Source organism: Streptomyces sp. NPDC042201, from assembly GCF_055582185.1.
Window position 1 is genome coordinate 453,573 of sequence record NZ_JBVJDS010000005.1, and the last position, 57,328, is coordinate 510,900.

The 57,328-nt window shown below is 71.1% G+C and carries 48 protein-coding genes (2 of these 48 only partly in view); 30 read left to right on the forward strand and 18 right to left on the reverse strand.

The features are described from left to right. Positions 1-843: the 5' portion of an APC family permease gene (locus ACZ6MZ_RS15670; RefSeq protein ID WP_469352277.1), read on the reverse strand. The gene continues 561 nt to the left of window position 1, outside the view; the window shows 843 of its 1,404 coding nt (coding positions 1-843); its start codon is at positions 841-843; its stop codon lies off the left edge, out of view. A gap of 116 nt (positions 844-959) precedes the next feature. Continuing rightward, positions 960-2,363, reverse strand: coding sequence for a type III PLP-dependent enzyme domain-containing protein (locus ACZ6MZ_RS15675; protein WP_469352279.1), 1,404 nt, complete (start codon positions 2,361-2,363; stop codon positions 960-962). A gap of 126 nt (positions 2,364-2,489) precedes the next feature. Here ACZ6MZ_RS15675 and hutU point away from each other — a divergent pair, with 126 nt between their 5' ends. Genes hutU through hutI form a run of 4 tightly spaced genes read left to right on the forward strand, consistent with a single transcriptional unit; the run spans position 2,490 to position 8,048 of the window. Next, positions 2,490-4,148: a urocanate hydratase gene (hutU, locus tag ACZ6MZ_RS15680; RefSeq protein ID WP_384187403.1), complete on the forward strand. Its 1,659-nt coding sequence runs from the start codon at positions 2,490-2,492 to the stop codon at positions 4,146-4,148. Further along, positions 4,145-5,395 (forward strand): allantoate amidohydrolase, encoded by a 1,251-nt coding sequence (locus tag ACZ6MZ_RS15685; RefSeq protein WP_469352281.1) that lies wholly within the window; start codon positions 4,145-4,147, stop codon positions 5,393-5,395. The genes hutU and ACZ6MZ_RS15685 overlap by 4 nt, the downstream gene beginning before the upstream one ends. Continuing rightward, positions 5,392-6,801 carry a formimidoylglutamate deiminase gene (locus ACZ6MZ_RS15690; RefSeq protein WP_469352283.1) on the forward strand — a complete coding sequence of 470 codons (1,410 nt, stop codon included), beginning with the start codon at positions 5,392-5,394 and terminating at the stop codon, positions 6,799-6,801. Before ACZ6MZ_RS15685 ends, ACZ6MZ_RS15690 begins: the two co-directional genes overlap by 4 nt. A gap of 44 nt (positions 6,802-6,845) precedes the next feature. Further along, a complete protein-coding gene (hutI, locus tag ACZ6MZ_RS15695) occupies positions 6,846-8,048 on the forward strand; it encodes an imidazolonepropionase (RefSeq protein WP_469352285.1) in 1,203 nt (400 codons plus the stop codon). A gap of 72 nt (positions 8,049-8,120) precedes the next feature. Here the strand turns inward: hutI and ACZ6MZ_RS15700 are convergent, their stop codons facing one another. Further along, entirely contained in the window at positions 8,121-9,491 is a 1,371-nt protein-coding gene (locus ACZ6MZ_RS15700; RefSeq protein WP_389790981.1) for a hypothetical protein, read from the reverse strand. A gap of 132 nt (positions 9,492-9,623) precedes the next feature. Here ACZ6MZ_RS15700 and ACZ6MZ_RS15705 point away from each other — a divergent pair, with 132 nt between their 5' ends. Further along, the gene (locus ACZ6MZ_RS15705; RefSeq protein WP_384187413.1) at positions 9,624-9,992 is read left to right on the forward strand and encodes a DUF6415 family natural product biosynthesis protein; all 369 of its coding nucleotides are present in this window, start codon (positions 9,624-9,626) and stop codon (positions 9,990-9,992) included. Between the two features lie 311 nt (positions 9,993-10,303). On the opposite strand, the gene ACZ6MZ_RS15710 is transcribed toward ACZ6MZ_RS15705, so the two are convergent. After that, positions 10,304-11,527 (reverse strand): cytochrome P450 family protein, encoded by a 1,224-nt coding sequence (locus tag ACZ6MZ_RS15710; protein ID WP_469352369.1) that lies wholly within the window; start codon positions 11,525-11,527, stop codon positions 10,304-10,306. A 299-nt stretch (positions 11,528-11,826) separates the two neighbouring features. Continuing rightward, positions 11,827-12,732, reverse strand: coding sequence for an RNA polymerase sigma factor SigF (locus tag ACZ6MZ_RS15715; RefSeq protein WP_384187416.1), 906 nt, complete (start codon positions 12,730-12,732; stop codon positions 11,827-11,829). 297 nt (positions 12,733-13,029) lie between these two features. Here ACZ6MZ_RS15715 and ACZ6MZ_RS15720 point away from each other — a divergent pair, with 297 nt between their 5' ends. The 4 genes from ACZ6MZ_RS15720 (at position 13,030) to ACZ6MZ_RS15735 (ending at position 16,387) form a co-directional block, all read left to right on the forward strand. Further along, complete coding sequence (locus ACZ6MZ_RS15720) at positions 13,030-13,398, forward strand: STAS domain-containing protein (RefSeq protein ID WP_384187419.1); 369 nt, start codon at positions 13,030-13,032, stop codon at positions 13,396-13,398. A 188-nt stretch (positions 13,399-13,586) separates the two neighbouring features. Next, positions 13,587-14,075 carry an ATP-binding protein gene (locus ACZ6MZ_RS15725; RefSeq protein ID WP_384187421.1) on the forward strand — a complete coding sequence of 163 codons (489 nt, stop codon included), beginning with the start codon at positions 13,587-13,589 and terminating at the stop codon, positions 14,073-14,075. 301 nt (positions 14,076-14,376) lie between these two features. Next, positions 14,377-15,054, forward strand: a complete 678-nt coding sequence (locus ACZ6MZ_RS15730) for a response regulator transcription factor (protein ID WP_384187424.1) — start codon at positions 14,377-14,379, stop codon at positions 15,052-15,054. Between the two features lie 55 nt (positions 15,055-15,109). Continuing rightward, positions 15,110-16,387 (forward strand): ATP-binding protein, encoded by a 1,278-nt coding sequence (locus ACZ6MZ_RS15735; RefSeq protein ID WP_469352288.1) that lies wholly within the window; start codon positions 15,110-15,112, stop codon positions 16,385-16,387. A gap of 23 nt (positions 16,388-16,410) precedes the next feature. Here ACZ6MZ_RS15735 and ACZ6MZ_RS15740 read toward each other — a convergent pair whose 3' ends face one another. After that, positions 16,411-16,914 (reverse strand): GtrA family protein, encoded by a 504-nt coding sequence (locus ACZ6MZ_RS15740; RefSeq protein WP_389790989.1) that lies wholly within the window; start codon positions 16,912-16,914, stop codon positions 16,411-16,413. Between the two features lie 169 nt (positions 16,915-17,083). On the opposite strand from ACZ6MZ_RS15740, the gene ACZ6MZ_RS15745 reads away from it, so the two are divergent. The 3 genes from ACZ6MZ_RS15745 to ACZ6MZ_RS15755 are packed head-to-tail and all read left to right on the forward strand — an operon-like array spanning position 17,084 to position 19,952. After that, positions 17,084-18,223, forward strand: coding sequence for a 5-(carboxyamino)imidazole ribonucleotide synthase (locus ACZ6MZ_RS15745; RefSeq protein ID WP_384336544.1), 1,140 nt, complete (start codon positions 17,084-17,086; stop codon positions 18,221-18,223). Beyond that, positions 18,220-18,744 carry a 5-(carboxyamino)imidazole ribonucleotide mutase gene (purE, locus tag ACZ6MZ_RS15750; RefSeq protein ID WP_384187433.1) on the forward strand — a complete coding sequence of 175 codons (525 nt, stop codon included), beginning with the start codon at positions 18,220-18,222 and terminating at the stop codon, positions 18,742-18,744. The genes ACZ6MZ_RS15745 and purE overlap by 4 nt, the downstream gene beginning before the upstream one ends. Before the next feature lie 5 nt (positions 18,745-18,749). After that, a complete protein-coding gene (locus ACZ6MZ_RS15755) occupies positions 18,750-19,952 on the forward strand; it encodes a dipeptidase (protein WP_469352291.1) in 1,203 nt (400 codons plus the stop codon). A gap of 471 nt (positions 19,953-20,423) precedes the next feature. Here the strand turns inward: ACZ6MZ_RS15755 and ACZ6MZ_RS15760 are convergent, their stop codons facing one another. Further along, complete coding sequence (locus ACZ6MZ_RS15760; RefSeq protein WP_469352293.1) at positions 20,424-20,786, reverse strand: VOC family protein; 363 nt, start codon at positions 20,784-20,786, stop codon at positions 20,424-20,426. A 92-nt stretch (positions 20,787-20,878) separates the two neighbouring features. Between ACZ6MZ_RS15760 and ACZ6MZ_RS15765 the strand changes: the two genes are divergently transcribed. Further along, on the forward strand, positions 20,879-21,397 hold the full coding sequence (locus tag ACZ6MZ_RS15765) for a CGNR zinc finger domain-containing protein (RefSeq protein ID WP_389792138.1): 519 nt from the start codon (positions 20,879-20,881) through the stop codon (positions 21,395-21,397). Between the two features lie 15 nt (positions 21,398-21,412). Here ACZ6MZ_RS15765 and ACZ6MZ_RS15770 read toward each other — a convergent pair whose 3' ends face one another. After that, positions 21,413-22,759 (reverse strand): UDP-glucose dehydrogenase family protein, encoded by a 1,347-nt coding sequence (locus tag ACZ6MZ_RS15770; protein ID WP_384187443.1) that lies wholly within the window; start codon positions 22,757-22,759, stop codon positions 21,413-21,415. A 184-nt stretch (positions 22,760-22,943) separates the two neighbouring features. Here ACZ6MZ_RS15770 and ACZ6MZ_RS15775 point away from each other — a divergent pair, with 184 nt between their 5' ends. Continuing rightward, the gene (locus tag ACZ6MZ_RS15775) at positions 22,944-24,116 is read left to right on the forward strand and encodes an acyl-CoA dehydrogenase (RefSeq protein WP_384187445.1); all 1,173 of its coding nucleotides are present in this window, start codon (positions 22,944-22,946) and stop codon (positions 24,114-24,116) included. A gap of 179 nt (positions 24,117-24,295) precedes the next feature. Then, on the forward strand, positions 24,296-24,766 hold the full coding sequence (locus ACZ6MZ_RS15780; RefSeq protein ID WP_469352296.1) for a pyridoxamine 5'-phosphate oxidase family protein: 471 nt from the start codon (positions 24,296-24,298) through the stop codon (positions 24,764-24,766). A gap of 107 nt (positions 24,767-24,873) precedes the next feature. Here the strand turns inward: ACZ6MZ_RS15780 and ACZ6MZ_RS15785 are convergent, their stop codons facing one another. Then, the gene (locus ACZ6MZ_RS15785) at positions 24,874-26,133 is read right to left on the reverse strand and encodes an LCP family protein (protein WP_469352298.1); all 1,260 of its coding nucleotides are present in this window, start codon (positions 26,131-26,133) and stop codon (positions 24,874-24,876) included. Between the two features lie 140 nt (positions 26,134-26,273). Here ACZ6MZ_RS15785 and ACZ6MZ_RS15790 point away from each other — a divergent pair, with 140 nt between their 5' ends. Then, the gene (locus tag ACZ6MZ_RS15790) at positions 26,274-26,822 is read left to right on the forward strand and encodes an acyl-CoA thioesterase (protein ID WP_469352300.1); all 549 of its coding nucleotides are present in this window, start codon (positions 26,274-26,276) and stop codon (positions 26,820-26,822) included. Positions 26,823-26,837: 15 nt separating this feature from the next. Here the strand turns inward: ACZ6MZ_RS15790 and ACZ6MZ_RS15795 are convergent, their stop codons facing one another. Next, complete coding sequence (locus ACZ6MZ_RS15795; protein ID WP_469352301.1) at positions 26,838-28,418, reverse strand: LCP family protein; 1,581 nt, start codon at positions 28,416-28,418, stop codon at positions 26,838-26,840. 209 nt (positions 28,419-28,627) lie between these two features. On the opposite strand from ACZ6MZ_RS15795, the gene ACZ6MZ_RS15800 reads away from it, so the two are divergent. Further along, on the forward strand, positions 28,628-29,662 hold the full coding sequence (locus ACZ6MZ_RS15800) for a glycosyltransferase family 2 protein (protein ID WP_469352303.1): 1,035 nt from the start codon (positions 28,628-28,630) through the stop codon (positions 29,660-29,662). Between the two features lie 89 nt (positions 29,663-29,751). Here ACZ6MZ_RS15800 and ACZ6MZ_RS15805 read toward each other — a convergent pair whose 3' ends face one another. From ACZ6MZ_RS15805 to ACZ6MZ_RS15820, 4 genes are all read right to left on the reverse strand, one after another. Further along, a complete protein-coding gene (locus tag ACZ6MZ_RS15805; RefSeq protein WP_469352305.1) occupies positions 29,752-31,437 on the reverse strand; it encodes an LCP family protein in 1,686 nt (561 codons plus the stop codon). A gap of 45 nt (positions 31,438-31,482) precedes the next feature. Beyond that, positions 31,483-33,306, reverse strand: a complete 1,824-nt coding sequence (locus ACZ6MZ_RS15810; RefSeq protein WP_469352306.1) for an LCP family protein — start codon at positions 33,304-33,306, stop codon at positions 31,483-31,485. Positions 33,307-33,529: 223 nt separating this feature from the next. Further along, on the reverse strand, positions 33,530-35,074 hold the full coding sequence (locus ACZ6MZ_RS15815) for an LCP family protein (protein WP_469352308.1): 1,545 nt from the start codon (positions 35,072-35,074) through the stop codon (positions 33,530-33,532). 204 nt (positions 35,075-35,278) lie between these two features. Further along, positions 35,279-36,031 (reverse strand): TIGR03089 family protein, encoded by a 753-nt coding sequence (locus ACZ6MZ_RS15820; protein ID WP_469352310.1) that lies wholly within the window; start codon positions 36,029-36,031, stop codon positions 35,279-35,281. 126 nt (positions 36,032-36,157) lie between these two features. Between ACZ6MZ_RS15820 and ACZ6MZ_RS15825 the strand changes: the two genes are divergently transcribed. The 3 genes from ACZ6MZ_RS15825 to ACZ6MZ_RS15835 all read left to right on the forward strand — a co-directional run bounded on the left by ACZ6MZ_RS15825 (position 36,158) and on the right by ACZ6MZ_RS15835 (position 39,857). Then, positions 36,158-37,519, forward strand: coding sequence for a peptidoglycan recognition protein family protein (locus tag ACZ6MZ_RS15825; RefSeq protein WP_469352312.1), 1,362 nt, complete (start codon positions 36,158-36,160; stop codon positions 37,517-37,519). Positions 37,520-37,693: 174 nt separating this feature from the next. Further along, positions 37,694-38,776 carry a mannose-1-phosphate guanylyltransferase gene (gene manB, locus ACZ6MZ_RS15830; RefSeq protein WP_469352314.1) on the forward strand — a complete coding sequence of 361 codons (1,083 nt, stop codon included), beginning with the start codon at positions 37,694-37,696 and terminating at the stop codon, positions 38,774-38,776. A 76-nt stretch (positions 38,777-38,852) separates the two neighbouring features. After that, positions 38,853-39,857, forward strand: a complete 1,005-nt coding sequence (locus ACZ6MZ_RS15835) for a DNA-3-methyladenine glycosylase family protein (protein ID WP_469352316.1) — start codon at positions 38,853-38,855, stop codon at positions 39,855-39,857. A gap of 36 nt (positions 39,858-39,893) precedes the next feature. Here the strand turns inward: ACZ6MZ_RS15835 and ACZ6MZ_RS15840 are convergent, their stop codons facing one another. From ACZ6MZ_RS15840 to ACZ6MZ_RS15850, 3 genes are read right to left on the reverse strand one after another with little or no spacing between them, the layout of a single operon-like run. Continuing rightward, positions 39,894-41,186, reverse strand: coding sequence for a coenzyme F420-0:L-glutamate ligase (locus ACZ6MZ_RS15840; protein WP_469352318.1), 1,293 nt, complete (start codon positions 41,184-41,186; stop codon positions 39,894-39,896). After that, positions 41,183-42,139 carry a 2-phospho-L-lactate transferase gene (cofD, locus tag ACZ6MZ_RS15845; protein WP_389792116.1) on the reverse strand — a complete coding sequence of 319 codons (957 nt, stop codon included), beginning with the start codon at positions 42,137-42,139 and terminating at the stop codon, positions 41,183-41,185. The genes ACZ6MZ_RS15840 and cofD overlap by 4 nt, the downstream gene beginning before the upstream one ends. Before the next feature lie 13 nt (positions 42,140-42,152). Further along, positions 42,153-42,653 carry a cysteine dioxygenase gene (locus ACZ6MZ_RS15850; protein ID WP_384336520.1) on the reverse strand — a complete coding sequence of 167 codons (501 nt, stop codon included), beginning with the start codon at positions 42,651-42,653 and terminating at the stop codon, positions 42,153-42,155. A gap of 671 nt (positions 42,654-43,324) precedes the next feature. Between ACZ6MZ_RS15850 and ACZ6MZ_RS15855 the strand changes: the two genes are divergently transcribed. The 3 genes from ACZ6MZ_RS15855 to ACZ6MZ_RS15865 all read left to right on the forward strand — a co-directional run bounded on the left by ACZ6MZ_RS15855 (position 43,325) and on the right by ACZ6MZ_RS15865 (position 49,194). Then, positions 43,325-43,588, forward strand: a complete 264-nt coding sequence (locus tag ACZ6MZ_RS15855; protein WP_014046372.1) for a WhiB family transcriptional regulator — start codon at positions 43,325-43,327, stop codon at positions 43,586-43,588. Between the two features lie 300 nt (positions 43,589-43,888). Then, positions 43,889-47,614, forward strand: a complete 3,726-nt coding sequence (locus tag ACZ6MZ_RS15860; protein WP_469352321.1) for a glycosyltransferase family 2 protein — start codon at positions 43,889-43,891, stop codon at positions 47,612-47,614. Beyond that, positions 47,611-49,194, forward strand: coding sequence for a DUF5719 family protein (locus ACZ6MZ_RS15865; protein WP_469352323.1), 1,584 nt, complete (start codon positions 47,611-47,613; stop codon positions 49,192-49,194). Before ACZ6MZ_RS15860 ends, ACZ6MZ_RS15865 begins: the two co-directional genes overlap by 4 nt. Positions 49,195-49,416: 222 nt before the next feature. Here ACZ6MZ_RS15865 and ACZ6MZ_RS15870 read toward each other — a convergent pair whose 3' ends face one another. Then, positions 49,417-49,845, reverse strand: coding sequence for a metallopeptidase family protein (locus ACZ6MZ_RS15870; RefSeq protein ID WP_386879410.1), 429 nt, complete (start codon positions 49,843-49,845; stop codon positions 49,417-49,419). Positions 49,846-50,118: 273 nt separating this feature from the next. On the opposite strand from ACZ6MZ_RS15870, the gene ACZ6MZ_RS15875 reads away from it, so the two are divergent. The 7 genes from ACZ6MZ_RS15875 to ACZ6MZ_RS15905 form a co-directional block, all read left to right on the forward strand. After that, positions 50,119-50,544 (forward strand): DUF3499 domain-containing protein, encoded by a 426-nt coding sequence (locus ACZ6MZ_RS15875; RefSeq protein WP_384191969.1) that lies wholly within the window; start codon positions 50,119-50,121, stop codon positions 50,542-50,544. Between the two features lie 191 nt (positions 50,545-50,735). After that, positions 50,736-52,352 (forward strand): L-lactate permease, encoded by a 1,617-nt coding sequence (locus ACZ6MZ_RS15880; protein ID WP_384336516.1) that lies wholly within the window; start codon positions 50,736-50,738, stop codon positions 52,350-52,352. A 68-nt stretch (positions 52,353-52,420) separates the two neighbouring features. Further along, positions 52,421-53,779, forward strand: coding sequence for a phosphomannomutase/phosphoglucomutase (locus ACZ6MZ_RS15885; protein ID WP_389792106.1), 1,359 nt, complete (start codon positions 52,421-52,423; stop codon positions 53,777-53,779). Between the two features lie 584 nt (positions 53,780-54,363). Next, positions 54,364-54,546 carry a Trm112 family protein gene (locus tag ACZ6MZ_RS15890; RefSeq protein ID WP_384191961.1) on the forward strand — a complete coding sequence of 61 codons (183 nt, stop codon included), beginning with the start codon at positions 54,364-54,366 and terminating at the stop codon, positions 54,544-54,546. 94 nt (positions 54,547-54,640) lie between these two features. Continuing rightward, a complete protein-coding gene (locus ACZ6MZ_RS15895; RefSeq protein ID WP_469352327.1) occupies positions 54,641-55,783 on the forward strand; it encodes an SIS domain-containing protein in 1,143 nt (380 codons plus the stop codon). A gap of 96 nt (positions 55,784-55,879) precedes the next feature. Further along, positions 55,880-57,043 carry a mannose-6-phosphate isomerase, class I gene (gene manA / locus ACZ6MZ_RS15900; protein WP_389793050.1) on the forward strand — a complete coding sequence of 388 codons (1,164 nt, stop codon included), beginning with the start codon at positions 55,880-55,882 and terminating at the stop codon, positions 57,041-57,043. Positions 57,044-57,130: 87 nt separating this feature from the next. After that, on the forward strand, positions 57,131-57,328 hold the start of the coding sequence (locus ACZ6MZ_RS15905; protein ID WP_389793048.1) for a cation diffusion facilitator family transporter. The gene runs 780 nt beyond the window's last position; only the first 198 of its 978 coding nucleotides appear in the window; its start codon is at positions 57,131-57,133; its stop codon lies beyond the right edge, outside the window.

Sequence of the window (57,328 nt, forward strand, 5' to 3'; positions counted from 1 at the left end):
GAGCAGCGACGACACCAGCGCGACCAGTACGTAGATCGTGCCGGTGACCGCCACCCCGATGAAGATCGCGCGCGGGAAGGTCCTGCCCGGATCCTGGGTCTCCTCGGCCATATTGACCGAGTCCTCGAAGCCGACGAACGCGAAAAAGCTGAGCGCGGTGGCTCCCAGCACGCCGGTGATCAGGGCGAATCCGGTACCGCTCGCCTCGAACTCGGTGAGCCGGGAGGCCTCTCCGTCGCCCGAGAGCACGGCGTACCCGCCGATCGCGAGGATGATCGCCAGCCCGGTCAGCTCGACGACGGTCAGGACGACATTGGTCTTCACGGACTCCGAGACGCCCCGCAGATTGAGTGCGGCGAGCGCGAGGATGAAGAGGATCGCGACCAGGGTGGGCGGTACGGCGTGGGTGAACTCGGCCAGATAGTCACCGCTGAACGCGCGGGCGGCGGCGCTCGCGGACGACAGGCCCGAGCACATCACCATGAAGGCGACGATGAAGGTGAGGAAGGGGACCTTGAAGGCCTTCTGGGTGTAGAGCGCGGCTCCGGCGGCCTTGGGGTACTTGCCGACGAGCTCGACGTACGAGGCCGCCGTCAGGATCGCGACGACGAAACCGATCACGAACGGCAGCCAGAGCGCGCCGCCCACCTTGCCCGCGACGTTGCCGGTGGTGGCGTAGATGCCGGTGCCCAGGATGTCGCCGATGACGAAGAGGATCAGCAGCTTGGGCCCGATGGCCCGTTTGAGCCCCGGTTCTTCGGCGTTTCCGCCTGCGCTGCCCTTGCCGTCGGCGCTGCCGGTACTGGCAGCGCCGACGGCGCCGGACGGATCGGATACGGCCATGGGAAACCTCCCCCGGATCAGGTGGGGAGGCTTCTGCCCGGTGCGGGGCGACTGATGCCTGCGGGAAAGGAGCGGGCGTGCGCCGTGGCCGCGCTCAGGGCCTCGGCCGTCCCGCCTCAGTCGTCCAGCAGCGCGTCCACGTACGCCCCGCCCGACTCCGTGACGATCTCCTCGACCGTCTGCGGTGCCCGTAGCAGCGCGAAGCGCACCCCGTCGGGCGCCGCATTGAAGCCGTGGACGCCGGGCCTGACCAGGCTGTTGTAGGCGTAGTGGTTGGTGAAGTAGTACGCGCCGGTGTCGAGGGCCGCGACGAGATCGTCCTGCTCCAGCAGCGGCAGCGACCGGTTCTCGGCGAGCAGGTCACCCGCGAAGCAGGCCGGGCCCGCGACATCCTGGGCCACGGCGGGGCCGGTCTTGGGACGCCCCTCGGCGTCGTACGCGGCGACGCGCAGCGGCCAGGAGACCGGGTCGTAGACGGTACGGGTGGCGATCTGCGCGCCCGCGTGGGTCACCGCGATGGGGCGGCCGCCCGAGGTCTTGGCGTACTCGACGCGGGCGAGGACCGTGCCGTGCTTGGCGACCAGCGAACGGCCGAACTCGGTCACCAGTCCGTAGCGGCCGTCCAGCAGCCCGGGGACGGTGTCCTTCAGCAGCCGGGCGTACGTGGCGTAGGTCGGGGTCTCCTCGTCGGAGGCGAAGTTGACCGGGAGGCCGCCGCCGATGTCGAGGGTGTCGATCTGCGCCCGGCCGGCCGCCGCGTTGATCTCCTCGGCCAGCTCGTACACCGTCCGTACGCCTTGGGCCATGAGCTCCAGCGGGACGCCCTGCGAGCCGGAGTGGGTGTGCAGCCGGGTCAGCCAGGGGCGGTCCAGATACGCCTGGACGACCCAGGCGCGGGCGCCTTCGTCGCGCAGCGCGACGCCGAACTTGGAGGTGGCGGTCGCGGTGGACAGGGCGCCGATCGAGCCGGCGCCGATCTGCGGATTGACCCGCAGCCCGAACGGGGAGGAGGCCGGGCCCGAGCGGACCAGGGCGTCGATGCGCTCCAGCTCCTGCGGGTTGTCGGCGTTGACGGCGATGCCGAGGGCGACGGCCTCGCGCAGCTCGGCGGGGGTCTTGGCGGGGGAGTCGAGGACGGTGCGGCCGGCCCCGATGCCCGCGGCGCGGGCGAGGGCCAGCTCGCCCGGGCTCGCGACCTCGGCGCCTATGCCGTGCTCGGAGAGCAGCCGCAGGAGGGGCACGAGGGGCGCGGCCTTCACGGCGAAGGCGTGCAGGACGGGGGTGCCGGGCGCGGTGACCTCTTCGAAGGCCCTGTGGAGCGCGGCGGCCGAGGACCGGATTCCGGCCACGTCGAGCAGGGCGACGACCGGCTCCGTAGCGGTGATCAATCCCTGCTCCACGGCGGCCTTGACGGCCCGGTCGCGGCGGGCCGCCGCGCCGGTGTCCGCGGCTGTGTGCCCGTCGGCGCCGTGTCGCGTGCCGTGATCCGGGCTCTGACTGTTGTGCTGAACCGAAGCCATGGGCGTCAGCCAATCATCCGCAGGTCGGGCACGCAGCTGTTGACTACAAGTATTCATCCAGTCAGGATGTGAATAGATGGGCCAACAGATCCACCGTGACAGATCCACCTTGGAGGAGGCATCGCCATGTCAGGACCCCGCCCCGTACGGGCACCGCGCGGTACGGAACTGAGCGCCCTGGGATGGCAGCAGGAAGCCGCCCTCCGCATGCTGCAGAACAACCTGGACCCCGAGGTCGCCGAGCACCCCGACAAGCTCGTCGTCTACGGCGGCACCGGCAAGGCCGCCCGCGACTGGCGCTCCTTCGACGCCATGGTGCGCACGCTGCGGACGCTCAAGCAGGACGAGACGATGCTCGTCCAGTCCGGCCGTCCGGTGGGCGTGATGCAGACCCACGAGTGGGCGCCGCGCGTGCTGCTCGCCAACTCCAACCTGGTCGGCGACTGGGCGAACTGGGAGGAGTTCCGGCGGCTCGAGTCCCTCGGGCTCACCATGTACGGGCAGATGACGGCCGGTTCGTGGATCTATATCGGCACGCAGGGCATCCTCCAGGGGACCTACGAGACGTTCGCCGCCGTCGCCGAGAAGAAGTTCAACGGAACGCTCGCGGGGACGATCACCCTCACCGCGGGTCTGGGCGGCATGGGCGGCGCCCAGCCGCTGGCCGTGACCATGAACGACGGCGTCGCGATCTGTATCGACTGCGACCCGCGCGCCATCGAGCGCCGGATCGAGCACCGCTACCTCGATGTGCGGGCCGACAGCCTGGAGCACGCGCTCCAGCTGGCGACCGAGGCCAGGGACGCCCGCCGTCCGCTCTCCATCGGCCTCCTCGGCAACGCGGCGGAGCTGCTGCCGCGCATGCTCGCCGAGGGCGCCCCCATCGACATCGTCACGGACCAGACCTCCGCGCACGACCCGCTGGCGTATCTGCCGCTCGGCGTCGACTTCGACGACATGGCCGCGTACGCCGCCGAGAAGCCCGCCGACTTCACCTTGCGGGCCCGTGAGTCGATGGCCACGCACGTCGAGGCGATGGTCGGCTTCATGGACGCGGGCGCCGAGGTCTTCGACTACGGCAACTCCATCCGCGGCGAAGCCCAGCTGGCCGGCTACGACCGCGCCTTCGCCTTCCCCGGCTTCGTGCCCGCCTACATCAGGCCGCTCTTCTGCGAGGGCAAGGGACCGTTCCGCTGGGCGGCGCTGTCCGGTGAGGCCTCGGACATCCACAAGACCGACAAGGCGATCCTCGACCTCTTCCCGGAGAACGAGTCCCTGCACCGCTGGATCAAGATGGCGGGCGAGCGCGTCCACTTCCAGGGCCTGCCGGCCCGGATCTGCTGGCTCGGCTACGGCGAGCGCGACAAGGCGGGCGAGCGCTTCAACGACATGGTCGCCTCCGGTGAGCTGGCCGCCCCGCTGGTCATCGGCCGCGACCACCTGGACTGCGGCTCGGTAGCCTCCCCGTACCGCGAGACCGAGGCCATGCTCGACGGCTCCGACGCCATCGCCGACTGGCCCCTCCTCAACGCCATGGTCAATGTCGCCTCGGGCGCCTCCTGGGTCTCCATCCACCACGGCGGCGGCGTCGGCATGGGCCGCTCCATCCACGCCGGGCAGGTCTCGGTCGCCGACGGCACGAAGCTCGCCGGCGAGAAGATCCGCCGCGTGCTCACGAACGACCCGGGCATGGGCGTCATCCGCCATGTCGACGCGGGCTACGACCTCGCGGAAACGGTCGCCGACGAGCGCGCCGTCCGCGTCCCCATGCGGGAGGACGCGTGACGCACGACGACGCGTCCGCGGGCGGTCCTTCCGCCAGGCCCGCCTCCTTCCAGGAGATGTGGCGCGATCTCGCCCCCCTCGGGCGTGACTCCGGCAGCGGCGGCTACCGCCGGTACGCCTGGACCGCCGCGGACGCCGACTGCCGGGCCTGGTTCCGGGCGCAGGCCGAGAGCCGCGGGCTGGCCTACGAACTCGACCGCAACGGCAACCAGTGGGCCTGGCTCGGCGACCCGCTCGCCGGGGACGCCGTCGTCACCGGGTCACATCTGGACTCCGTGCCCGACGGCGGCGCCTTCGACGGGCCGCTCGGTGTCGTGTCCTCCTTCGCCGCTCTCGATGAACTCCGCCGCAGGGGAGCGCGGTTCAGCAGGCCCCTGGCCGTCACCAACTTCGGCGACGAGGAAGGCGCCCGCTTCGGGCTCGCCTGCGTCGGCTCCCGGCTCACCGCAGGACAGCTCACCGTCGAGAAGGCCCACGAGCTGCGCGACGGGGACGGCGTCCCGCTGCCCCGGGCGATGGAGGCCGCGGGATACGACCCGTCCACCCTCGGGCCCGACCCCGAACGGCTCGCGCGGATCGGCGCGTTCATCGAGCTGCACGTCGAGCAGGGCCGCGCCCTCGACCTGTCCGGCGACCCCGTCGGCATCGCGTCCGCGATCTGGCCGCACGGCCGCTGGCGGTTCGACTTCCGGGGCGAGGCCAACCACGCGGGCACCACGCGCCTCGCCGACCGCCGCGACCCGATGCTGACCTACGCCGAGACCGTCCTCGCCGCCCGCCGCGAGGCGGAACTCGCCGGCGCCCTCGCCACCTTCGGCAAGATCTCCGTCGAGCCCAACGGCGTCAACGCCATCCCCTCCCTCGTCCGTGGCTGGCTGGACTCCCGCGCCGCCGACCAGAGCGCCCTGGACACCGTCGTCGCCGGGATCGAGGCCGCCGCCCGCGAGAGCGCCGACCGCGCCGGTATCGAGCTGCGGGTCGTACGGGAATCCTTCACCCCCGTCGTCGAGTTCGAGCACGCCCTGCGCGACCAGCTCGGCAAGATCCTCGGCGACCGGCCCCCCGTCCTCGGCACCGGCGCGGGACACGACGCGGGGATCCTCTCCGGCTCCATCCCCACCGCCATGCTGTTCGTACGGAACCCGACCGGGGTCTCGCACTCCCCGGCCGAGGCCGCCGCCGAGGACGACTGCGTGGCCGGGATCCTGGCCCTCGCCGACGTACTGGAAGGACTCGCGTGCGCATGACGCGGCCGACAGCGGCCCCGCAGGGGGCCCCGGCGACCCAGGAGCCACAGCGGCCCCCGGACGCCACGTACTGGCTGGAACACGCCTGGCTCGGCACGCACGTCGAGCCAGGCGTGGTCATCGAGACCGCGGACGGCCTGATCAGCGAGGTCAGGACCAGGACCGAGACCCCGCCGCCCGGCGCCACCGTGCTGCGCGGGCTGACCCTCCCCGGCCTGGCCAACGCCCACTCCCACGCCTTCCACCGCGCCCTGCGCTCCACGGTCCAGGTCGGCTCCGGCACCTTCTGGACCTGGCGCGAGGTCATGTACGGGGTCGCCGCCCGGCTCACCCCGGACTCGTACCACGCACTCGCCCGCGCCGTGTACGCCGAGATGGCGCTGGCCGGCATCACCTCCGTCGGTGAGTTCCACTACCTCCATCACGCGCCGGGCGGCACGCCCTACGACGATCCCAACGCGATGGGCGAGGCCCTGATCGCGGCGGCCGGCGAGGCCGGGATCCGGATGACCCTCCTCGACACCGCCTATCTCTCCTCCGGCCTCACGAAGCGGCGCGGCGGGGCGCCCCCCGACCGCCACCAGCTCCGTTTCTCCGACGGCACCGCCGACACCTGGGCCGAGCGCGTGTCGGCCCTCAAGGACAGCGGCCATGCCCGGATCGGCGCGGCGATCCATTCCGTACGCGCCGTACCGGCGGAACAGCTCGCCACCGTCGCCGAATGGGCCGCGGCCCGCGGCGCCCCGCTCCATGTCCATCTCTCCGAACAGACCGCGGAGAACGACGCCTGCCTCGCTGTCCACGGCCGCACCCCCACCCGGCTCCTCGCCGACCACGGTGTCCTGGGCGCCCGCACCACCGGCGTCCACAACACCCACCTCACCGACGAGGACATCGCCCTGCTGGGCTCCTCCCGCACCGGCACCTGTATGTGCCCCACCACGGAACGCGATCTGGCCGACGGCATCGGCCCCGCGGCCCGGCTGCAGCGCGCGGGCTCGCCGCTGTCGCTCGGCAGCGACAGCCACGCCGTGATCGACCTCCTCGAAGAGGCCCGCGCCATGGAACTCGACGAACGGCTGCGCTCCCGCAGCCGCGGCCACTGGACGGCGGCCGCCCTGCTCCACGCCGCCTCCGCCGACGGCCACGCGGCGATCGGATGGCCCGAGGCCGGCCGGATCGAGCGCGGCGCGCTCGCCGACCTCATGACGATCGCGCTCGACTCGGTCAGAACAGCGGGCCCGCCGCCACGGCTCGGCGCGGAGACCGCCGTATTCGCCGCCTCAGCGGCGGATGTACGCCACACGATCGTGGGCGGCCGCCATATCGTGCGGGACGGAATCCACGCCCTGGTCCCCGACGTCCCCGCGGCCCTGGCCGAGTCCATCGCAGCCCTGCGCGGCTGACCCCGCCGACGCGGCCGGAGCCGCTGAAGGAGAACACCCCCGCGATGACGACCAGCAGCACGACCACGAACACCGCCGCCACCACGGCCATCACCCACATCGCCAGTCTGGTCACCAACGACCCCTCCCTCGGTGACGGAACCCCCATCGGTCTGATCCAGGACGCGGCCGTCGTCATCGACGGCGACCGCATCGTCTGGGTCGGTGAATCAAGCAAAGCACCCGCCACTGACAACGCGGTCGACGCCGGCGGCCGGGCCGCGATCCCTGGCTTCGTGGACTCCCACTCCCACCTCGTCTTCGCGGGCGACCGCACCCGGGAGTTCAACGCCCGGATGTCCGGCCGCGCCTACTCCGCCGGCGGCATCCGCACCACCGTCGCCGCGACCCGCGCCGCGACCGACGCCGAGCTGAGCGCCAATGTCGCGCGCTATCTGGCCGAGGCGCTCCGCCAGGGCACGACCACCCTGGAGACCAAGTCGGGCTACGGCCTGACCGTCGAGGACGAGGCCCGCGCCCTGCGCATCGCACGGGAACACACCGACGAGGTCACCTACCTCGGCGCCCACATCGTCCCGCCCGACTACGCCGACGACCCCGCCGCCTATGTCGCACTCGTCACCGGCGACATGCTCGACGCCTGCGCCCCGTACGCCCGTTGGATCGACGTCTTCTGCGAGAAGGGCGCCTTCGACGGTGACCAGGCCCGCGCGATCCTCACCGCCGGCCGGGCGAAGGGCCTGCACCCGCGCGTGCACGCCAACCAGTTGTCGTACGGCCCAGGCGTCCAGCTCGCCGTCGAACTCGACGCCGCCTCCGCCGACCACTGCACCCATCTGACCGACGCGGACGTCGACGCCCTCGCCCACGGCGGCACGGTGGCCACGCTGCTGCCCGGCGCGGAGTTCTCCACCCGCGCCGAGTGGCCGGACGCCCGCCGCCTGCTCGACGCGGGCGCCACGGTCGCGCTCTCGACGGACTGCAACCCCGGCTCGTCCTTCACCTCGTCGATGCCGTTCTGTATCGCCCTCTCCGTACGGGACATGGGCATGACCCCGGACGAGGCGATCTGGTCGGCGACGGCGGGTGGCGCGGCGGCCCTGCGCCGCACGGACATCGGCCGCCTCACCCCCGGCGCCCGCGCCGACCTCACCCTCCTCGACGCCCCGAGCCATGTCCATCTGGCCTACCGCCCGGGAGTTCCCCTCGTCTCCTCGGTCTGGCAACGCGGCAAGCGCGTCCACTGAGAGGCTTCCGCGCGTCCACTGAAAAACTTCCCCACCCGGGCCCCGGCGCTCAGCCCCTACAGCCCGCGGCTCTCAGCCCTTCAGCGCCGCGACCTCGTCGATCCTCGGCCCCAGCCGCCGTACCGCCAGGCTCTTCAGATACGGCTTCAGCCGGCGCCGCATCGTCTCGAAGTGCTCGTCACCGCGCGCCGATGAGACATGCTCGTAGACGTCGAGGAACTGCCACCAGCTCCCGCAGGCGGCCTCCAGATGGCCGATTTCCAGCTGTCTCTGGGCCAGCACGCCCAGGAAGTGGACCCGGCCCTGGCGTTCGTTCTTCTGCTGCGCCCTCAGGGACTGCTGGAGCGCCGCGATCGACCCCGGCAGGTCCTTGAACTCGTACAGCACATGCGACACATGGAAGAGATACGCGGTCCGGTCGTAGCCGCCGATGGAGTCCCGCCGGTTGTCCGCCTTCGTCAGCGCGGCCTCGGTCTCCCGCAGCCGGGTGAACGCCTGGCGCTTGTCCCCGACCATCGCGGCGGCGTGGGCCTGCTGCCCCGACAGGAAGGCTTGAAGGCGCGGCTCCGCCTTCGGAGACGCCTCGGCGGCCGAGTCGGCGAGCTCCAGCGCCCGCTTTCCGTAACCGAGATTCGACGCCTGGAGGGACATACCACGCAGCGTGCGGCAGTACGTGACGTGGTCCTCGGCGGCGCCGGCCAGCTCCAGGGCCCTGAGGTAGTAGCGCTGGCCGAGCCCGTGGGCGCGCTCGTACATCGCCATCCACCCGGTCAGATAGACCAGATCGGACGCGGCGGCCAGCATGTCGTTCCGTATGCCCTCGGCAGCCTCCGCTTTCAGCCAGGGCATGACCGTGTTCACCAGGAACGCGGCGGCCATCGGACGCGCGTGACCGCCGCCGAGTTCGTCCAGGATGTTCGCGATGCGGTCCGTCATCGTGCGCACCGCCTGGACCTGCGCGGCTCCGATCCTGACCGTCCTCTTCCCCGGGGGGACGGCCGGCGCGGTGGCGGCCTGCGCCAGATCGGGGAACAGGGGCACCACCACGGCGGCCGAGAACAGACCCGCCGCGATCAGGCCACGCCGTGACGGGTCCATGTCGGCCCGCCCCATCTCGACCAGCTCTTCGAACGTGTCGCCCCCCGAAGAGGTGGCGGAGGCGGCGGCGCCACGGGCGGCGGACGCGACCGGGAGGCCGGCTTCCGCATGGGTCACCGGGCGCTTGAGCTTGCGTGCGAACGCCTCCAGGATCAGCGCTCTGACCTGCTCCTTCGGTGTGGTGCCCGCGACCCAGTGGGACACCGCGGACTGGTCGTAACGAAGCTCGAGACCGGCCTCGGCACCCATGCGATTGATGATCTGGGCGAACTGCGAACGGGACCACTTCGCCTGTTCGAGCAGGCCGGCCAGTCCGGAATTGGGTATGCGTGAGTTACTCGCCATGTCTTCAACTCCCCCATGCGTTCATGGCTTTCATCATCAGACCTGCTCCCCACGGTACTCGGGGAGAGCTATTACGCGGTTATCTCTTCGAGGACGCTGAATCGCACGAAGACGGGGGCCAGGGTGAACACAGTGACAGACCACAGAGCCGGTGGCACAGGCGAAAACGCGCACACCAAAGCCCTCGACCATGATGCCGTCGCTTTCGACGCCGACCGCGCACTGGCGCCGCACCGCATGATGCCGCCCCCGGAGGAGATCGCCGATCTCACCGCCCGGCTCGTCGCGCACGGCGCGCGCCTGGTCGCGAGCGTCGAACGGGTTCCCGAGGCCGAGCACACCGTACGGGCCAAGGGCGCGCTGAAGGACTGGTACGACCTGAGCTACTGCGGACCCGGGGACGGGGCCATGGCGCACTGGGTCCACATGCGCGCTCTGGCGCGTATGTGCCGCACCTTCATGGACTACTTGCACGAACGCGAAGGACGACACCGACCATGAACGACCCGACCTGCACGACGGTGCCCGAGCGACCTCAGTGCCCTATGCCCGCGGCCCCGCCCTCCCGGCTGTTCGTCGCCCGCCATGGACTTCCGCCGATGATCGTCCTGCCGACCCGACCGGAGAGTGACCGGTGACCCCGGAAGCGAAGCAGCAGGCCTGGTTCGTCGTCGCGGTCTGCACGCTGGGCGTGACCCTCGCCCTGGTCGTCGGACTGCGCCTGTGACCCCGGCGCCCGAAGAGCCACCGGCACCCGACGCGCGGCGCGTACAAGACGACGCGCGGCCTGCACCCCAAGCGCGGTCCGCACGCTAGGCCCGGCCGGCGGCCGGCTGCCCCAGCCGTACCGGCAGTCTCTGCAAGCTGTTGCCCACAAAGCTTCGCTGGCGGGGGAGTTCCGCCTCCGGCGCCGCGAGCGTCAGCTCCGGGAAGCGGGCGAACAGCTGCTTCAGCGCAATCGCCGTCTCCATCCTGGCCAGCGGCGCGCCCAGGCAGTAGTGCGCGCCGTGGCCCAGGGAGAGATGGCGGGTGGCGGAGCGCCGGGTGAGGTCGAAGCGGTCCGCGTCAGGACCGTGGGCCGCGGGATCGCGGCCCGCCGCCGAGAAGCCCGCCAGGACCGGGGTGCCCTGTGGGATCACCGTGCCGTCCACGGTCAGATCACGCGTCGGGTACCGGAACGGGAAGTAGCTGACCGGGCTGTCCCAGCGCAGGGTCTCCTCGACCGCGTCCGCCCAGTCGGCCCCGCCCGCCCGGAGCAGGTCCAGCTGGCCGCGGTGGGCGCACAGCGCGCGGACCGCGTTGGTGATCAGGTTCAGGGTGGTCTCATGGCCCGCGATGATCATCACGAGCATCGTGCCGATGAGCTCGGCCTCGCTGAGCCGGTCGCCGTCCTCCTCGCGCGCGGCGATCAGCGCGCTGGTGAGGTCCTCGCCCGGATGTTCCTTGCAGGAGGCCGCGACCGCGCCCAGCACCGCCACCATCTCGCGGTTCGCGGCCATCGCCTCCTCGGGGCCGATGTCCGTGCTCACCACCAGCGTCGACAGCACATGCAGCCGGTCCCTGAACTCCTTCTTCACGCCCAGCAGTTCGCTGATGACGCTCATCGGCAGCGGCAGCGCGAAATGCTCCCGCAGGTCGACGACGCCGCCGTTCTCCGCCGCGGCCGCCGCCAGGCCGTCCAGCAGCTCTGCGGTGAGCCGCTCGACCCCCGGCCGCAGCGCCTCCACCCGGCGGACCGTGAACGCCTTGCTCACCAGTGAGCGCAGCCGCCGGTGGTCGTCGCCGTCCGCGGTGACCATGCCCTGGACGGTGGCGAAGGTCTTCAGCGGCCAGCCGTCCGGAATTCGCCCCTCCTGGAGCGCGGTGAAGTGCCGCGCGTTCTTGGCGACATCCGGATGGCCGATGAACTCCTTCAGCGCCTCGTGCCCGAGCACGACAGCGGCCGGTACGTCACCGGGGAGCAGGACCTCCGCCACGGCCCCCTTCGCGAGCAGCGCGGCGTTGGCGGCGTGCGGACAGCCACCCGTCGGATCCATCCGGTGTGACGCGGTCAAGGGACTCTCCTTCCGGCGCGGCCGACGCCCGCGTTCGTCACGGGCCCTCCGATGAACTTTGTGATCCTATAAGCGACCGGGCGGCTTCGGACAGTAGTTGTTCAGCCCTTGACCGGCGGCTTCTGGCTCCGCCCCGTACCACCGCCGTCGTCGTCACCCGCGAGCGTGACGGCAATGTGTCCCTACCGGACGGCTCCGTCAATAACGCGTAAGGGCCCGCCCCTTGGGGGGCAGGCCCTTACGACGACGGTCCGTCAGCGGCACCACCGGCCGCCGGGAGGTCACTCCTCCAGCGTCAGACCCTTCCTGAGCTTGGTGAGGGTGCGCGAGAGCAGCCGCGACACATGCATCTGCGAGATGCCGAGCTCCTCGCCGATCTCCGACTGCGTCATATTGGCGACGAAGCGCAGGGAGAGAATTTTACGGTCCCGCTGCGGAAGGCACGCGATCAGCGGCTTCAGCGACTCGACGTACTCGATGCCTTCGAGTCCGTGGTCCTCGTAGCCGATCCGGTCCGAGAGCGCGCCCTCGTTGTCGTCGTCCTCGGGCTGCGCGTCCAGCGAGCTGGCGGTGTACGCGTTGCTCGCGGCCATGCCCTCGACGACCTCGTCGTTGGTGAGGCCGAGACGGTGGGCGAGTTCGCCGACGGTGGGGGCGCGGTCGAGCTGCTGGGACAGTTCGTCGCCCGCCTTGGCGAGGTCGAGGCGGAGCTCCTGGAGCCTGCGCGGGACGCGCACCGACCACGACGTGTCGCGGAAGAAGCGCTTGATCTCGCCGACGATGGTCGGCATCGCGAAGGTGGGGAACTCGACGCCGCGGCTCAGCTCGAAGCGGTCGATGGCCTTGATCAGGCCGATCGTGCCGACCTGGACGATGTCCTCCATCGGTTCGCTGCGGGTGCGGAACCGGGAGGCCGCGAACTTCACCAGGGCGAGATTCAGCTCGACCAGGGTGTTGCGGACGTATGCGTGCTCGTGCGTGCCCTCTTCGAGGGATTCCAGTCGCGCGAAGAGCGTCTTCGACAAGGCCCGGGCATCCAGCGCGCCCACCTCGTCGAAGGGCGGGATCTCGGGCAGGTCCTCCAGGCCCTCCATGCCGGTCGTCGGCGTGACGTCGGTCTCGGAAGGTGTGGGCGGGATTGTCGACGGCGCGTACGGGGCACGCGTTTCGTCGAGCCGGGGTGACATGGGTCTCCTCCATCGTTCTCGGCATATGGCTGCCGAAGCCAATACGCGTTTCTACGGTGTGCGGCGCCTCCAAAGCCGTCCGAGTCGGTTGTGTCTTTACTAGCCCTACCCGGTCGGCATGGACAGTTGCAAGTGTTAATTGTTCGGTATGTCCATATTATTGGGGAGTTCGGCTACCGGTCAGCGTGTGAAAGGCGTAATGTTCGACCGGCGTCATCGACCTGTGATGACGCCGAGACACGCCATTCGGGACACACCATCTGACAACGGCGTACGACACGGCGAAGAGGGACGGGCATGGACCGCCAGACGGTCGGCAGCGCGAACCGGGGCCGGCTTCAGGTCGAGGTTCGGACCGAGGGCCGGAGCGAGGTCGTGACAGTGGCCGGTGAGTTGGATCACCACACGGCCGAGCTGTTGCGCGTACCTCTGGACGACGCGCTCGAACAGGGCAGGGCACGGCTGGTGGTCGACTGCTCCGAGCTCGAGTTCTGTGATTCCACCGGGCTCAATGTGCTGCTCGGCGCCCGCCTCAAGGCGGACGCCGCCGGGGGAGGGGTCCACTTGGCAGGCATGCTGCCCGTCGTGGCGAGAGTCTTCGAGATCACCGGGGCGGACGCCGTTTTCACCGTTCATGACTCACTCCACGACGCCCTCGCCGACTGAGCCCGCGGCCCCGGTTTCCGGCCCGTGCGCTCCGTTCGCTACGCGCGTCCGCACTTCCGTACCGGGAGGTGGGTGTTGTCACGATTCGTAGGGGCAGAAGACCCCCGGCAGGGCGCACAGCACCCCGCACTCTCTGTATTGATGAAATCGCAAATCGGTGAATCGGGAATCGGTGAGGTGAAGCGCTGATGAGCACCACCCGGCAGCCTCAGCCGGGCGACATCGGCCCCGAGCCGGACGATGCGGTACCACCTTCCGCGACGTCCGACGGGCGGGTACGGACGCTCGCGCTGTCCGGCGCGAGCGGTGTCGTCCCGCTGGCGCGCGACTTCACCCGCCAGGCGCTCCACGACTGGGGATGGCTCCCCGCCGAGACCGCGGACCGGCGGGCGGCGGCGGAGGATGTGCTGCTGGTCGTCTCCGAGCTGGTCACCAACGCCTGTCTGCACGCCGAGGGCCCCGAAGGGCTGCGCGTCTCGTGCAGCTCCAAAGTGCTGCGGCTGGAGGTCACGGACCGCGGTTCCGGGCAGCCGGCGCCCCGCACCCCGCACCGCGCGGGCCGGCCCGGCGGCCACGGCATGTTCATCGTGCAGCGGCTCTGTCTCGACTGGGGCGTCGTCAGGACGCCGGGCGCGGCGGGCAAGACGGTCTGGGCGGAGCTGGCGGCGCCCGCGTAGGGCGTTCCCCCCGTCCCCCGGCCGGCCGCCCGGCATGGCCGGCAGATAGAGGGGGGTCCGTACCGGCGCGGAAAAGGGACCTTCGGGGCTCAGCAGACCAAAGATCCCCGATTAGTACTACAGGCGTCTCGACGCCCTACAACATGACACAGTGGGATATGGAAGAGCATGAGAGGCGAATCGCAGGTAGATCTGGAAGTGAACGCCTGCATTCGAAGGTAGTTCAGCGGATCACGCCCCAGATGCCATGGCCTCGCCGAGACCTGCCCGAGGCCTGCCCCGTGCGGTCTACCATCACCCCATGACCCGTGTACTGCTCGCCGAGGACGACGCTTCCATCTCGGAGCCGCTGGCTCGCGCCCTGCGGCGGGAGGGTTACGAGGTCGAAGTCCGCCAAGACGGTCCGACCGCGCTGGACGCCGGACTTCAGGGCGGTGTCGATCTGGTCGTACTCGACCTGGGCCTGCCGGGAATGGACGGCCTCGAAGTCGCCCGCCGGCTGCGCGCCGAGGGCCACGCCGTACCGATCCTGGTGCTGACCGCCCGCGCCGACGAGGTGGACACCGTGGTCGGCCTGGACGCCGGCGCCGACGACTACGTGACCAAGCCGTTCCGGCTCGCCGAACTGCTGGCGCGGGTACGGGCGCTGCTGCGGCGCGGCGCCTCCGACCCCTCCCCGGCCCCCGCCACCCATGGCGTGCGGATCGACGTCGAGTCGCACCGCGCCTGGATGGGCGACGAGGAACTCCAGCTCACGGCCAAGGAGTTCGACCTGCTGCGGGTCCTCGTCCGCGACGCGGGCCGCGTCGTCACCCGCGACCAGCTGATGCGCGAGGTCTGGGACACCACCTGGTGGTCGTCCACCAAGACCCTCGACATGCATATCTCCTGGCTGCGCAAGAAGCTCGGCGACGACGCCGCAAACCCGCGCTACATCGCCACGGTCCGGGGTGTCGGCTTCCGCTTCGAGAAGAGCTGACGCCCCCGCGACCGCCAAGCGTGCCTACGTCGCGTCATCCCGCCCGGAGGGCACCTTGCGCCGTCGCCTGATCAACTCCACGCTCGCCGTGGTGCTCGTCGTCATCGCCGTGTTCGGGGTGTCGCTCGTCATCGTCGAGACCCGCACCATCAGCAGCAGCGCGCAGGAGAGCGTCGACTCCGAGGCGCTGCGCCTGGTGGGCATCGTCGACAGCCGCCTGCTCGGCGGCGAGAACATCACCTCCGAGGTCCTGGCCAAGCAGGTCGACGTCGAACGGTACGCCCGGATCGACATCCCGGGCCGGTCCCCGATCGAGATCGGTGAGCGCCCCAGCGGCAGCGTCATCCGGGCCGTCAAAAGAGGCGAGGAGGGCGAGAACGTCACCGTCGAGGAGGCCCGCTCCTCGGTCACCCGTGAGGTCGGCCGCACCCTGCTGATCATCGGCATGGTGGCGCTGCTCGCCGTCATCGCCGCCGTACTGCTGGCGGTGCGTCAGGCCAACAAGCTGGCCTCACCGCTCACCGATCTCGCGGAGGCCGCGGAGCGCCTCGGCTCCGGTGACCCGCGCCCCCGGCACAAGCGGTACGCGGTGCCCGAGCTGGACCGGGTCGCGGATGTCCTCGACGCCAGCGCCGAGCGGATCGCGCGGATGCTCACCGCCGAGCGGCGGCTCGCCGCGGACGCCTCGCACCAGCTCCGTACCCCGCTCACCGCGCTGTCGATGCGGCTGGAGGAGATCTCCGCCACCGACGATCTGGACACCGTGAGGGAAGAGGCGACGTTCGCGCTGACGCAGGTGGAGCGGCTGACCGACGTGGTGGAGCGGCTGCTCACCAACGCCCGCGACCCGCGCACGGGCTCGGCCGTCGCCTTCGACCTGGACGAGGTCGTCCAGCAGCAGATCGAGGAGTGGCGCCCCGCCTACCGCAGCGCGGGACGGGCCATCGTCTGCTCGGGACGGCACGGCATGCGGGCGGTCGCCACCCCGGGCGCGGTCGCCCAGGTACTCGCCGCCCTGATCGAGAACTCGCTGATGCACGGCGGCGGTACGGTCGCCCTGCGCACCCGGGTCACGGGCAATCAGGCCGTCATCGAGGTGACCGACGAGGGCCCCGGCGTACCGGCGGACCTCGGGGCGCGGATCTTCGAGCGGAGCATCAGCGGCCGCAACTCCACCGGGATCGGCCTTGCCGTGGCCCGCGATCTGGCGGAGGCGGACGGCGGCCGGCTGGAGCTGCTCCAGCAGCAGCCGGCGGTCTTCGCCCTCTTCCTCAGCCGGGAGGCCCGTACCCGCACGGCGCCGGCGAAGGAACCGGAGCGGCCGGTCCGCTGAGCCGCGGGAGCACGGCGTACGCGTCAGCGGATGACGTCGTCCTTGGACCGCCGCCGCTCCAGGAACGACGCGTCCGACGGCTCCGCGCCGCCGATGGGCAGCGCCCGGAACACCCAGGTGCGGTAGGACCAGAAGCGGAAGAGCGTCGCGATCCCGATGCCGAGGAACTTGAACACATTGCTCTGCAGCCGGGTGTCCCAGCCGAAGCCGTAGGTCGCGGCGTAGAGCACCCCGTTCTCGATCACCAGGCCGACCACGCTGAACAGCAGGAAGAGCGTCAGCTCCTTGGTGCGGCGGCTCTTGTCGCGGTCCCGGTAGGTGAAGTAGCGGAAGCCCACGTAGTTGAAGGCGATGGCGACGACGGTGGCCAGGATGCTGGCCCGCACCACGGGAATCTCGGTGGTGTGCCGTACGACATTGAAGACCAGGAGATTGACCAGCAGCCCCGCGCCGCCCACCGCGCCGAACTTGGCCGCCTCGCGCACGAGCCGGTCCAGTCGCACGCGGAGTGCGCCCCGTTCGCTCATCTGCCCGCTCAGCCCCGTCCGCTCGGTTGTCAGTACCCGGGCCATGCTAACGACCGGCTCATGAGGCCGACCGGGCGACTGCGTGTAACGGTCCGCGACACCGGGCGACGGCTGTACGGGGCAGGGCGCGGCGGACCGGGCCCCGCCGGGCGGCGGATACCCTGGGAGCGTGACGTTCCCGGTAGTCGGCATGGTCGGCGGCGGTCAGCTCGCCCGTATGACCCACGAGGCGGGCATCCCCCTCGGCCTCAGATTCAAGCTCCTCAGTGACACCCCGCAGGACTCGGCGGCCCAGGTGGTGAACGATGTCGTCATCGGCGACTATCGCGATCTGGACACGCTGCGTGACTTCGCGCGCGGCTGCGATGTGATCACGTTCGATCACGAACATGTGCCGATCGAGCATCTGCGCGCCCTGGAGGCGGACGGCATCCCCGTCAGGCCGGGCCCGGACGCGCTGGTGCACGCCCAGGACAAGGGGGTGATGCGCGCCAGGCTCACCGAGCTGGGCGCCCCCTGCCCGCGCCACCGCATCGTGGCCGACCCGGCCGACGCCGTGGCCTTCGCGGCCGAGGTGGGCGGGTTCCCGGTCATCCTCAAGACGGTGCGCGGCGGCTACGACGGCAAGGGCGTCTGGTTCGTACGGTCCGAGGAGGACGCCGAGCAGCCGTTCCGGGCCGGTGTCCCCGTCCTCGCCGAGGAGAAGGTCGACTTCGTACGGGAGCTGGCGGCCAATATCGTCCGCTCCCCGCACGGCCAGGCCGTCGCCTATCCCGTCGTCGAGTCGCAGCAGGTCGACGGCGTCTGCGACACGGTCATCGCACCCGCGCCCGGCCTCTCGCCGGAGGTGGCGGGCGAGGCCCAGCAGCTCGCGCTCCGTATCGCCGCCGAGCTGGGCGTCGTCGGCCATCTCGCGGTGGAGCTCTTCGAGACCCGCGACGGCCGGATACTCGTGAACGAACTGGCGATGCGTCCGCACAACTCCGGGCACTGGACCCAGGACGGCGCGATCACCTCGCAGTTCGCCAACCATGTGCGCGCCGTGCTCGATCTGCCGCTCGGCGATCCGCGCCCGCGCGCGACCTGGACGGTCATGTGCAACGTCCTCGGCGGTGACTATCCCGATATGTATGCGGCCTATCTGCACTGCATGGCCCGGGATCCCCAGCTGAAGATCCATATGTATGGCAAGGACGTGAAGCCCGGCCGCAAGGTGGGTCATGTCAACACCTACGGCGACGACCTGGACGACGTGCTGGAGCGCGCCCGTCACGCCGCTGGCTACCTCCGAGGAACGATCACCGAATGACTTCCCCCGTAGTTGGCGTCGTGATGGGCTCGGACTCCGACTGGCCCGTCATGGAGGCCGCCGCGCAGGCCCTCCACGAGTTCGAGATCCCGTACGAGGTCGACGTCGTCTCCGCGCACCGGATGCCGCGCGAGATGATCGCGTACGGCGAGGAGGCGGCCGGGCGCGGGCTCAAGGCGATCATCGCGGGCGCGGGCGGCGCGGCGCATCTGCCGGGCATGCTCGCCTCGGTGACGCCGCTGCCGGTGATCGGTGTTCCCGTACCCCTGAAGTACCTCGACGGCATGGACTCGCTGCTGTCCATCGTCCAGATGCCGGCCGGGGTGCCGGTCGCCACCGTCTCGGTCGGCGGCGCCCGGAACGCGGGCCTGCTGGCGGCGCGTATCCTCGCGGCCCACGACCCGGACCTCCAGACCCGGATCCGCGAATTCCAGCAGGAGCTGAACGACCAGGCCACGGCGAAGGGCAAGCGGCTGCGCGCGAAGGTCGAAGGCTCGGAGCACTTCGGGTTCGGGAAGTGACGGCCGTGGGCTCCACGGACTTCCTCGACGAGGCGCGGGAGCTGCTGGCCACCTTCCCCGTGGTCGACGGTCACAACGACCTGCCGTGGGCGCTGCGCGAGCAGGTCCGCTACGACCTGGACCGGCTCGACATCGCCGACGACCAGTCGGCGCATCTGCACACGGACCTCCCCCGGCTACGGCGCGGCGGGGTCGGCGGACAGTTCTGGTCGGTGTTCGTACGGTCCGACATGGCCGGCGACGACGCGGTGAGCGCGACGTTGGAACAGATCGACGTGGTCGGCCGGCTGCTCGCCCGCTACCCGCAGGACCTGGCCCGAGCGAGCACGGCGGACGACATGGAGACCGCGCGCCGCCAGGGCAGGATCGCCTCGCTGATGGGGGCCGAGGGCGGCCACTCCATCAACAACTCCCTCGCCACGCTGCGGGCGCTCCATACTCTGGGCGTCCGCTATATGACGCTGACCCATAACGACAACATCGCGTGGGCGGACTCGGCGACGGACGTCCCGGGCGTCGGGGGCCTCTCGGCCTTCGGCCACGAGGTGGTCCGCGAGATGAACCGGACCGGCATGCTGGTCGACCTCTCGCACGTGGCCGTCTCGACGATGCACGACGCGCTCGCCGTGACCGAGGCGCCGGTGATCTTCTCGCACTCGTCGGCGCGGGCGATCTGCGACCACCCGCGCAACATCCCGGACGATGTGCTGGCGCTGCTGCGCGACAACGGCGGGGTCGCGATGGCCACGTTCGTACCGAAGTTCATCCTCCCGGCGGCGGTGGCCTGGACGGCGAGGGCGGACGACAACATGCGGGCGCACGGCCTGCACGCCCTCGACACCACGGCCGAGGCGATGAAGATCCACCAGGCCTTCGAGGCGTCGAACCCGCGCCCGATGGCGACGGCGGCGACGGTGGCCGACCATCTGGACCACATGCGCGAGATCGCCGGGGTCGACCACATCGGCATCGGCGGCGACTTCGACGGCACGGCCTTCACGCCGACGGGGCTGGAGGATGTCGCGGGCTACCCGAACCTGATCGCGGAACTCCTGTCCCGCAAGTGGTCCACGTCGGACCTGGCGAAGCTGACGTGGCAGAACGCGGTGCGTGTGCTGCGTGCGGCGGAGGAGGTGGCGCGGGGGCTGCGGGACGAGCGGGGTCCTTCGCAGGCACGGATCACGGACCTGGACGGGGTGCGCGCGTAGCGCGCTGTGTGTGCGGGGCGCCTCCGGCGGGGGGTGCGGGTGCGGGGTCGTTTGTCGTGGTGCGGGGGTCGGGGGTTCCGGAGGTGCGTGTCCGGACTGCATGATTTACGGCGCCCTGCGGGTGCGTTGTCGGGTGCGGCTCGTCGCGCGCCACAAATCACGCTTTACGTCCGGACACACACCTCCTGCACCCCCGACCCCCTCCCGCCGGTGGGCCCGCGCCAGGCGGCTCGTGGGTCTGGGGCCGGGGGTCTGTGGCGGGCGGTGGAGGGGGACGGGTAGGGGTGGTGTCCAGGACGTAGAGCGTGATTTGTGGCGCTCGACAACCGGTCACCCGGGATCCGGTCCGCACGCGCCGTAAATCATGCAGTCCAGGACACCACCCCTGCCCGGCCACCGGCGACAACCCGCACCCGAGAACCGGCCCCCGCCCAAGACAACCCGCACCCGCACCCCCCGCCGGACGGCGAATCAGCAGGCGCAGAGGCAGAACGGGTGGCCCGCCGGGTCCGCGTAGACGCGCCACGTGCGGGACGCGTCCGCCGTGTCCAGGGCCGCCGCGCCCAGTGCGAGCACCTGCTTCTCCGCCGCGTCCAGGTCCTCGACCTTCAGGTCCAGATGGAACTGCTGCGAGCCTTCCGGCGCGGGCCAGGACGGCGGTACGAAGCCGGGCGCGACCTGGAAGGCGAGCGTGGTGCCGGGCGCGCCGGTCAGCTCGACCCAGCCGTCGCCGTCGTCCTCGACCTCACCGCCCAGCACCTGAGCGTAGAAACCCGCGAGCGCGACCGGGTCGGGACAGTCCAGGACGACGGTGCCCAGAGTGGCGATGGCCATGGCGTTCTCTCCTCGCTTCGGCTGTTACTGCTAAACCCCTTCAAGGGGTAACGGTTACTGCATGCTCCAGCACAAGAGGTAACGTCGCAACCATGAATGACAGGCCGCCCGCACCGGGAGGGCTCGCCCTGATCGAGGCCCTGGTGAACACGCTCGACATCGAGACGGGCGCCGACACCCTCGATACGGCGGACGGCCGCGCCGCCTTCGGTCTCACCGAAGGGGACACTCCGGCGGCCCGTGAGCTCCGCGAGGCGCTGCGCACGGTGTGCCTCGTCCACGCGGGCCATCGCCCGCCGGGCCGCTCGACGGCCGATCTCGACCGGCTGCTCGCCGACGCCCCGCTCCGGGTCACGGTCGACGCCGGGGGCGCGGCCGCGCTCCGCCCCGCCGGCGACCCGGACGCGCTGACGTCCCGTATCGCCGCGGCCATCGCGGCCGCTGCCGCCGACGGCACCTGGTCACGTCTCAAGGCGTGCGAGGCGGAGGACTGCCAGTGGGCGTACTACGACCGCAGCCCGGCCTGCCGGAGCCGCTGGTGCTCGATGTCGGTCTGCGGCGCCCGCGCCAAAATGCGCACCTACCGCGCCCGCCGCACGACCGCGGAGTAGCGGCGGCCAGGGGTGTCAGGCCCGCGGGCGCCCCATCGCGCGGTACGTCCAGCCCGCCGCGCGCCACAGCTCCGGGTCCAGCGCGTTGCGGCCGTCCAGGATCAGCCGGCGTGACACCGCCTCGCCCAGGACCGCCGGGTCCAGCTCGCGGAACTCGCTCCACTCCGTCAGGTGCAGGACGACGTCCGCGCCGCGCACCGCCGCCACCGCGGAGTCCGCGTAACCCAGGGTCGGGAAGAGCCGCTTGGCGTTCTCCATGCCCTTGGGGTCGTACACCGTCACCTGGCCGCCCTGGAGATGGATCTGCCCGGCGACATTGAGCGCGGGGGAGTCCCGTACGTCGTCGGAGTCCGGCTTGAAGGTCGCGCCCAGCACCGCGACCCGCTTCCCGAGGAAGGACGAGTCACCGCCCACGGCCTCGCGGGCCAGCTCTACCATGTGGCCGCGGCGCCGCATATTGATCGAGTCGACCTCGCGCAGGAACGTCAGTGCCTGGTCCGCGCCCAGTTCGCCGGCGCGCGCCATGAACGCCCGGATGTCCTTCGGCAGACAGCCGCCGCCGAAGCCGATGCCCGCGCGCAGGAACTTCTTGCCGATCCGCTCGTCGTGCCCCAACGCCTCGGCCAGCTTGGCGACATCGCCGCCGGCCGCCTCGCAGACCTCCGCCATCGCGTTGATGAACGAGATCTTCGTGGCCAGGAAGGAATTCGCGGACGTCTTCACCAGCTCGGCGGTCGGGAAGTCCGTGACCACGAACGGCGAGCCCTCGCCGACCGGTGTCGCGTACACCTCGCGCAGCACCCGCTCGGCGTGCTCGCTGCGTACGCCCACCACGATCCGGTCCGGGTGCAGCGTGTCCTGTACGGCGAAGCCCTCGCGCAGGAACTCCGGGTTCCAGGCGAGCTCCACCTCGCCGCCCGCCGGGGCCAGTTCGACGATGCGGGCCGCGAGCCGCTCCGCGCTGCCCACCGGCACCGTGGACTTGCCGACGACCAGCGCGGGCCTGGCCAGATGCTTGGCGAGGCTCTCGACCGCGGAGTCGACGTACGACATGTCGCAGGCGTACTCGCCGTGCTTCTGCGGGGTGTTCACGCAGACGAAGTGCACATCGCCGAACTCCGCGATCTCCGCCCAGTCCATGGTGAACCGCAGCCGCCCGCTCGACCCCTCGATCCCGGCGACATGCTTGCGCAGCAGTTCTTCCAGGCCGGGTTCGTACATCGGGACGCGGCCCGCGGACAGCATCTCGATCTTCTCCGGGACCACATCGAGACCGAGGACCTCGAAGCCCAGCTCCGCCATGGCCGCGGCATGCGTGGCGCCGAGGTAGCCGGTGCCGATCACGGTGATCTTGAGGGCCATGAGGTGCTCCAGAGAGATGCGGGCGGGTGCGGGCCCGAGCATAGCCGCGCGTCACGGGGGCTCCGCAGGGGCACATCTCCCTGTGTCCGGGCCGCTGTCGGCAAACTCACCTATGCCTGCGGCGGCTCTGCCCCCTAAAATTGTGTTACTTAACGGTAGTTAGCATCTTGGGGAGTGAAAGACCGTGGCCGGATCGGCTGATTTCGACCTGTACCGCCCGTCCGAAGAGCACGACATGCTCCGCGAGACCGTGCGAGCGCTCGCCGAGGCGAAGATCGCACCGTTCGCCGCCGCGGTGGACGAAGAGGCACGCTTCCCGCAGGAGGCCCTGGACGCGCTGGTCGCCTCCGACCTGCACGCCGTCCATGTCCCCGAGGAGTACGGCGGCGCCGGGGCCGACGCCCTCGCCACCGTGATCGTCATCGAAGAGGTCGCGCGGGTCTGCGCCTCCTCCTCCCTGATCCCGGCCGTGAACAAGCTCGGCTCGCTGCCCGTGATCCTCGCCGGCTCCGAGGACCTGAAGAAGGCGTACCTCGGCCCGCTGGCCAAGGGCGACGCGATGTTCTCGTACTGCCTCTCCGAGCCGGACGCCGGCTCGGACGCGGGCGGTATGAAGACCAAGGCGGTACGGGACGGCGACCACTACGTCCTCAACGGCGTGAAGCGCTGGATCACCAACGCCGGCGTCTCCGACTACTACACGGTGATGGCCGTCACCGATCCCGACAAGCGCACCAAGGGCATCTCGGCGTTCGTCGTCGAGAAGGGCGACGAGGGCGTCTCCTTCGGCGCCCCGGAGAAGAAGCTCGGCATCAAGGGCTCCCCGACGCGCGAGGTCTACCTCGACAACGTCCGTATCCCCGCCGGCCGGCTGATCGGCGCGGAGGGCACCGGCTTCGCCACGGCGATGAAGACCCTGGACCACACCCGCATCACGATCGCGGCCCAGGCGCTCGGCATCGCGCAGGGCGCGCTCGACTACGCCAAGGGCTATGTCCAGGAGCGCAAGCAGTTCGGCAAGCCGATCGCGGACTTCCAGGGCGTGCAGTTCATGCTGGCCGACATGGCGATGAAGCTGGAGGCCGCCCGCCAGCTCACCTACGCGGCGGCCGCCAGGTCGGAGCGCGTCTCCGCGGGCAGCGCCAAGGAGGACCTGACCTTCTTCGGCGCCGCGGCGAAGTGCTTCGCCTCCGACGCCGCCATGGACATCACCACGGACGCGGTCCAGCTGCTCGGCGGCTACGGCTACACCCGCGACTACCCGGTGGAGCGCATGATGCGCGACGCCAAGATCACCCAGATCTACGAAGGCACGAACCAGGTCCAGCGCATAGTGATGGCCCGAAACCTTCCCTGAGCGACACCATGGCCCCCGGCACTGGGCGTATTCCAGCGATCGTCGCAACACGCTGTGTGTTGCGACGATCGTGGGTCGTGAGCCTGGTCCCCAACTGGCCATGCCCCACGAGACTTAATCCCTGCGTCCTAGTTCCGCTGACGGATGTGGCGTTAAGGATCAAGCCATAGCCTCGTTCCATGACGTCAGTTGATTCTCGTCTCAGCGGTCCCCGCAGCCCGGAGCAGCGCAAGCGCGAGGCGCTGGAACGGCTCGCCCGGGACGACGATGTGTGGGTCGCCACCGCCGACGACACCGGCGAGCCGTGCCTCGTTCCCCTTGCCTTCTGGTGGGATGGCGAGGCTGTATGGCTCTCCACCCGCGATACCAACCCGACCGGGCACAACCTGGCTGCCTCGGGGAGGGTCCGCCTCTCCTTCGGCCACACCAGGGACGTGGTCCTGGTCCACGGCATCGCGCGCATGCTGACCCGAGAGGAACTTCCGGCCGAGGTGGGCGACGCCTTTGCCGCGAAAGGCGGCTGGGATCCGCGGGAGGACCACCCCTCATATGTCTGGTTCCGGGTCGTTCCGGAATTCCTGCAGGCATGGGGAACGGTTCCCGAAATGCCCGGGCGAACGCTGATGCGCGCAGGAAAGTGGCTGGTCTGAGCCCCGCAGAGCGGGGCTCAGGTCGCGAGAAGTCTGGACAGGCGCTCGTGCAGGTCAGGCGGGCACCCGTTGGGGTGCCCGCCTGATGTGTCCGCCCGGGCGCTCGGTCAGCGGGTGTCGGAGACCGTTACCTTTTCGTCGTTGTTGAGCTGGTTCACCAGCTCCTTGACCTTCGCCTTGTCCCAGACGAGGTTGCCGCCCACGCTGCCCGAGATCGGCATGTTCATGGACTTGCCGTCGCCGCCCGTGACGCCCTTCATCGCGAAGAACATCTGGCCCAGGGACCACAGGGACATGTCCTTGTCCACGATCAGGGTGTCCAGGCCCGCGCCCATGGTCGGGTAGAGCTTGAAGGGGTTGAGGATCGTGCCGGGGGTGGCCGTCTGGGAGGCCAGGGCCGCGAGGAACTTCTGCTGGTTCTTCGTACGGTCCAGGTCGCTGTTGGCGAAGGCATACCGGGTCCGTACGAAGGCGAGGGACTCCTCGCCGTTCAGGGTCTGCTTGCCCGCCTGGAAGTCGGCGCCGGAGTTCTTGTCCTTGAACGCCTTCGGGATGTCGATCTCCACCCCGCCGATCGCGTCCACGATATTGGCGAAGCCGGCGAAGCCGATCTCGACGTAGTGGTCGATGTGCAGCCCGGTGTTGTACTCGACGGTACGGACGAGCAGCTCGGGGCCGTCCTCCGCGTAAGCCGCGTTGAGCTTCGTCTGGCGGCCCGTGTTCGGGAAGAGCTTGCCGGACTGCGAGCCGCGGAACGAGGGGATCGTCACATTCGAGTCGCGCGGCAGGGATATCAGCGTCGGGCCGTTGGAGCCGTCGTGCAGGATCATCATCGAGTCGGTGCGCTTGCCCTTGGCCGAGCCCGTGTGGAGCTGCTTCTTCTCCTCGGCGGACATGCCCTCGCGGCTGTCGGAGCCCACGATCAGGTAATTCGTGCCGTCGCCCGTCTTCGGGCGCTCGATGACCTTGGAGAGGTCGACCTCGCGCTGCAGCTTGCCGTCGGCCCAGAAGTACGTGCCTATGGACACCCCGAGGATCACCACGACCAGCGTGAGGGCGCCGAGCTTGATACGGCGGCGCCAGTCGGGGGCGTACCGGGGGCCGGGGGCGCCGCCCGGCGGGGGCGGGGGGCCGCCGTTGTGGCCGCCGCCGCCGGGCGGGCCGCCGTAGACCTGGCCCGTGTTGTAGCCGCTGTCGTACCCGGGCTCGTAGCCCTGGTCGTACCCCCGCGACTGCTGAGGGACGCCGCGCGGCTGCACATGCGGCATCACGCGCGCGCCCTCGGGCTGCGAGCCCGCGCTGCCACGCCCGTAGTGGTCGCCGCTCTCGCCGCGGCCGCCGTTCCGCCCATCGGGCCAGTCATTCATACGAACCAGTGTGCAGGGCACGCCGGTGCGCCATACAGGGCAGGTGGGAAATCGGGTCGGGCCTGTTGCCAACCTGATGCAATGCGGACCGTGCCGGACCCTCGCACAAGCGTGCCGGACCCCCGCATAAGGTGGACGGCATGACAGACCAGGCCCACCGTCCGGAGACCGAGATTCCGGGCAAGCCCACCTCCGCGTCCAGGACCACGCTCAGCCACATCATGACCGGCAGTGACACCAACCTTCTCGGTACGGTGCACGGCGGCGTGATCATGAAGTTGGTCGACGACGCGGCCGGGGCCGTCGCGGGCCGGCACTCCGGTGGGCCCGCGGTCACCGCCTCCATGGACGAGATGGTCTTCCTGGAGCCGGTGCGCGTCGGCGACCTGGTGCATGTGAAGGCGCAGGTGAACTGGACGGGCCGGTCCTCGATGGAGGTCGGCGTACGGGTGCTGGCCGAGCGCTGGAACGAGTCCACCCCGGCGACCCAGGTCGGCAGCGCGTATCTGGTCTTCGCGGCCGTCGACGCGGACGGCAAGCCGCGCGCCGTCCCGCCGGTCGTCCCGGAGACGGAACCGGACCGGCGGCGCTACCAGGAGGCGCAGATCCGGCGTACGCACCGGCTCGCCCGGCGGCGCGCGATCAAGGAGCTACGGGAGAAGCGCGCGGCCGACGGCATCGACGACTAGGCCGGCCGCCCCCGCTCAGGGACAGACGACCTGGTCGCCGGTCACCGTGGCGAACGGGCCCTTGGGGGCCTCCTCGGCCCGTACCGGCGTCACCGCCCTGTAGTCCGTCCCCGCCACCACCTTGAGCGTCGGACCCTGCTGCTCCACCGGGCGCAGCTCGCTGCCGGGCAGCGCGGCCGCCAGGGACTTCGCCGAGCGGTCCCAGCGCGGGTCGTACATCACGACCGTGCGCCGCACCTCGCCCCCGTCGGAGTTGAGAGGCGCGCGGGTCGTCACGAAGCCGGTGCCGCGCAGCGCGTCGTCGACCCGCTTGCCGAGCCCGTCCGTACGCGTCCCGTTGAAGACCTGCACTCGGATCTGCTGCGGCTTCACCTCGACCAGTGTGGCCTTCTTCCGCGTCTCCGGTTCCGGGCCCCGCGCGTTCTGCGGCTGCTGCGGTGGCCGGGCGCCGGCCGGCCGCTCCGGTGTCAGCGGCTTGTCCTCGCGCAGCGCCTGGAAGAGCTTCTTCGACTTCACCGGATCCCAGCTCACCGTGGCACCGATTCCGTCGACCTGCCTGTCGGAACCGGAGACCGGCACCGACGTGAACTCCGATGAGGAGGGGGAGAAGTCGCGCATCGCCTCGTTCATGGCGAGCATCTGCTCCGTACCGAAGCCCGCGTCGGCCCGGACCGACTTGAGCATGGTCGAGGCGACGTCCCTGACCTTCACCGGGTTCAGCAGGACTCCGCTGCTGGTGGCCCGGCTGATCAGGGCGGCCAGGAAGCGCTGCTGGCGCTGCATCCTGCCGAGGTCGGCGCCGCCGTCGAGATGCCGGGACCGTACGTACTGGAGCGCCTGGCCGCCGTTCAGCTGGTGGGTGCCGGCCGTCAGATCGAGGCCGGTGTACGAGTCCCGCAGCACCCGGGGCGTACAGATCTCCACCCCGCCCAGCGCGTCCACCGTCTTCATGAAGCTGGCGAAGTCGACCTCCAGATAGTGGCTGATCTTCACGCCGGTCATCTGCTCCACGGTCCTGACCGTCAGATTCGGCCCGCCCTCCGCGTATGCCGCGTTGAGCTTCACCGGGTGGGGCTTGTGGTGTTCGCCCGTGGTTCCGTCGGTGTGTTCGGGAAGCTCGGCGTAGCTGTCACGCGGCACGCTCACGACGCTGGCGCGGTCCCCGTCCTCCGAGAGATGGACGAGCATGATCGTGTCGGTGCAGTGGCAGGGCGCGCCACCGAGCCGGTACTTCTGCCGCTCGTCATCCGTGATCTTGTCGCGGCCGTCCGTGCCGACGAGCAGGAAGTTCAGGCCATGGCCCGCGCCGGGTCGGTTCTTCATGTCCTTGAACGCGTCGACCCGGCCGATCCCCGTGTTGAGGCTGGTCACCACCGCGTGGCCGATCCCGCCCGCCCCCAGGACGAGTACGGAGAAGGTCGTCGCCATCCGCATCCCCCAGCGCGGCCGGCTGTTCCCCGCCGCCCGCCGTCCGGCGCGCTTCCCGGTACGGGCGGGCGGCCGGCGAGGCGGGGAGGAGAGGGGGGAGGAGCCGGAGGGACGGGCATAGCGGGAGGGGCGGGAGGGGCGGCGGGCTGAGCGGGGCGGCGTGGGCACGGGGAACACCTCCACGGTGGCAGGGGGATCGTAGGAGCAGTAAGCCCATACGATCAGTGACACCGGTCGGCAACCGGGCGGCGCGCGTCGCTGTCCCCCGTTCGCGGTAACGTGGCGGTCAAACCGCCATCTCCCGAAGGCCGGCCATGGTCCGTGTGAAGCCCTGGCCGAGGCCGGTCCCCGGGCCCCGAAGGACCCCGAAGGACCACATGCCTGCCCTGCCGCCCGCGGTCTCCGTGATCATGCCGGTGCTCAATGAGGAACGCCATCTGAGGAACTCCGTCCGGCACATCCTGGAGCAGGAGTACGAGGGCGAGATGGAGGTGGTGATCGCGCTCGGGCCTTCGACGGACCGTACGGACGAGATCGCCGCAGAGCTGGTACGGGAGACCGCGTCCGACAGCCGCGCCCGCGTCCACACCGTCCCCAACCCGACCGGCCGCACCCCGGCCGCGCTGAACGCCGCGATCAAGGCGTCCAAGCACCCCATCGTGGTGCGCGTCGACGGCCACGGCATGCTCTCGCCGAACTACATCGCGACCGCCGTCGGACTCCTGGAGGAGACCGGCGCGCAGAACGTCGGCGGCGTCATGCACGCCGAGGGCGAGAACGACTGGGAGAACGCGGTCGCCGCCGCCATGACCTCGAAGATCGGCGTCGGCAACGCGGCCTTCCACACCGGAGGCCAGGCCGGGCCCGCCGAAACCGTGTATCTGGGTGTCTTCCGGCGCGAGGCGCTGGAACAGCAGGGCGGTTACAACGAGGAGTTCATCCGCGCCCAGGACTGGGAGCTGAACTTCCGTATCCGCGAGGCGGGCGGCGCGATCTGGTTCTCCCCCGAGCTGCGTGTCCAGTACCGGCCGCGGCCCTCGGTCAGGGCGCTCGCCAAGCAGTACAAGGACTACGGCCGCTGGCGTCATGTCGTCGCCCGCTACCACTCCGGCTCGATCAACCTGCGCTACCTCGCCCCGCCGACGGCCGTCTGCGCCATAGCCGCGGGCCTCGTCGTCGGCGCGGTGCTCACGCCCTGGGGCTTCCTCGTCCCCGCGGGCTATCTCGCGGCGATTGCCGCGGGGTCGGTCCCGGCGGGCAAGGGCCTGCCGCTCACGGCGCGGCTCCAGATCCCGGTGGCGCTGGCCACGATGCACATGTCGTGGGGGTACGGCTTCCTGACGAGTCCGCGCTCGCTCGCGAAGAAGGTCATCGCGAGCCGCCGCCCCGCCGCGGCGCCGGTCGAGGCGTAGGGATCACGCGAAACGGGAGCGCCGTCCGGTGGTTCACCGGACGGCGCTCCCGTCTTTCTGCACGGCGTTTTTAGGTAAGGAAACCGGACTCAGAAGCGGTACGGCGCGTACACGGGCATGCAGTCCTTCTCCGCCCCGTTGAGGGCGTCCGCCGTGTCCGGGATGGAGCCGGCCTCGGGCGCGGCCTCCTTCGGGTACGACGGGCCGGTGCGCCAGTCCGCGCCCACGACCAGCGTGACCCCCGAGACGTCCGTCGACAGCTTGACCGAACTCAGCGGAATCCCGAGAGCCTTGGCCACGCCCTGCGCGTCCCCCTCCAGATCCGCGCTGGGGAAGCTGACCGTGGTCTTCTCCTGCGGACTGGGCAGGGAGTCGGCCTTGGCCAGCGCGTAGCCCTTGCCGTTGAGCTGCTCGGCGATGTCAGCGGCGCGGCGCTGCACCGGGCTCTGCTCGCCACCGGTGCCGTTGCGCACGATCACACCGGTCTCGGCGGGCGCCGCGGCCGGGTCCTTGGAGACGCGCTCGGCCGGCTTCTTCTTGCCGGTGGACTTGTCGCCGTTCGAATCGAAGGCCACATCGTCGCGGACCATCGCCCACAGCTTGTCGGCGTCCGCCTCCTGGGCGACCAGATGGTTCTGGTCCTGCGGGTCCTGCACCGTCGGCATCGTCGTCATGGTGATGCGGTTCGTCGGCACGTCCTTCAGCTGCATGGCCAGGTCGAACAGCTTCTTGACCGTACCGACCTCCTTGGAGACCTCCAGCGACTTGGTCGCGGCCTCCGCCAGATCGGTCAGCCGCCCGGTGTCGGTGAACGCGCTCTGCGACTTGAGCTCGCGGATCATCGAGTTCATGTACATGTGCTGGGCCTTGGCCCGGCCGAGGTCGCTTCCGAACGCGTGCCGGGTGCGCAGCCACTGGAGCGCCTGCTTGCCCTGGATCTGGTGGGTGCCCTCGGTCAGCTTGAGACCGGAGCCGCCGGGGGCGAGGGGCGTTCCCCGGTCCCAGATGTTGTTCTCCACACACACGTCGACGCCGCCGATCGCGTCGGCCATCCGCACCACACCGGAGAAGTCGATCGTCATCCAGTGGTCGATGTAGACCCCGGTCAGGCTCTCCCAGGTGCTCAGGGTGCAGCCGGGGCCGCCGCGCCCCAGCGTTTTGTTGATGATCGCGTTGGTCTTCTGGTAGACCTCGCCGGTCTTGGCGTCCTTGCACTCCGGGATGTCGACCCGGGTGTCACGGGGGATGCTCACGACCGAGGCGTTCTTCCGGTCGGCGGAGACGTGGAGCAGCATCTGCACATCCGCGAGCGGCTTGTTGCCCACGGTGTCCTTGCTGCCGCCGAGCTTGACGTTCTCCGGCTTGTTACGGCTGTCGGAGCCGATCAGCAGAATGTTCAGCGGGGTCTGGCCGGCCGCGTTGGCCTGGGGCTTGTCGAGGCCGCCGGCGCCGTTGCTGCGCTCGCCGCTGCGGATATTGCTGTTGAGATGGCGGTAGTACAGATAACCGGCACCGGCCGTCCCGAGTATCAGCAGGGACAGCACGGCGGCGGCCCAGCGGAGTATTCGCCCGGCGCCGCGCCTGCCGCGCCGCCGGCCGGCGCCGCCGCCGCGCCCACTCCTGTCGTGACCGTCCTCGCCGCCCGCGCTCCGGCTGTCGCCCGAGCCCTCCGGCCGCGCGCCCTCACCCTCGTACAGGCTGTCGTCCCAGCCCAGCTCCCGGGCCTGTGGGGCGCGTTGCCGCGCCCCCTCCCGTCTCACACCGCTCTGACCCACCAGACCCCCCTCGTCAGGCCGTCCGTATGAGCCGGCGCTCCGGCGTCACTTGGCGCAGACCTGCTTGTCCGCTTCCACCTTCTGCACACCTTCCGGCGCCTTCGCCGGTCCGGTGATGGGCACTCCCGCGCCCTTGAAGTCCGCCCCGAGGGTCAGCGACATGGCCTGAAGCCCCTCGGCGTCCTCCGTACCCTGCTTCATCGCTTCCGCGGGCAGGCCCATCATGGCCGCGAGGGCGCGCGCCTGATCGGCCTGGTTCGGCGCGTATTCCAAGGTCGTCTTGGCCACGTCCGCCGGGGCATTGCCCTTGTTGGTGGACTTCGGCACGCCCTCGTCGTTCTGCAGCCAGGCCAGGGTCTCCTGCGCGGAGCCCTGCGGACCGCCGCCGTTGTACACGTCGACCCGTACATCGGCCGGGTCCGCCTTGGGGCCCTTGAGGAGCGCCGCCTGCTCGCTCTTGGCGGCCGCCTCCTTCTGCTTCACCTCGGTGAGCGAGGTGTCGCTCCGCATCATCGCGAACAACGGCTTGGCCTTGGCCTCGTTGAGCAGCACGGTCGCGCCGTCCGTGTTGTCGACCACCGGCACGGTCGCGAAGGTGATGTTCTTCGGGTCCACCTTGGCGAGCTCCGTACCGAGGTCGCGGAGCTTCTCTATGGTCCCGATCTGGGAGTCGACCGTGAGCGCGTTGGTCGCGGCCTCCGCCAGCTTCCAGAGCTTGCTGGGGCTGGTGAGGGTGTCGCTCGACTTCATCTTCCGGATCATCGAGCCGAGGAACTGCTGCTGGATCTCGATCCGGCTCAGGTCACCGCCGAAGCCCACCGAGTGCCGGGTACGGACGAACGCCAGCGCCTGTTCGCCCTGGACGGTGTGGATGCCCTTGGAGAGCTTGAGGTGCGAGTCCTTGTCATCTATGTCCTTGGCGAGACAGACCTCGACCCCGCCGACCGCCGTGGACATCGTCTTGACCGCGTTGAAGTCGGCCATCATGAAGTGGTCGACCGTGAGCCCGGTGAGCTCCTTGACCGTACGCATGGTGCAGCCCGGGTCGCGCTCGGACTGGCCGAGGCTCTCGTTGAACCGCGTCTCCCGCGTCCCCGGGATGACCTTGTCGCCCTCCGACGTCTTGGTCTCGCAGTCGGGGATGTCGGTGATCAGGTCGCGCGGGATGGACAGCGCCGTCGCGTTCGTACGGTCCTTGGAGACATGGAACAGGAACGTCGTGTCGGCATGGCCGACGCTGTTCTTGTCGCCGTAGCCCTCGTTGCCGGAACCGGTCCGCTTGTCCGTACCGATCACCAATATGTTGACGGGCTGGTCCTTCTTGAAGCCGCCGCTGCCCGCGCCCTGGACGTCGATCGTGGCGATGTTGCCGTTGAAGTGGTCATAGACGAGATACCCGCCGACGGAGGCGCCGACGAGTACGAACGCCGACACACCGCCGGTCCACAGCAGCGCCTTCTTCTTGCCCGACTTCTTCGGCTTGCGCTTGCGGCGGCCCGCGGCGGCGGGCGGCGCCTCGGCCGCGCCCTTCCCGGCCCGGCGGCTGCCCCGCTGCACCGGTACGTCGGTGCCCGGCACCCCGGCGGCGCCGCCGCGGCGGGGGCCGGATCCCGACCGTGATCCGATTTCCGCTCCCGCTTCGCCGGAAGGTCGCGGGGAACCCTTTTGCGGAGCGCTGTTTCGCGGCGTATCCGCTCTTTGGGCGTCACTTCTCGGAGCGCCTCTTCCGGCGCCTGCGCCACGCGGGCGGGGGGAGGGCGGCTGCCCTGCGGAGTGGTCCAGTCGCAGTTCGTAATTACCGGTCTGCGGGTTGAGGACCCACTGGTCGGCGGGGTCGATTTCGTCCGCCTTACGGCTATGCGCATCCACGGTTGCCTGAATCCTCCGTCGGGTGCCACGCGAGGCGCCTTCCCCCGAAGGCGCTCGGTCTTTCGATCCAGCAGTGCGCGACCTCGCGGCCGGACGCACCGGATCGCGTCACACTATCCGCCCAGTTCAGCGTCTAGCGACGCGCGTGACACATTCCACGTTCCTTACAAGCGGGCAATCCGCCCAATCTTCATAGACTGCCGGGTTCTCTTTGGGTATTGCTTTACTCGCACATGCCCGCCGCGGCATTCGAGCCCGTGAATGTGGGGGTCGGGCTGGGGCCCTTCTGGTCCGAATCGCCCGACTTCTCTTCGGTCGAAGAGCTGTCGTCCCCGGCCTTGTCGCCAGAACTTTTCCCGGAGTCCGCGCTCTTTTCGGACTTACCGGACGGCGAGACCGTGACGGGATCATCTTCGCTCAGCCTCTTGAAGAGGTTCTTCGCCGCGGGCTGCACGAGTTCATCGCGATTCGGGTCCGCGGTGTACGGCTGCCGGGGCACAGTGAGGAATTGCACCTTTTCTATCGGTACGCTCCGCATAGAACGCGCCAGATCGTAAAGATCTTTGAGGGAGCTCAGCCCCGGGTCGGTGGTGAGGGACTTCGTCGCCGCGTCCAGCACCGGATAGAGCCGGGTCGGGTTGAGCAGCACCCCGTCGCTCTGCACCTTCTTGAACAGGGCGCCGAGGAAACGTTGCTGCCGGTCCATGCGCTGGGTGTCGCTGCCGTCACCGATGCCGTGGCGGGCGCGTACGAACCCGAGGGCCTGCTCACCGTTGAGGTTCGTGCGTCCGGCGGGCAGCTCGAGATGCGCCTGCTCGTCGTCGACCGGCTCCTTGAGGCAGACCTCGACGCCGTCCACCGCGTTCACCATGTCCTTGAACCCGCTGAAGTCGATCACCATGTGGTGGTCGACCCGGATCCCGGTGAGCTTCTCGATCGTACGGATCGTGCAGGCGGCGCCGCCGAACTCGAAGGCCCAGTTGAACTGCGCGAACTGTGCCCCGCTGCGGGTGCCGTCCGACTTGAGACAGCTGGGGATGTCCACCATCAGGTCACGGGGGATGGAGATGGCCGTCGCGCTCTGCCGGTCGGCCGCGAGATGCAGCAGGATCGTGGTGTCGGAGCGCTGCGATCCGCCGTCGTCGCGGCCGTACTTGCCGTTGTCGCCGGAGCGGCTGTCGGAGCCGAGCAGCAGGATGTTCTTCGCGTCGAGCGCGATGGGGGTGGGGCGTTCCTTCTCGTACGTCCGCAGCTCGGCGGCGGCGGTGGTGTCGGTGGTGATGTTGCCGTCGAGCTTCTTGTAGAACCACCAGCCGGCTCCGGCGGCGGCGAGCACGACGACGGAGGTGCCGAGGGCGGTCCACCGCAGCCAGCGGCGCTTGTGGCGGGGGCGCGGGGCGACGCCGTCCGCGGCGGCGTCCGTGTGGGCCGTGACCGAGGCGGCGGCCTCCGGGCCGTCGGCCGCTGTTGTCCCGGGCGGGTCGGCTGTCTCCTCGGACCCGGCTGCGGTCGTTTCGGGCGGGTCCGGTATCCCCTCGGGCCCGGCCGCTGTTGTCTCGGGCGGGTCCGGTATCTCCTCGGACCCGGGTGTTATCTCCCCGGATCCGTTCCGCTCGGCATCCGGCTTCGCCGGTTCGTCCGCGGGCTCGTCCGAGCCCGCGGACTGGGCGTCCGCCGCACCGTCGTCGTCAGCCCCGGGCGCGTCGGCCGGCCGCTCGTTCTCGGACGGGTTGTCCTGCTCGGCCGGCGTGCCAGCACTGTCGGTCACGTCTGCGTCCATCCTTCAAGGCGTCGGCGGCGCACTGGGCCGCCGGTTGCTGGGGTAGACGGACGAACCCCGTGCTTGGTTGTGCTCCGGACGGCACCTATCGCCGATCATGCGGGCGGTTGTCGTCCGGCCCCGCGAGCCCTGCCCGCCGTGCGCCGGACACCTGCGTCTCGGCGGATGGTCGTGTTGCCTGCCAGCGGCTCGTCAAACCGCGTTATGGGTCACGCGTTCGCTCTCGGCACGCTTGGTGAGCCCTTCCGGCGACAGTTCGGCGAGGTTGCGGCAGAGCACTACGGACCCGCCCGCCACGAGCGGCGCGAACAGTCCGGCCGAGAGCCCCTCCCAGCTGTCGTACGCCAGCCCGGACAGCAGCCGGGAGCCGGGGGCGAGGCCGCGCTCCCCGGCGTCCGCGCGGGCCCGTTCGACGAGCTGGGCCGAGGTCAGTTCCGTACCGCCGACGCTGAGCGCGGGCGCGTCCGGGTCCACCGGGGCGTACGGGGCGAAGCGGTCGCCCTGGCCCGGCACCTCGACCGCGTAATCGGCGAAGCCCTGCGGGGGCTGCGGAAAGCGGCCGCCGAGCGGCCGCAGCGCGAGCCCCACCCGCTCGCCGCCGCAGGCGCGCGCCGCGTCCAGCGTGTCGGGGCCGCTGACCACGAGATCGGCGTCGGCCGGGTCGCCGCCGATCTCGACCGTCACGCCGACCGAGGAGCAGGCGAGCAGCCACACCGCGCTCTGCCAGTGCGCGGGCAGCAGCAGCGCGAGCCGGTCGCCCGGCGCCGCGGCCAGATCGCCCTGGAGCAGATTCGCGGTCTTGGACACCCAATTGGCGAAGGTGGCCACGGACAATTCGACGCGCTCGCCGGTGGCATCGTCGTAGAAGGTGACCAAAGGGCGGGCCGGGTCCGCGGTGAGAGCGGATCGCAGCAGGTCGGCGGGGGTGCGGTCGCTGGCGTTCATCCGGGAAAGGGTACGCGGCGGGCCCGCGCGGCCGCCGCCGTACCGGTGACGGGGTACACCGGTTGGACCGGCGGGCCGTCAGCCGTCCCACGGGCGGCGGCGGCCTGGCGCCCACAGGATCGGCACATGCGTGCCTCCCTTGCACCCTCGATCGGCGTCGCGTGCACCGCCGCCCTGGTCCTTCCGCTGGCGCTGCCGTCGGGCGTGGCCGCCGCACAGGCGTCGCCTTCGCAGGCCGCGTCCCGGCACGCGGAGCCGCGGCCGGGCGCCCCACGCGACGGGGCCGCCGTGCCCGGCTCCACCCAGTCGCTTCCGCTGACCGGCGGCGGCGCGGACCGGACGGGCGGTGTCACCACGGAACAGGGGTCGGCCCAGCGTGATGTCAGCCCCTTCTCGCTGCTCGGTGCCGTGTGGGACGACGCCGCCGCCGAGCTGCGCGGAACGGTCCAGGTCCGCACCCGCGCGACCGGGACGCACACCTGGTCCGGCTGGCGGGATCTGGAGACGCGCCCTCAGGAGCACGGCGCCGACCCCCGTAGCGAGGAGCACGGCTCGGTGACCGTGCGCGGCGCCACCGCCCCGCTCTGGGTCGGCGACTCGGACGGCGTCGCGATCCGGGTACGGGGCACCGGCGAGGCGGCCACGGCCGGGCGCTCCCGCGCGCCACTGCCTCAGGGGCTTCCCCAGGGGCTGCGCCTGGATCTGGTGGATCCGGGGCAGGGACCGGCGGGCGGAGGCGATGACGACCCTCCTGTCCCGCTGACTCTGGAGGAGACCGCCAGCTGGGCGGTGAACGCGGATCTCGTGAAGATGGGCGCCACCGAGATCCCTGCCCTGTCGAAGAAGGAGACGGAGGCCGGTCTCACCGGCTCCGCGAAGCCGTACATCGGAGGGCGCCCGCGCATCGTCACGCGCAAGGGCTGGGGGGCGGACGAGACGCTCCGCGAGACGGAGTTCGGCTACACCGCGACCGTCAGGGCGGCCTTCGTCCACCACAGCGCGACGGGAAACAACTACAGCTGCGAGGAGGCGCCCTCCGTCCTGCGCGGTATCTATCGCTACCACGTAGAGAGCAGTGGCTGGCGCGACCTCGGCTACAACTTCGCCATCGACACGTGCGGAAACATCTACGAGGGAAGGGCGGGTGGTGTGGCCGAGCCCGTCATGGGCGCCCACACGCTCGGTTTCAACGTGAACAGCGTGGGCATCGCCGTCCTCGGAACGTACAGCAGCACGGATCCGCCGGCGGCCGTCACGACCGCCATCGCCAAGCTCACCGCGTGGAAGCTCGGGCTCTACGGAATCGACCCGCGTGGGAAGGTCGCGCTGACGTCCGGGGGGAGCAACAAGTACCAGAAGGGCACGGAGGTCCGGCTCAACGCCATCTCGGGGCATCGGGACGGATTCGCCACCGACTGCCCAGGAAGCCGCCTCTACGAGAGGCTCGGCCCCATCCGGACGTCCTCGGCCACCTACCAGGGCCGCTGATCGGCAGCAGGACTAGGGGAATGTACGGCTCGCAGGGCGTATGACCGGGGAGGTACCGAAAAGGTTGCATAGACTGGCCGGTCGCACGTACGGATGTACGGATGTCCGTCAGGTGTACGGCTGTTCGTCAGATGTACGGAAGCGCCGGCCCCAGCAGGAAGCAGAGACGACACGGTGACAGAAGCGATCCTCCTGGTCGGCGGCAAGGGCACCAGGCTGCGGCCTCTCACGGTGCACACTCCGAAACCGATGATGCCGGCGGCCGGCGTCCCGTTTCTCACCCATCAGCTGGCCCGCGCCCGTGCGGCGGGCGTCGAGCACGTCATCCTCGCGACGTCGTATCTCGCCGAGGTCTTCGAGCCGCACTTCGGTGACGGCTCGTCACTCGGGCTGAGTCTGGAGTACGTCACCGAGCGGGAGCCGCTCGGGACGGGCGGTGCCATCCGCAATGTCGCCTCCCTGCTGCGCTCCGGGCCCGACGAACCGGTGCTGATCTTCAACGGCGACATCCTCACCGGCCTCGACATACGGGCGCTCGTCGGGACGCACGCCTCGTCCGGGGCGGATGTCTCGCTGCATCTGACGCGGGTCGAGGACCCCCGGGCCTTCGGCCTTGTCCCGACGGACGAGAGCGGGCGGGTGACGGCGTTCCTGGAGAAGCCGCAGACGCCGGAGGAGATCGTCACGGACCAGATCAACGCGGGGGCGTATGTGTTCCGCCGTTCGGTGATCGACTCCATTCCGGTGGGGCGCCCCGTCTCGGTGGAGCGGGAGACCTTCCCGGAGCTGCTGGCCGCCGGCGCGCATCTGCAGGGCATGGTCGACTCCACGTACTGGCTGGACCTGGGCACACCCCAGGCGTTCGTCCGGGGCTCGGCGGACCTGGTGCTGGGCCGTGCGCCGTCCCCGGCGGTACCGGGCCGCTGCGGCGAGCGGCTGGTCCTGCCGACGGCGTCCGTGGCGTCCGACGTCAAGCTCACGGGCGGCACGGTGGTGGGCGCGGGCGCGGTGATCGGCGGGGGAGCGCGGATCGCGGGCAGCACGGTGCTGGACGGCGCGGTCGTGGAACCGGGCGCGATGATCACGGACTCGCTGATCGGCGCGGGTGCGCGGGTGGGTGCGCGTGCGGTCCTGTCGGGGGCGGTGGTCGGCGACGGCGCGGTGGTGGGAGCGGACAACGAACTGCGGGAGGGCATCCGCGTCTGGTGCGACGCGACGCTCCCGCCGGGGTCGGTGAGGTTCTCCTCGGACGAGTAGCGGAGCCCTGAGCGGACACGCTCTCGCGGCCACCGCCTACCCTCGTGAGTGACCCCGACCCCCGAGGACCCCACCCGTGGCAGGCCGCTTCGCCCCCCGTCCGCGCTCCGCGCCGCCGTCGCACGCGGCGCCCGTGCCCGTACCCGCGCCCCGTCCCGCCCAGCCCGTGGACGGGATCCGGCGACGGTGGACGCCGACCGGTCCTTACGACCTCGGGCTCGTCCTCGGGCCACTGCGGCGCGGACCCGGCGATCCGACCTTCCGGGCCGCCCCTGACGGCTCGGTCTGGCGGACCAGCCTGACCCCCGCCGGGCCCGGCACGCTCAGGGTCGTGGCGCGCGGCGGCGCCGTGGAGGCCGAGGCGTGGGGCGCGGGCGCGGAGTGGATGCTGGAACAACTCCCCGGCCTGCTCGGCGAGTCGGACGACCCCGACGCCTTCGTCCCCCGCCACCGTCTCGTCGTCGCGGCCCAGCGCCGCCGCCCCGGGCTGCGCCTGTGCCGCACGGGACTCGTACTGGAATCCCTCATTCCGTCCATCCTGGAACAGAAGGTCACCACCGTCGAGGCGTACCGCGCCTGGCGCCTCCTGGTGCGGACGTACGGAGAGCCCGCGCCCGGTCCAGGAGCCGGCGAGCGGCTGTACGTCATGCCCGACGCCAGGACCTGGGCGATGATCCCGTCCTGGGAGTGGCACAAGGCCGGCGTCGACGCCAAGCGGTCCTCGACGATCCTGCGCGCCGTCCGGGTGGCCCGCAGGCTGGAGGAGGCCGCCGCCATGGACCCGGAACAGGCCGCCGCCCGGCTGGAGCTGATCCCGGGCATCGGACCGTGGACCTCGGCGGAGGTCGTCCAGCGCTCGAACGGCGCCCCCGACGCCGTCACCGTCGGCGATTACCACCTTCCCGGCATCGTCGGCCACGCACTCGCGGGCGACCGGGACGCGGACGACGCGGCGATGCTGGAACTCCTCGCCCCGTACGCCGGCCAGCGCCATCGCGCGACCCGGCTGATCCTCCTCAGCGGGCACACACCGGCCCGCCGCGCACCGCGTATGGCGATCAGGAACATCGCCCAGCTGTAGCGTCCGCTCTCCGGTCGAAGGCCGCCCGACAGGCTCTCAGCGCACCTCGATGAACATCGACCCTTCCCGGGCCGGCCGGTCCTTCGGGGGGCTCGCCGCGTGGCCCACCGCCACCGCGCCCATCGGATCCCAGTCCGCCGGCAGGTCCAGCACCTCGCGGACGACCTCCCGGCAGAACATCGTCGACGAGACCCACGCGGAGCCGAGCCGCTCGCCCGCCAGCGCCACCAGGAAGTTCTGGACGCCCGCGCCCATGGCGACCACGAACATCTCGCGCTCCGCGGTGTCACGCCGGGCGTCGCCGTACGAGTGGGAGCCGTCCATCACCAGGCAGGGCACGACCAGATACGGCGCCTTGCGCAGGACGTCGCCACGGCGGACGCGTCTGGCGATGGAGTCCTCCGACTTGCCGTCGCGGCGCAGGTCCGCGATCCAGGCGTCGCGCATCGCGTCCAGCAGACGCGTGCGGGACTCGGGCGACTCCAGAAGAACGAAGCGCCACGGCGTCGTGTGATGTGGGGCCGGGGCAGTGACCGCCGCCGCGACCGCGCGGCGGACCGCGCCCGGGTCGACCGCGCCGTCGGTGAAGTCGCGGACCGTACGCCTCTGGGTGACCGCTTCCCGTACCGCCTCGGACGTGCCGAGCCGGAACATGTCGTCGGCCGCGACCCGCACCATCGCCCTGGCGCCCTCATCCGCGTCGCCGACGAGATGGGACAGGCCGGTCACCACGGCCACCGGCAGGCCCTCGGCCTTGCCCTTCACCAGGTCGCCCGCGGCGGCCAGCTCATCGGCGACGGCGATGACCGTCGCGCTGAGCGGATTGCCGTGGGCGTCCGTCCCGCCGCGCAGATCGTCGAGGACCCGCACCCCGGCGGCGCCGATCGCGACATCGGTGAGTCCATTGCGCCAGGGCCGCCCGAAGGTGTCCGTGACGATCACTCCGATGTCCACCCCGAGCGCGTCCCGCAGGCCGTCCCGTATCGCCCGCGCCGAGGCGTCCGGGTCCTCGGGCAGCAGCAGCACGGTCCCCGGCGCGGTGTTGGAGGCGTCCACGCCGGCCGCCGCCATCACCAGCCCCTGCCGGTTCTCGACGATACGAAGGGGCCCGCGCCGCGCGACTATCCGTACGGTCTCCGCGTCGATGGCCGCCTCGCGGTCGGCCGCCTCGATGATCCGGCCCTCGGCCTTGGAGACGATCTTCGAGGTGACGAGCAGGACATCACCGTCCGACAGCTCCGGCCCGGCGGCCGCGATCAGCTTCGCGAGGTCGTCGCCGGGGCGGACCTCCGGCAGTCCCGGCAGCGCGCGGACGCGGTACGACGTCACGTCCGCACCTCCTCGGCCAGCGTCAGCGCCGCACGGGCCATCTCGGCGGTGGCGTCCACGTCCGTCATCATCAGCGGGACGGCCCGGGTGCGGATCCCCGCTCCCTCGATCTCGGCCACCGAGGCCGCGTCCACGGTGTCGACGAGCCAGCCGTCGAGCAGCCCGGAGCCGTAGTGCAGGGCGACGGCCGCGGCCGTCGACTCCACGCCGATCGCGGCGAGCACCTTGTCGGCCATTCCGCGCACCGGGGCGTCCCCGACGATGGGGGAGAGGCCGACGACCGGCACGCCCGCCTCGGCGATGGCTTCCCGGATACCGGGGACGGCCAGGATCGTGCCGATGCTGACCACCGGGTTGGACGGCGGGAAGAGGATGACGTCGCAGGAGGCGATGGCGTCCAGCACTCCCGGCGCCGGCTTGGCCTGGTCGGCGCCGACCGGGACGACCGCCTGGGCGTCGACGGACGCCCGCATCTTCACCCAGTACTCCTGGAAGTGCACCGCCTTCCGCTCGCCGTCCACATCGACCGCGACATGGGTCTCGATGCGGTCGTCGGACATCGGCAGCAGCCGCACGCCCGGCTTCCAGCGGGCGCAGAGCGCTTCCGTGACGGCGCTCAGCGAGTAGCCCGCGCCGAGCATTTGCGTACGGACGATATGGGTGGCGAAGTCGCGGTCGCCGAGGCCGAACCACTCGGGCCCCACCCCGTAGGCCGCGAGCTCCGCCTTGACCTGGAAGGTCTCGTCCGTACGCCCCCAGCCCTGCTCTTCATTGATGCCACCGCCGAGGGTGTACATCACCGTGTCGAGGTCGGGGCAGACCTTCAGCCCGAACAGATGGATGTCGTCACCGGTGTTGCCGATCACCGTGACGTCCGCGTCCGGCGCGGCCTGCTTGAGGCCGCGGAGGAAGCGGGCGCCGCCGATACCGCCGGCCAGAACCACAATGCGCATGCTGTGCAGTTTGTCAGGCGGGTACGACATCCTGGGCGGCCGGGGCGCAGCGGGCGGAGTGCATCGGCATCTCGGTCAGACCCGGGTAATAGATGTGCAGGCTCACGGCCGGTTCGATCGCGTCGTTGACGACCTCATGGACATAACCGGGCGCGAAGACGCGCTGCGCGCCCGGCGTGAGGGCGCGGCTGCCGCGCTCCGTACGCTCCGTCAGTTCACCGGCGAGCACGGTCAGTACGCCCGAGGAGCGGCCGTGGTCGTGCGACCCGGTGCCCTGGCCCGGCACCCAGGAGAGCAGCCAGACCTCGTAGCCGGGGCCGGTGCGCAGCCGGTGGTACCAGCGGCTGACGGCGTCGTACCGGACGAGCGGGGCCCACTGCGCGCGGTCGGCGGCGAGGGTACGGGCGAGCCCGGCGAACTCGGCCACGGTGGCCGGGTGCTCCCGGGCGGGCTGGAGGAGATGCTGGACCTCAAGGAGGTCGCCGGCGATCTGGAGGTCGCTGTCGCTGTTCATGGGTGCGGTGGTTCCTCGGAGCGGTGCGGGAACGCGGCAGGTGCCGCGGAGCGCGGGCGTGGCGACGGGAGAGCTAGCCGCAGTGGCTGGAGTGGCTGGAGCCCGGGGGCATCAACAGCTGCAACAGAAACAGCTGGAACAGCAACAGCGAGCCTGGACAGCGCTGCGGAATCCACGGACGTGGGTCGCGGTGTGCGCGGGGATCGCTGGCATGTAACCAAAGGTGACGAATGCGTTCGTCGATGTCAACTCAATGCCCGATTTGGCGGTAATGTTTCACCTCATCCGGTTACTGCGATCGGAGAAAGGTTTGTGCCCCTTCAACTGCGGAGACATGGGCCAGCGACTGCGCTCGCAAACACCGTCGCACCCTCGTGACCAGACTGTGATCCGGATCGCTTCCGTGGCCGGATCCGCAACAAGGTCGGGGTTCGTGACGTCTCTCCGGGTGAGAGGGGGTGGATGCGGGCAGGCCAGTGGCATGTGTCAGGTTTTTGGTGATTTGAACACTTTCCGCATAGCCTTGGTTCCGCAGAGTGAATACCGGGACCAATAGCAGATCTCGGCTTGACTGGCCCGGAGCCACACACTTGTAATTTCACTCGTGTCGTTCGGCCGGAAATCGACAGCGGCCACATCACGGGGACGCAAAAGACAGACGAGGGGCGCACATGACCGAGCTGTTCCAGCAACTGCTGGTCGAGGACGCGGACGAGGAACTCGGCTGGCAGGAGCGCGCCTTGTGCGCCCAGACCGATCCTGAGTCCTTCTTCCCCGAGAAGGGTGGCTCCACCCGCGAGGCGAAGAAGGTCTGCCTCGCCTGTGAGGTCCGCTCCGAATGCCTTGAGTACGCCCTCGCCAACGACGAGAGATTCGGTATCTGGGGCGGGCTGTCCGAGCGCGAGCGCCGCCGGCTCAAGAAAGCCGCGATCTGACCCGTCGTCCGACGCGCTCCGGACCCGGTCCGACCGCGACCCGATCGCGCTCCGGGTGCCGCCCGACGCGCTCCGGCCGCCGTCCGGCCGCCCTCCGGCAGCCGACCCGTCGACGACCGCCGGGGCCGGCCTGACCCCCTGGCGAATCGCCACAAACTCGTACGTAACGAACGGTCCGCAGTCTGCGCGTTCCCCGCAGGCGGCGGACCGTCCTGCTGCCAGCCGTTAGTGTGGGCCCCCATCCAAGACGCTCCAACGCCCCTTCGGGGCGACCCCCCGGCCGGAGGGCCCGTTACCTCAATGTCCCCCACCACCGCCGCGTTCGTTTCCGCCACCGCCCCCGAGTTTCCGCGGCACGTCGTGACCGCAGTACTCGTCTCGCACGACGGTGCGCGATGGCTGCCCGACGCCCTCGCCGGGCTGCTCGGCCAGGAACGCCCCGTACAGAACGTCATGGCAGCCGACACCGGCAGCGCCGACGACTCCGCCCGGCTGCTCACCGAGTCGCTCGGCGCCGACCGCGTCCTGCATCTCGCGCGCCGGTCCGGCTTCGGCACGGCCGTCGACGAGGCGGCCCGCTCCGCCGGGGTGCTCACCCCCGACGATCTGCCGTATCTGAAGCGGCCGAGCGGCTGGGATCCGGTGAACCGGACCTGGCGCGACGACGCGTACGACATGCCGGAACTGCCCCACGGCGAACCGGTGCAGTGGCTCTGGCTCCTCCACGACGACTGCGCGCCCGCCCCCGACGCCCTCGCCGAGCTGCTGCGCGTCGCCGACTCCGACGAGTACGCCGCCATCGTCGGCCCCAAGCTGCGCGGCTGGTACGACCGCAAGCAGCTCCTCGAAGTCGGCGTCTCCATCGCCAACAGCGGACGCCGCTGGACCGGGCTCGACCGGCGCGAACAGGACCAGGGGCAGCACGACCAGGTCCGTACCGTCCTCTCCGTCTCCAGCGCCGGCATGCTCATCCGCCGCGACGTCTGGGACGAACTCGGCGGCTTCGACCGCAGACTCCCGCTGATGCGCGACGACGTCGACCTGTGCTGGCGTGCCCACGCCGCGGGACACCGGGTGCTCATCGCCCCCGACGCCGTCCTGCGGCACGCAGAAGCGGCCGCGCGCGAGCGCCGTACGGTCGACTGCGCGGGCCGCTCCGTCGTCAACCCGCACCGCGTCGACAAGGCCGGCGCCGTCTACACCATGCTCGTCAACGCACGAGCCGCCGTCCTCCCCTACGTACTGCTCCGGCTCGTCCTGGGCACCCTGCTGCGCACCCTCGCCTATCTGGTGGGCAAGGCACCTGGCCAGGCCGTCGACGAAGTCATGGGGCTCTCGGGCACCCTGCTGCGGCCGGGACGGATCATCAGCGCCCGGCGGCAGCGCGGCAAGGGAGTGGTCGAGCCGGCCGAGCTGCGCCCCCTCTTCCCGCCGCCCGGCGCGACGATCCGTGCCACGGTCGAGCAGATCGCCGGAAGCCTCGGCGGCGACTCCGACGCCGACGCGGGCGGCTCACGGCACGGCGCCGTCGAGTCGGGCCCCGGCGGTGACGACGCCGACTTCATGGAGGTCGAGCAGTTCGCCCGGCTGAAGAAGCTCGCGCACAAGCCCGGCCCCGTCCTCTTCGCGATTCTCCTGGTCGTCTCCCTCGTCGCCTGCCGCGGACTGCTCGGCGGCGGCGCGCTCGCGGGCGGCGCCCTGCTGCCCGCGCCGGCGGACGTCTCCGACCTGTGGTCCCGGTACGCGGACGGCTGGCATCCCGTCGGCACGGGCGGCACCCAGACCGCACCCCCCTATCTCGCCGTGCTCGCCGCCCTCTCCGCGCTGTTCCTCGGCTCCACCGGCTTCGCGCTGACCCTGCTGCTCGTCTGCTCGGTCCCGCTGGCCGGACTCACCGCCTACTTCGCCTCACGGCCCCTCGTCGAGTCACGGCTGCTGCGGGCCTGGGCGAGCGTCGCGTACGCCTTCCTGCCCGCCGCCACCGGCGCGCTGGCCACCGGACGCCTCGGCACCGCCGTGCTGGCCGTCCTGCTGCCGCTGATCGCCCGCGCGGGCGTCGCCGCGTACGGGATGCGCGGCGAAGGCCGCGGCAGCTGGCGTGCCACCTGGGCGTACGCCTTCCTGCTGACCTTCGCGATGGCCTTCACCCCGGTCGTATGGCCGCTGGCGCTGCTGGCCGGGCTCGGTGTCCTCGCGCTGCGCCGTGACGAGATAGCCGCGTACGGTCCGCGCGTCCTGGCCGCCGTCGGCACCCCCGTCCTGCTGCTGGCCCCCTGGTCGCTCTCGCTGCTGACCGATTCCGCCGCCTTCCTGCGGGAGGCCGGCCTGGAGTTCGGTACGGGATCGGCCTCCGCGATCGATCTGCTCGGCATGAGCCCCGGCGGACCCAGGACCGCGGGCGGCATCCTGCTGATCGGTGTCGTCCTGGCCGCGCTGGCCGCCCTGCTGCGCGGCGAGCGGCAGTTCGCGATCCGCGCCGCCTGGGCCGTCGCCCTGGTCGCGCTGATCTTCGCCGTCCTCTCCAACAACTCCGGCTGGGCCGGACCCGCCACCCTCGTCTACGGGCTCGCGCTGATCGCGGCCGCCGTGCTCGGCGCCGACGGCGCCCGGGAGCGCGTCGCCGCCCAGAGCTTCGGCTGGCGCCAGCCCGTCGCCGCGCTCATCGCCGCCGCCGCGGCCGTCGCCCCGCTGCTCGCCGCCTTCGGCTGGATGATCAGCGGAGCGGCGGGACCGCTGGCGCGCCGCGACCCGGTCCAGGTCCCGGCGTTCGTCGCCGAGGAGAGCGTCACCCGCGACCAGCCGCGCACCCTGGTCCTCGGCGGCAGCTCCGCCGCCGAGGTCTCGTACACCCTGGTCCGCGGCTCGGGCGGCCGGCTCGGTGACGCCGAGCTGACCGCGGCGGGCGGCAGCGACCCCCGGCTCGACAAGGTCGTCGCGAATCTGGTCGCGGGATCCGGCGCCGACCAGACCGACCAGCTCAGCGGCTTCGCGGTCCGCTACGTACTTGTACGGGACGGAGCGCCGCGCGAGATGAGCCGCGTCCTCGACGCCACCCCGGGCCTGAGCCGGCTGAGCCAGCTGGACGGCAGCGCGCTGTGGCGCGTGGACCGTCAGATCTCGCGGGCCACGATCGTCGACGGCAAGGGGGAGGGCGAGTCGCTGGCTGTCGCCTCCTCACCCGTCGAGGCGCACACGGAGCTCCCGGCGGGCGCCGCGGGGCGGGTGCTGCGCATCGCGGACCGGGCCGCCGAGGGCTGGCAGGCCACCCTCGACGGGAAGGCGCTGACGAAGAAGACCGTCGACGGCTGGGCCCAGGGCTTCGAACTGCCCGCCGAGGGCGGACGGCTGGACCTCACGTACGAGAGCCCGGTCACCCACACCGCGTGGATCTGGGTGCAGGGCGCGCTCGCCGTCGTCCTGCTGGTGCTCGCCCTGCCGGGGCGCCGCCGCGAGATCGACGACGACCTGCCCGAGGAGGACGTCGAGATTCCGGCGCAGCCGGTCGAGGGCGAAGGACGCCGGGCCCGCAGGCTGCGGGCGGCGGCGGAGGCCGAGGGCCAGTACGAGACCGGCCAGCACGAGTCCGGCCAGTACGAGCCCGAGCAGCAGGAGGCCGTACCGCCGATGCCCGCCGCGGCTCCCGCGCCGGATCCGTACGGTCAGTCCGCCGCAGGCGACCAGCAGACGGCGTACGGGGCGGTGCCCCAGCAGCAGGCGGTGCCTCCGCAGCAGGTGCCCCAGCAGCAGCCGTACGGCGACTGGGACGGCACGACGTACGCCGGCGCGGAGTACGCCCGGAACCAGTACCCGGACGGGCAATACCAGGGCGCGCAGTACGGCGAAGGGCAGTACCAGCAGCCGTATCAGCAGTACCCGGCCGGCCAGTATCAGGAAGGCCAGTACCAGGAGGGCCAGGTGCCGTACGACCCGTCGCAGTACGACCCGTACGGCTACGGCCAGCAGCCCTACGCCGACGGCACCGAGAACGAGCAGCGTCCGCGCCCCGACGGGAGCAGCAACCAGTGAACCGTACGACTCTCTCCCTCATCGCGGCCGCCACCGCCCTCGCCGCCATCACCGGAATCGCCGCGCTGACCGCGCCGGACGGCCCCGGCGCGGCGGCGGCCCAGGCCCCGGCGCGGCTGCCCGTGGAGCGTTCCAGCCTGCTCTGCCCGGCGCCGAGCGCGTCGGACATCGCGGAGACGACGTACACCTCGTTCACCCCGGCGGGTGGTAAAGGTGGCGGCGACACGACAGGTTCCGCGGAACTGAAGGAATCCACCCTCACCTTGGTCGATCCGGGCACCGCCGACGACAAGAAGGCGGACGAGAAGGCGAAGGACGAGGACGCCAAGAAGGACGACAAGGCGAAGGGCGACGCGCCGAAGGATCCCGCGCAGGACAAGGCGTTCGTCGCCCTGAAGGAGCCGGGCAAGCCCGTCACCGCCGAGGCGAGCGGCGCCGCGGCCCCCGCCCTCGTCGGCACCGCCACCGGCCGGTTCGCCCCCGGCTGGGCCACCCAGCAGACCACCACCGTCAGCGTGGGCGGCGCGCGCGGCCTGCTCGGCACGGCCTGCACCGCGCCCGACACCAGCTTCTGGTTCCCGGGCGCCGGTACCGAGGAATCGCGGCAGGACTACGTCCATCTCACCAACCCCGACGACACGGCGGCCGTCGCCGACATCGAGCTGTACGGGAAGGACGGCGCCCTCAAGTCGGAGGTCGGCGAGGGCATTCCGGTGCCCGCCAGGTCCAGCGTCCCGGTGCTGCTCTCGACCCTGACCACCGAGGCCGCCGCCAATGTGACCGTCCATGTCACCACCCGGACCGGCCGGGTCGGCGCCGTGGTGCGCACCGCCGACGACAAGACGGGCAGCGACTGGCTGGCCGCCGCGGCCGATCCCGCGGGCCGCGTGGTCATGCCCGGCATCCCGGCGGACGCGACCGACGTACGTCTGGTGGCGTTCGCACCCGGTGCGGACGACGCCTACCTGAAGGTGCAGCTGGCCGGCGCCGACGGCACGATCACCCCGGCCGGGCAGGAGACCCTGCACGTCAAGTCGGGGATGACCGCGGCCCTCGACCTGGCGGACGTCACCAAGGGCGAGGCGGGTTCGCTGCTGCTCAGCCCCGCCGAGGACGGGCGCGCGACGCCGGTGGTCGCGGCGCTGCGTGTGGTCCGCGGCAAGGGCGCCAAGCAGGAGATCGCGTTCATCCCGGCGACCGGGCCGATCGGGTCGCGGGCGACCGCGGCCGACAACCGCGCCAAGGGCTCGACGCTGTCGCTGACCGCGCCGGGCGGGACCGCGAAGGTGAAGGTCACGGCCTCGGCGGGCAGCGAGGCGGGTGAGCCGGTGGTGAAGACGTACGTGGTGAAGGCCGGTACGACCCTGGCCGTCACGCCGCCCGTGCCGGACGGGCTGAAGGGCTCGTACGCGCTGACGATCGAGCCGGAGTCGGGTGGTCCGGTCCACGCGGCGCGCACGCTCGCCCTGCCGGAGGACGGCGTCCCGATGTTCACGGTGCAGACGCTGCCGGACGACCGGGGGACGGTGTCCGTGCCGAAGGCCAAGGAAGACCTGTCGATCCTCGGCGGCCAAGGCTAGTGCCCCTCCCGGCAATGTTTGCCCCGTCGCGACGCCCAGCACGCACGCTCGCCGCATTGGCCAAAGACCCGAGTAGCTCCGCTACAAGGGCCTCCGGCCGCCTTGCGATCGTACGCACCGGCCGCCGCTCCTCGACGGGCAAACATTCCCGGTCGCGGCACTAGACCGCGCCCGGCCCTGACCCACTCCGGGTCAGGACCGGGCCGGCAGGTCAGGGTCCGGTCACTCCTGGCCGTACCGCGGATCGACGGACTCGGGCGCGAGGCCGAGCAGCTCCGCGACCTGCTCGACCACGATCTCGTGCACCAGCAGCGCGCGATCGTCGCGGCTCTTGGTACGGATCTCCACGGGCCGGCGGTAGACCAAAATCCGCGCCGGGTGCTCCTTGCTCGCGGGGACCGAGCTGCCGAGCGGCACGGACTCGTCCTGTGTGCTGGGCACGTCCATGACCAGGAATTCGACCTCGGCCAGCTGTGGCCAGCGTCGCTCGAGGCGGTCCACGGAGTCCCGTACAAGATCACGGAAGGTCTCCGAGCGGCTGGCGGAGAGCGGCACCTGGGGCGGGGCGACGGGGCCACGCATCCCGCGGCCGTGGCGGTCGCGGCGGCGTGGCCGTGGCTCGGTCGGGCGGGGCGGTACAGGACTGTCCATCACTCACGCAGGGTAGCCCTCCCGGGCCCCGACGATCGTGGCCGCCGCCCCCTCGGGCGGCATGTCGCATATTGAGCATTCCGGCCAAGCTTGGGCTCGATTCCATACATCTGCGCGATCGGCGATCTCGCCTTCAATGACGGGTTTTGCCCCAAGTGGTGACCGCGTCACGGGCTGTCGCCGCCCGGTCACTTGTCCTCCCCCGCAGGTCAGGGCAGTTGCTCCCGGCCATGTCGGGCCGGATGTCGGGGCGCGACACGGTGGAGTGACCTGGTGGAGAGTCGTCGCGGCCCGCTCAAGAGTGCGGTACCGTCCAACGTCGTGAGCCCTGTACGTCGCTGTTCGCGCACCGCGTGCGGCCGCCCTGCTGTCGCGACACTGACGTACGTCTATGCCGACTCGACCGCGGTCCTCGGCCCGCTCGCCACCTACGCCGAGCCTCATTGCTACGACCTGTGTGCGGAACACAGCGAGCGGCTGACCGCTCCGCGCGGCTGGGAGGTCGTCCGTCTGACGGACGGCTCGGCTCCCGCGCGCCCGAGTGGTGATGATCTTGAAGCGCTCGCCAACGCCGTGCGGGAAGCCGCCCGGCCCCAGGAGCGCGCTGCGGAGGGCGGCAGCAAAGGGCCGCGCGGCGCGAATCCGGCCGAGGTCGGGCGCCGGGGACATCTGCGCGTGCTGCGCTCTCCCGACTCCTGAGCCGTAGCTCCTGAGCGACAAGCGCTGCTTCCTTCGGCCACGGAAACCTTTCTTCCGCCGCCGCTCTCCCTGACGGGGATTTCCGGTACGGATCCTGTGCGGGCCATTGACCTTCGCTTGGCGCGGACACGACCATTTCCTCCCACCTACTGAGAGATCAGTTTCCGTATCGCGGAATCCGGAGGACTGTCGTGTTCGTACAGCAACTGGAACCCGTCGCCGACTCGCTCGCCCTCTCCGCCCTTGTCGCCGCGCTGCCCCTGGCCACCGTGCTGATCCTGCTCGGCGCCGTCCGTATGAAAGCCCACCTCGCCGGGCTCATCGGACTCGCCGTCGCCGTGCTGGTCGGCTGGCTCACCTTCGGCATGCCCCTGGGCCAGACCCTCTCGGCCGGCGCGCAGGGCGTGCTCTTCGGCCTCTTCCCGATCATGTGGATCGTCGTCAACGCCCTCTGGGTGTACCGCATGACGGTACGCACCCATCACTTCGACATCCTGCGGCGCTCCTTCGGGCGCCTCTCGGACGATCCCCGTATCCAGGCGCTCGTCATCGCCTTCTGCTTCGGCGCCCTGCTCGAAGCGCTCGCGGGCTTCGGGGCGCCGGTCGCCATCTGCTCGGTGATGCTGGTGGCACTCGGCTTCGACCCGGTCAAGGCCGCCGTCGTCGCGCTCGTCGCCAACACCGCGCCCGTGGCCTTCGGCGCCATGGGCACGCCGGTGGTGACACTCGCACAGGTCACCGGGCTGCCCCTGGACACCGTCGCCTCGGTGGTCGGACGGCAGACGCCGCTGCTCGCACTCGTCGTACCGCTGGTGCTGGTCCTGCTCGTCGACGGCCGGCGGGGGCTCCGCGAGACCTGGGTGCCCGCGCTGGCGTGCGGAGTCGCCTTCGCCGTCGCGCAGTTCGTCGCCTCGAACTACGTCTCCGCCCAACTCGCCGACATCGGCGCGGCGCTGGCGGGAGCGGCGGCGCTGGTGGCGATCCCCTCGGCGCGCAGGCCCGCCGCGGAACCGGTGCGCGCCGCGGTGCTCACCGGCGTACGGAGTGAGGACCTGGACCGGGAGGACCCGCGCCGCGAAGTGCTGCGCGCCTACGCCCCGTACGCCCTGATCGTGGTGATCTTCTCCCTCGCGCAGATCCCGCCGGTCAAGGAACTGCTCGCGAGGGCGACGCGGCTCTTCGACTGGCCGTTCCTCAACGTCGGCGACGCGGAGGGCAACCCGGTCGGCGCCAATATCTTCTCCCTCCCGCTCGTCGCGACGGGCGGCACGCTCGTCCTGCTCGCGGGCCTGTTCACCGCCGTCGTGCTCGGCGTTCGCGCGCGTGACGCGGCCCGGGAGTGGGCGGCGACCGTGTACGAACTGCGGTACGCGATTCTCACCGTCATCTCGGTCCTCGCTCTCGCGTACGTCATGAATCTCTCCGGACAGGCCGCCACCATCGGTCACTTCGTCGCGGCGGCGGGTGCGGGACTGGCCTTCCTCTCGCCGATCCTCGGGTGGTTCGGCGTCGCGGTCACGGGCTCGGACACCTCGGCCAACGCGCTCTTCGGCGCGCTCCAGGTGACGGCGGCGCAGCAGTCCGGTCTCTCGCCGGAACTGCTGGCCGCGGCGAACAGCTCCGGGGGAGTGCTGGGCAAGATGATCTCCCCGCAGAATCTGACGATCGCCTGCGCGGCGGTCGGGCTCGCCGGCAAGGAGGGAGACCTGCTGCGCAAGGTGCTGCCGTGGAGTCTGGGGCTTTTGCTGGTGATGTGTCTGATCGTGCTGGGACAGAGCACGATGGTGCTGGGCTGGATGCTTCCTTAACTGCGTACGGGTACCCGTACGGGTAGTTTGAAGTGACCGCAGTGACAGAAAGCTCTGGAGGGTTGGCCGTGGCCGATTTGTCGCAGATCGTGAAGGCGTACGACGTGCGTGGGGTGTACCCCGATCAGCTGGACGACCAACTCGCGGAGCTTTTCGGCGCCGCCTTCGTCGAGGTCACCGAAGCCGAGGCGATCGTCATCGGCCATGACATGCGGCCCTCCTCGCCCGGCCTCGCGTCGAGCTTCGCCCGGGGCGCCGTCTCGCGCGGCGCGGACGCCACGATCATCGGGCTCTGCTCCACCGACCAGCTGTACTACGCGTCGGGGGACATGAACCTGCCCGGCGCGATGTTCACGGCGTCGCACAACCCGGCCCGGTACAACGGCATCAAGATGTGCCGGGCCGGCGCGGCGCCGGTGGGTCAGGACACGGGCCTGGCGGAGATCCGCGCCCTGGTCGAGGGCTGGCTCGCGGACGCCCCCCCGGCCTCGGTGACGAAGCCCGGGCACATCATGCAGCGTGACACCCTGTCCGATTACGCCGAATACCTGCTGTCCCTGGTCGACCTCTCGACGATCCGCCCGCTGAAGGTCGTCGTGGACGCGGGCAACGGCATGGGCGGGCACACGGTCCCGACCGTGTTCGAGGGACTGCCGCTCGACGTGGTGCCGATGTACTTCGAGCTGGACGGTACGTTCCCGAACCACGAGGCCAACCCCCTCGACCCGAAGAACATCGTCGACCTCCAGGCCCGCGTCCGCGCCGAAGGCGCCGATCTGGGCCTGGCCTTCGACGGCGACGCGGACCGCTGCTTCGTCGTCGACGAGCGCGGCGAGGGCGTCTCCCCGTCGGCGATCACCGCGCTGGTGGCGGCGCGCGAACTGGCCAAGCACCCGGGCGGCACGGTCATCCACAACCTGATCACGTCCTGGTCGGTCCCCGAGGTCGTCAGGGAACACGGCGGCACCCCGGTCCGCACCCGCGTCGGCCACTCCTTCATCAAGCAGGAGATGGCCAATACGGGAGCGGTGTTCGGCGGCGAGCACTCCGCGCACTACTACTTCCGGGACTTCTGGAACGCGGATACGGGCATGCTCGCCGCGCTCCACGTCCTGGCGGCGCTGGGCGGCCAGGACGGCCCCCTGTCCGAGCTGGTCTCCTCTTACGACCGCTACGCGGACTCCGGCGAGATCAACTCCACGGTCGACGACCAGGCGGGCCGCATGGCCGCGGTCCGGGAGGCCTTCGCGAACCGTGACGGGGTCACGATCGACGAGCTCGACGGCTTGACGGTGACGGCGGCGGACTGGTGGTTCAACCTCCGGCCGTCCAACACGGAACCGCTGCTGCGGCTGAACGTGGAGGCGCGGGACGAGACGACGATGGGGAAGGCGCGGGACGAGGTCCTGTCCCTAATCCGCGCGTAGCGCCGTCCGGCGGGGGGTGCGGGTGCCGGGGTGCGGGTGCGGGGCCGTTTGTCGTGGTGCGGGTGTCGGGGGTTCCGGAGGTGCGTGTCCGGACTGCATGATTTACGGCGCCCTGCGGACCGGATCTCGGGTGCGGCTCGTCGTGCGCCACAAATCACGCTTTACGTCCGGTCACGCACCTCCTGCACCCCCGACCCCCTCCCGCCGGTGGGCCCGCGCCAAGCGGGTCGTGGGCCTGGGGCCCGGGGGTCTGTGCGGGTGGTGGAGGGGGACGGGTAGGGGTGGTGTCCAGGACGTAGAGCGTGATTTGTGGCGCTCGACAAGCTGTCACGTCACCACCGGTCCGCACGCGCCGTAAATCATGCAGTCCAGGACACCACCCCTACCCGGCACCCGGCGACAACCCGCACGTAAACACCGGCCCCCGCCAAAGACCACCGCACCCCGCCGGACGGCGCCCCGCACCCGGCGACAACCCGCACCCGAGAACCGGCCTCCGCCCAAGACAACCCGTACCCGCGCCCCCGCCGGACGGCGTTACCCTGACGGGGCTCGATCCGTCTGTTTGAAGGGATACCACCCCCATGCCGCTCGAAGCCGGCCTCCTGGAGATCCTCGCCTGCCCGGCCTGCCACGCGCCGCTCAGCGACCGCACCGCCGCCGACACCCCCGAGCTGATCTGCACCAGCGAGGACTGCGGCCTGGCCTACCCGGTACGCGACGACATCCCCGTCCTCCTCGTCGACGAGGCGCGGCGCCCCGCGTAAAGGCGCGGCGCCCCGCGTAAAGGCACGGCGCCCCGCGCAAAACCGCACGGCGCCCCGCGCAAAACCGCACGGCGCCCCGCGTAAGGAGGCCCCCATGCTCGACGAGTCGCTGCTCGACGCTCCCGACGCCCTGGCCCGTGCCGACCGGCTCGGGCTGCTCCGCGGGGCCGCCGAGGCCGGAGCCCGGGTGCGTACCGCGCTGCGGAACACCGCCGAGGCCGGCGTCGCCGAGCTCACCCCCGAGGGCCGCCCCCGCGCCGTACTGATCGCGGGTTCCGGCGCCGCCGCGACCGCCGTCGCCGAGCTGATCGCCGCCCTCGCCGGATCCGCCGCGCCCGTGGTCCGGCTCCGCCCCACCGGCGTCGCCCCGGCCGCCGGCGCGCTGCGCTGGGCGCTACCCGGCTGGGTCGGCCCCGTGGACCTGCTGCTGATCGCCACCACCGAGGGCAGCGAACCCGGCCTCGCGCTCCTTGCCGAGCAGGCGTACCGCCGCGGCTGCACGGTCGTCGCCGTCGCCCCGCGCCGGTCCCAGCTGAGCGAGGCCGTCGACGGTACGCACGGCCTCGTCGTGCCCATGGCGACGACTCCCAACGAGCAGTACGAAGGGGAGGGCACGCTGGTGGCCGGCCCCGGCGCCCTCTGGTCCCTGCTCATCCCCCTGCTCGCGCTGCTCGACCGCGCCGGCCTGCTCGCCGCGCCGACCGAGACGCTTCAGCGCGTCGCCGACCGGCTGGACCGCGCCGCCGAACGCTGCGGCCCGGCCATCGCGACGTACAGCAACCCGGCCAAGACCCTCGCCGCCGAGCTCGCCGACAGCCTCCCGCTGATCTGGACGGAGGGCACGGCCGCCGCCCCGGCCGGGCGCCGCTTCGCCGCCGTACTGGCAGAGCTCACCGGCCGGCCCGCGCTCGCCGCCGAGCTCCCCGAAGCCCTGATGGCCCACGGCGCGCTGCTCGCGGGTGACTTCGCGGGCGGCGCCGGCCCCGCCGACGACTTCTTCCGTGACCGGGTCGAGGAGCGCCAGGCCCTGCGCGCCCGGATCGTGCTGCTCAGGGACCGGCCCGCCGGCGGACTGACCGCGGCCCCCGCCGCCCGCGAGCTCGCGGGCGGCCATGACGTGGCCATCAGCGAGCTGGAGCCCGAAGAGGGCAGCGAACTCGAAGCCCTCGCCGAGCTGATCGCCGTCACCGACTTCGCCACCCTCTACCTGGCCCTCGCCGGGGGCGCCCCCGTATGAGCTGAACCCGCCCCGCCACCACACGTCCATCGCCGCAACACCCGTGGTGCGGCCGCACGCCACCCGCACGTCACCACGTACCAGAAGGCTCACCCCATGGACCGCCTCGCCAATACCGTGCGCCCCTACGCCTGGGGATCCACAACGCTCATCCCGGAACTGCTCGGCACCGCACCCACGGGAGAACCCCAGGCCGAGATGTGGATGGGCGCCCACCCGGGGGCGCCGTCCCGCCTCGACCGCGGCGCCGGCGAGCAGGCACTCTCCGCCGCCATCGACGCCGCCCCCGAGGCGGAACTCGGCGCGGCGGCGGTCGGGAAGTTCGGCCCCCGCCTGCCGTTCCTCCTCAAGCTCCTCGCCGCGGGATCCCCCCTCTCCCTCCAGGTCCACCCGAACCTCGCCCAGGCGAAGGAGGGTTACGCGGACGAGGAGCACCGGGCCGTCCCGATCGACGCCCCGCACCGGAACTACAAGGACGCCAACCACAAGCCCGAACTGATCTGCGCGCTCACGCCCTTCGACGGCCTGTGCGGCTTCCGCGCCCCGGACGCGGCCGCCGAGTTCCTGGCGCGGCTGGACGTCGACTCGCTCAAGCCGTACGTCGACCTCCTCCACGCCCACCCCGAAGAGGCCGCGCTGCGCGAGGTCCTGACCGCCGTCCTCGCCGCGGACCCGGCCGAGATGGCCGCCACCGTCACCGAGGCCGCCGCGGCCGCGGAGCGTCTCGGCGGCGACTACACGCCGTACGTGTCGATCGCGCACCACTACCCCGGCGACCCGGGCGTCATCGCCGCCATGCTGCTCAACTACGTACAACTGCAGCCCGGCGAGGCGCTCTTCCTCGGCGCCGGTGTCCCGCACGCCTATCTCAACGGCCTCGGCGTCGAGATCATGGCCAACTCGGACAACGTCCTGCGCTGCGGCCTCACGCCCAAGCATGTCGACGTCCCCGAACTGCTCCGTGTCGTGCGCTTCGAAGCGACCGAGCCGGGTGTCCTGCGCCCGGAGGCGTCCCCCTCGGGCGAGGAGCTGTACGACACCCCTGTCGATGAATTCCGGCTGTCCCGCTACTCCCTGGCCGCAGGTGGGGCGCCGCGCGACCTCACGGCCCCCGTGCCGCAGATCCTGCTCTGCACGGCCGGCACGCCCTACGCGAACGACTTCGCGCTGACCCCGGGCACCTCGGTCTTCGTCCCGGCGGGAGAGAAGGCCGAACTGTCCGGTACAGGCACCGTTTTCCGGGCAACAGTGAAGGCCTGAGCAACCGGCCACGCACACGGCTGCAACAATGTGCCGCCGTACCGCGGCGCCAGGGCCGCAGTACCGATGAAGGGACACAACGCACCCATGAGCGCGTCAGGCGGAACCAAGGCGATCGTGGCGGCGCTCGGCGCCAACCTCGCGATCGCAGTAGCCAAGTTCGTGGCGTTCCTCTTCAGTGGTTCGTCCTCGATGCTCGCGGAGAGCGTGCACTCCCTCGCCGACTCGGGGAACCAGGGGCTGCTGCTCCTCGGCGGCAAGAAGGCGAAGCGCGAGGCGACCCCG

Coding starts and splice junctions, on each gene's coding strand:
- ACZ6MZ_RS15720 (WP_384187419.1), top strand. CDS start 13,030: ATGGACCGCCAGACGGTCGGCAGCGCGAACCGGGGCCGGCTTCAGGTC.
- ACZ6MZ_RS15715 (WP_384187416.1), bottom strand. CDS start 12,732: ATGTCACCCCGGCTCGACGAAACGCGTGCCCCGTACGCGCCGTCGACA.
- ACZ6MZ_RS15790 (WP_469352300.1), top strand. CDS start 26,274: ATGACAGACCAGGCCCACCGTCCGGAGACCGAGATTCCGGGCAAGCCC.
- hutU (WP_384187403.1), top strand. CDS start 2,490: ATGTCAGGACCCCGCCCCGTACGGGCACCGCGCGGTACGGAACTGAGC.
- ACZ6MZ_RS15800 (WP_469352303.1), top strand. CDS start 28,628: ATGCCTGCCCTGCCGCCCGCGGTCTCCGTGATCATGCCGGTGCTCAAT.
- ACZ6MZ_RS15825 (WP_469352312.1), top strand. CDS start 36,158: ATGCGTGCCTCCCTTGCACCCTCGATCGGCGTCGCGTGCACCGCCGCC.
- ACZ6MZ_RS15700 (WP_389790981.1), bottom strand. CDS start 9,491: ATGGCGAGTAACTCACGCATACCCAATTCCGGACTGGCCGGCCTGCTC.
- cofD (WP_389792116.1), bottom strand. CDS start 42,139: ATGCGCATTGTGGTTCTGGCCGGCGGTATCGGCGGCGCCCGCTTCCTC.
- ACZ6MZ_RS15895 (WP_469352327.1), top strand. CDS start 54,641: ATGCTCGACGAGTCGCTGCTCGACGCTCCCGACGCCCTGGCCCGTGCC.
- ACZ6MZ_RS15820 (WP_469352310.1), bottom strand. CDS start 36,031: ATGAACGCCAGCGACCGCACCCCCGCCGACCTGCTGCGATCCGCTCTC.
- ACZ6MZ_RS15890 (WP_384191961.1), top strand. CDS start 54,364: ATGCCGCTCGAAGCCGGCCTCCTGGAGATCCTCGCCTGCCCGGCCTGC.
- ACZ6MZ_RS15740 (WP_389790989.1), bottom strand. CDS start 16,914: ATGAGCGAACGGGGCGCACTCCGCGTGCGACTGGACCGGCTCGTGCGC.
- manA (WP_389793050.1), top strand. CDS start 55,880: ATGGACCGCCTCGCCAATACCGTGCGCCCCTACGCCTGGGGATCCACA.
- ACZ6MZ_RS15710 (WP_469352369.1), bottom strand. CDS start 11,527: ATGGATCCGACGGGTGGCTGTCCGCACGCCGCCAACGCCGCGCTGCTC.
- ACZ6MZ_RS15860 (WP_469352321.1), top strand. CDS start 43,889: ATGTCCCCCACCACCGCCGCGTTCGTTTCCGCCACCGCCCCCGAGTTT.
- hutI (WP_469352285.1), top strand. CDS start 6,846: ATGACGACCAGCAGCACGACCACGAACACCGCCGCCACCACGGCCATC.
- ACZ6MZ_RS15870 (WP_386879410.1), bottom strand. CDS start 49,845: ATGGACAGTCCTGTACCGCCCCGCCCGACCGAGCCACGGCCACGCCGC.
- ACZ6MZ_RS15855 (WP_014046372.1), top strand. CDS start 43,325: ATGACCGAGCTGTTCCAGCAACTGCTGGTCGAGGACGCGGACGAGGAA.
- ACZ6MZ_RS15765 (WP_389792138.1), top strand. CDS start 20,879: ATGAATGACAGGCCGCCCGCACCGGGAGGGCTCGCCCTGATCGAGGCC.
- ACZ6MZ_RS15850 (WP_384336520.1), bottom strand. CDS start 42,653: ATGAACAGCGACAGCGACCTCCAGATCGCCGGCGACCTCCTTGAGGTC.
- purE (WP_384187433.1), top strand. CDS start 18,220: ATGACTTCCCCCGTAGTTGGCGTCGTGATGGGCTCGGACTCCGACTGG.
- ACZ6MZ_RS15780 (WP_469352296.1), top strand. CDS start 24,296: ATGACGTCAGTTGATTCTCGTCTCAGCGGTCCCCGCAGCCCGGAGCAG.
- ACZ6MZ_RS15760 (WP_469352293.1), bottom strand. CDS start 20,786: ATGGCCATCGCCACTCTGGGCACCGTCGTCCTGGACTGTCCCGACCCG.
- ACZ6MZ_RS15770 (WP_384187443.1), bottom strand. CDS start 22,759: ATGGCCCTCAAGATCACCGTGATCGGCACCGGCTACCTCGGCGCCACG.
- ACZ6MZ_RS15675 (WP_469352279.1), bottom strand. CDS start 2,363: ATGGCTTCGGTTCAGCACAACAGTCAGAGCCCGGATCACGGCACGCGA.
- ACZ6MZ_RS15730 (WP_384187424.1), top strand. CDS start 14,377: ATGACCCGTGTACTGCTCGCCGAGGACGACGCTTCCATCTCGGAGCCG.
- ACZ6MZ_RS15725 (WP_384187421.1), top strand. CDS start 13,587: ATGAGCACCACCCGGCAGCCTCAGCCGGGCGACATCGGCCCCGAGCCG.
- ACZ6MZ_RS15785 (WP_469352298.1), bottom strand. CDS start 26,133: ATGAATGACTGGCCCGATGGGCGGAACGGCGGCCGCGGCGAGAGCGGC.
- ACZ6MZ_RS15690 (WP_469352283.1), top strand. CDS start 5,392: ATGACGCGGCCGACAGCGGCCCCGCAGGGGGCCCCGGCGACCCAGGAG.